The organism is Actinoplanes sp. NPDC051537, assembly GCF_055586105.1.
Window position 1 is genome coordinate 1 of the sequence record NZ_JBVJIU010000033.1, and the last position, 55332, is coordinate 55332.

At 71.0% G+C, this 55332-nt stretch carries 57 protein-coding genes, 2 tRNA genes and 1 pseudogene (1 of these 60 only partly in view); 26 read left to right on the forward strand and 34 right to left on the reverse strand.

All coding sequences use genetic code 11. From position 1 onward, the window contains the following. Positions 1–542 precede the first annotated feature (542 nt). Positions 543–758, forward strand: coding sequence for a hypothetical protein (locus tag ACZ6TB_RS46770; protein WP_465567685.1), 216 nt, complete (start codon positions 543–545; stop codon positions 756–758). Positions 759–1217: 459 nt separating this feature from the next. Here ACZ6TB_RS46770 and ACZ6TB_RS46775 read toward each other — a convergent pair whose 3' ends face one another. From ACZ6TB_RS46775 to ACZ6TB_RS46800, 6 genes are all read right to left on the reverse strand, one after another. Beyond that, the gene (locus ACZ6TB_RS46775) at positions 1218–2021 is read right to left on the reverse strand and encodes a carbon-nitrogen hydrolase family protein (RefSeq protein WP_465567688.1); all 804 of its coding nucleotides are present in this window, start codon (positions 2019–2021) and stop codon (positions 1218–1220) included. A 70-nt stretch (positions 2022–2091) separates the two neighbouring features. Beyond that, entirely contained in the window at positions 2092–3384 is a 1293-nt protein-coding gene (gene clpX / locus ACZ6TB_RS46780; protein ID WP_465567691.1) for an ATP-dependent Clp protease ATP-binding subunit ClpX, read from the reverse strand. A gap of 212 nt (positions 3385–3596) precedes the next feature. Beyond that, positions 3597–4262: an ATP-dependent Clp protease proteolytic subunit gene (locus ACZ6TB_RS46785; protein ID WP_465567694.1), complete on the reverse strand. Its 666-nt coding sequence runs from the start codon at positions 4260–4262 to the stop codon at positions 3597–3599. Positions 4263–4273: 11 nt separating this feature from the next. Next, positions 4274–4906, reverse strand: coding sequence for an ATP-dependent Clp protease proteolytic subunit (locus tag ACZ6TB_RS46790; RefSeq protein ID WP_465567697.1), 633 nt, complete (start codon positions 4904–4906; stop codon positions 4274–4276). A 171-nt stretch (positions 4907–5077) separates the two neighbouring features. Continuing rightward, positions 5078–6427 (reverse strand): trigger factor, encoded by a 1350-nt coding sequence (gene tig / locus ACZ6TB_RS46795; RefSeq protein ID WP_465567700.1) that lies wholly within the window; start codon positions 6425–6427, stop codon positions 5078–5080. A 37-nt stretch (positions 6428–6464) separates the two neighbouring features. Next, positions 6465–6538, reverse strand: a tRNA-Pro gene (locus ACZ6TB_RS46800). A 143-nt stretch (positions 6539–6681) separates the two neighbouring features. On the opposite strand from ACZ6TB_RS46800, the gene ACZ6TB_RS46805 reads away from it, so the two are divergent. Next, positions 6682–6755: transfer RNA gene (locus ACZ6TB_RS46805), tRNA-Gly, on the forward strand. 4 nt (positions 6756–6759) lie between these two features. Here ACZ6TB_RS46805 and ACZ6TB_RS46810 read toward each other — a convergent pair. Continuing rightward, on the reverse strand, positions 6760–7503 hold the full coding sequence (locus tag ACZ6TB_RS46810; RefSeq protein WP_465567703.1) for a helix-turn-helix domain-containing protein: 744 nt from the start codon (positions 7501–7503) through the stop codon (positions 6760–6762). A gap of 63 nt (positions 7504–7566) precedes the next feature. Between ACZ6TB_RS46810 and ACZ6TB_RS46815 the strand changes: the two genes are divergently transcribed. The 11 genes from ACZ6TB_RS46815 (at position 7567) to ACZ6TB_RS46865 (ending at position 15433) form a co-directional block, all read left to right on the forward strand. Next, positions 7567–8073, forward strand: coding sequence for a hypothetical protein (locus ACZ6TB_RS46815; protein WP_465567706.1), 507 nt, complete (start codon positions 7567–7569; stop codon positions 8071–8073). A gap of 265 nt (positions 8074–8338) precedes the next feature. Beyond that, positions 8339–8695, forward strand: coding sequence for a lipopolysaccharide assembly protein LapA domain-containing protein (locus ACZ6TB_RS46820; protein WP_465567709.1), 357 nt, complete (start codon positions 8339–8341; stop codon positions 8693–8695). Positions 8696–8768: 73 nt separating this feature from the next. Continuing rightward, entirely contained in the window at positions 8769–9089 is a 321-nt protein-coding gene (locus tag ACZ6TB_RS46825) for an ArsR/SmtB family transcription factor (RefSeq protein ID WP_465567712.1), read from the forward strand. Continuing rightward, positions 9086–9607, forward strand: coding sequence for an SRPBCC domain-containing protein (locus tag ACZ6TB_RS46830; protein WP_465567715.1), 522 nt, complete (start codon positions 9086–9088; stop codon positions 9605–9607). Before ACZ6TB_RS46825 ends, ACZ6TB_RS46830 begins: the two co-directional genes overlap by 4 nt. Before the next feature lie 57 nt (positions 9608–9664). Then, positions 9665–9808: a hypothetical protein gene (locus ACZ6TB_RS46835; protein ID WP_465567718.1), complete on the forward strand. Its 144-nt coding sequence runs from the start codon at positions 9665–9667 to the stop codon at positions 9806–9808. Positions 9809–9828: 20 nt separating this feature from the next. Further along, positions 9829–10464, forward strand: coding sequence for a GntR family transcriptional regulator (locus ACZ6TB_RS46840; protein ID WP_465567721.1), 636 nt, complete (start codon positions 9829–9831; stop codon positions 10462–10464). Between the two features lie 61 nt (positions 10465–10525). Beyond that, entirely contained in the window at positions 10526–12124 is a 1599-nt protein-coding gene (gene atzF, locus ACZ6TB_RS46845) for an allophanate hydrolase (RefSeq protein ID WP_465567723.1), read from the forward strand. Beyond that, positions 12121–12813 (forward strand): biuret amidohydrolase, encoded by a 693-nt coding sequence (gene biuH, locus ACZ6TB_RS46850; RefSeq protein ID WP_465567726.1) that lies wholly within the window; start codon positions 12121–12123, stop codon positions 12811–12813. The genes atzF and biuH overlap by 4 nt, the downstream gene beginning before the upstream one ends. A gap of 1 nt (position 12814) precedes the next feature. Next, complete coding sequence (locus ACZ6TB_RS46855) at positions 12815–13480, forward strand: cysteine hydrolase family protein (protein ID WP_465567729.1); 666 nt, start codon at positions 12815–12817, stop codon at positions 13478–13480. Between the two features lie 2 nt (positions 13481–13482). Continuing rightward, a complete protein-coding gene (locus ACZ6TB_RS46860) occupies positions 13483–15072 on the forward strand; it encodes a regulator (RefSeq protein ID WP_465567732.1) in 1590 nt (529 codons plus the stop codon). Then, entirely contained in the window at positions 15044–15433 is a 390-nt protein-coding gene (locus ACZ6TB_RS46865) for an AtzH-like domain-containing protein (RefSeq protein ID WP_465567735.1), read from the forward strand. Before ACZ6TB_RS46860 ends, ACZ6TB_RS46865 begins: the two co-directional genes overlap by 29 nt. Here ACZ6TB_RS46865 and ACZ6TB_RS46870 read toward each other — a convergent pair. After that, positions 15423–16010, reverse strand: coding sequence for a DNA-directed RNA polymerase II (locus ACZ6TB_RS46870; RefSeq protein ID WP_465567738.1), 588 nt, complete (start codon positions 16008–16010; stop codon positions 15423–15425). The genes ACZ6TB_RS46865 and ACZ6TB_RS46870 overlap by 11 nt on opposite strands. Before the next feature lie 96 nt (positions 16011–16106). On the opposite strand from ACZ6TB_RS46870, the gene ACZ6TB_RS46875 reads away from it, so the two are divergent. Together ACZ6TB_RS46875 and ACZ6TB_RS46880 are read left to right on the forward strand one after the other, a co-directional pair. Further along, positions 16107–17339: a GNAT family N-acetyltransferase gene (locus ACZ6TB_RS46875; protein WP_465567741.1), complete on the forward strand. Its 1233-nt coding sequence runs from the start codon at positions 16107–16109 to the stop codon at positions 17337–17339. A gap of 446 nt (positions 17340–17785) precedes the next feature. Continuing rightward, entirely contained in the window at positions 17786–18157 is a 372-nt protein-coding gene (locus tag ACZ6TB_RS46880; RefSeq protein WP_465567853.1) for a hypothetical protein, read from the forward strand. A gap of 196 nt (positions 18158–18353) precedes the next feature. On the opposite strand, the gene ACZ6TB_RS46885 is transcribed toward ACZ6TB_RS46880, so the two are convergent. The 4 genes from ACZ6TB_RS46885 to ACZ6TB_RS46900 are packed head-to-tail and all read right to left on the reverse strand — an operon-like array spanning position 18354 to position 21164. Next, positions 18354–18827, reverse strand: coding sequence for a ribose-5-phosphate isomerase (locus ACZ6TB_RS46885; RefSeq protein WP_465567744.1), 474 nt, complete (start codon positions 18825–18827; stop codon positions 18354–18356). A 12-nt stretch (positions 18828–18839) separates the two neighbouring features. Then, positions 18840–19745: an alpha/beta hydrolase gene (locus ACZ6TB_RS46890; protein WP_465567747.1), complete on the reverse strand. Its 906-nt coding sequence runs from the start codon at positions 19743–19745 to the stop codon at positions 18840–18842. Further along, positions 19745–20941 (reverse strand): DUF1015 family protein, encoded by a 1197-nt coding sequence (locus tag ACZ6TB_RS46895; RefSeq protein ID WP_465567750.1) that lies wholly within the window; start codon positions 20939–20941, stop codon positions 19745–19747. Before ACZ6TB_RS46895 ends, ACZ6TB_RS46890 begins: the two co-directional genes overlap by 1 nt. Positions 20942–20951: 10 nt before the next feature. After that, a complete protein-coding gene (locus tag ACZ6TB_RS46900; RefSeq protein ID WP_465567753.1) occupies positions 20952–21164 on the reverse strand; it encodes a hypothetical protein in 213 nt (70 codons plus the stop codon). A gap of 183 nt (positions 21165–21347) precedes the next feature. Between ACZ6TB_RS46900 and pepN the strand changes: the two genes are divergently transcribed. Continuing rightward, positions 21348–23906: an aminopeptidase N gene (gene pepN, locus ACZ6TB_RS46905; protein WP_465567756.1), complete on the forward strand. Its 2559-nt coding sequence runs from the start codon at positions 21348–21350 to the stop codon at positions 23904–23906. Here the strand turns inward: pepN and ACZ6TB_RS46910 are convergent. From ACZ6TB_RS46910 to ctaJ, 3 genes are all read right to left on the reverse strand, one after another. After that, entirely contained in the window at positions 23903–24490 is a 588-nt protein-coding gene (locus ACZ6TB_RS46910) for a Uma2 family endonuclease (RefSeq protein WP_465567759.1), read from the reverse strand. The genes pepN and ACZ6TB_RS46910 overlap by 4 nt on opposite strands. 162 nt (positions 24491–24652) lie before the next feature. Then, the gene (locus ACZ6TB_RS46915) at positions 24653–25066 is read right to left on the reverse strand and encodes a DUF5130 family protein (protein WP_465567856.1); all 414 of its coding nucleotides are present in this window, start codon (positions 25064–25066) and stop codon (positions 24653–24655) included. A 19-nt stretch (positions 25067–25085) separates the two neighbouring features. Beyond that, a complete protein-coding gene (gene ctaJ, locus ACZ6TB_RS46920; RefSeq protein ID WP_465567762.1) occupies positions 25086–25373 on the reverse strand; it encodes an aa3-type cytochrome oxidase subunit CtaJ in 288 nt (95 codons plus the stop codon). 203 nt (positions 25374–25576) lie between these two features. On the opposite strand from ctaJ, the gene ACZ6TB_RS46925 reads away from it, so the two are divergent. Both ACZ6TB_RS46925 and ACZ6TB_RS46930 read left to right on the forward strand, forming a co-directional pair. Beyond that, entirely contained in the window at positions 25577–26065 is a 489-nt protein-coding gene (locus ACZ6TB_RS46925) for a hypothetical protein (RefSeq protein WP_465567765.1), read from the forward strand. A gap of 8 nt (positions 26066–26073) precedes the next feature. Continuing rightward, positions 26074–26901, forward strand: a complete 828-nt coding sequence (locus ACZ6TB_RS46930; protein WP_465567767.1) for a class F sortase — start codon at positions 26074–26076, stop codon at positions 26899–26901. 16 nt (positions 26902–26917) lie between these two features. On the opposite strand, the gene ACZ6TB_RS46935 is transcribed toward ACZ6TB_RS46930, so the two are convergent. Then, on the reverse strand, positions 26918–27466 hold the full coding sequence (locus tag ACZ6TB_RS46935) for an HNH endonuclease (RefSeq protein WP_465567770.1): 549 nt from the start codon (positions 27464–27466) through the stop codon (positions 26918–26920). Positions 27467–27655: 189 nt separating this feature from the next. Between ACZ6TB_RS46935 and ACZ6TB_RS46940 the strand changes: the two genes are divergently transcribed. The 4 genes from ACZ6TB_RS46940 (at position 27656) to ACZ6TB_RS46955 (ending at position 32107) form a co-directional block, all read left to right on the forward strand. Beyond that, complete coding sequence (locus ACZ6TB_RS46940; protein WP_465567773.1) at positions 27656–28732, forward strand: mechanosensitive ion channel family protein; 1077 nt, start codon at positions 27656–27658, stop codon at positions 28730–28732. Positions 28733–28935: 203 nt separating this feature from the next. After that, entirely contained in the window at positions 28936–30369 is a 1434-nt protein-coding gene (locus ACZ6TB_RS46945) for an MFS transporter (RefSeq protein ID WP_465567775.1), read from the forward strand. Between the two features lie 20 nt (positions 30370–30389). Further along, positions 30390–30785 (forward strand): globin, encoded by a 396-nt coding sequence (locus ACZ6TB_RS46950; protein ID WP_465567777.1) that lies wholly within the window; start codon positions 30390–30392, stop codon positions 30783–30785. Positions 30786–30856: 71 nt separating this feature from the next. After that, entirely contained in the window at positions 30857–32107 is a 1251-nt protein-coding gene (locus tag ACZ6TB_RS46955; protein WP_465567780.1) for a delta-60 repeat domain-containing protein, read from the forward strand. A gap of 213 nt (positions 32108–32320) precedes the next feature. On the opposite strand, the gene ACZ6TB_RS46960 is transcribed toward ACZ6TB_RS46955, so the two are convergent. From ACZ6TB_RS46960 to ACZ6TB_RS46985, 6 genes are all read right to left on the reverse strand, one after another. Then, positions 32321–32509, reverse strand: a complete 189-nt coding sequence (locus tag ACZ6TB_RS46960) for a hypothetical protein (RefSeq protein WP_465567782.1) — start codon at positions 32507–32509, stop codon at positions 32321–32323. A 161-nt stretch (positions 32510–32670) separates the two neighbouring features. Then, positions 32671–33252, reverse strand: a complete 582-nt coding sequence (locus ACZ6TB_RS46965; protein ID WP_465567785.1) for a type III secretion system chaperone family protein — start codon at positions 33250–33252, stop codon at positions 32671–32673. A gap of 131 nt (positions 33253–33383) precedes the next feature. Continuing rightward, positions 33384–34043, reverse strand: a complete 660-nt coding sequence (locus ACZ6TB_RS46970) for a DUF8185 domain-containing protein (RefSeq protein ID WP_465567787.1) — start codon at positions 34041–34043, stop codon at positions 33384–33386. Continuing rightward, complete coding sequence (locus tag ACZ6TB_RS46975; protein WP_465567790.1) at positions 34040–34447, reverse strand: acyl-CoA thioesterase; 408 nt, start codon at positions 34445–34447, stop codon at positions 34040–34042. The genes ACZ6TB_RS46970 and ACZ6TB_RS46975 overlap by 4 nt, the downstream gene beginning before the upstream one ends. Beyond that, positions 34440–36116 carry an energy-dependent translational throttle protein EttA gene (ettA, locus tag ACZ6TB_RS46980; protein WP_465567793.1) on the reverse strand — a complete coding sequence of 559 codons (1677 nt, stop codon included), beginning with the start codon at positions 36114–36116 and terminating at the stop codon, positions 34440–34442. Before ettA ends, ACZ6TB_RS46975 begins: the two co-directional genes overlap by 8 nt. A gap of 165 nt (positions 36117–36281) precedes the next feature. After that, complete coding sequence (locus tag ACZ6TB_RS46985; protein WP_465567796.1) at positions 36282–36752, reverse strand: hypothetical protein; 471 nt, start codon at positions 36750–36752, stop codon at positions 36282–36284. Between the two features lie 176 nt (positions 36753–36928). On the opposite strand from ACZ6TB_RS46985, the gene ACZ6TB_RS46990 reads away from it, so the two are divergent. Further along, a complete protein-coding gene (locus tag ACZ6TB_RS46990; RefSeq protein ID WP_465567799.1) occupies positions 36929–38404 on the forward strand; it encodes an alpha,alpha-trehalose-phosphate synthase (UDP-forming) in 1476 nt (491 codons plus the stop codon). On the opposite strand, the gene ACZ6TB_RS46995 is transcribed toward ACZ6TB_RS46990, so the two are convergent. The 4 genes from ACZ6TB_RS46995 to cobC are packed head-to-tail and all read right to left on the reverse strand — an operon-like array spanning position 38390 to position 42134. After that, positions 38390–38767, reverse strand: coding sequence for a VOC family protein (locus tag ACZ6TB_RS46995; protein ID WP_465567802.1), 378 nt, complete (start codon positions 38765–38767; stop codon positions 38390–38392). The two genes, ACZ6TB_RS46990 and ACZ6TB_RS46995, sit on opposite strands and share 15 nt — an antisense overlap. 9 nt (positions 38768–38776) lie before the next feature. After that, positions 38777–39982, reverse strand: coding sequence for a uroporphyrinogen-III C-methyltransferase (gene cobA, locus ACZ6TB_RS47000; RefSeq protein WP_465567804.1), 1206 nt, complete (start codon positions 39980–39982; stop codon positions 38777–38779). Beyond that, on the reverse strand, positions 39979–41031 hold the full coding sequence (gene cobT, locus ACZ6TB_RS47005; RefSeq protein WP_465567807.1) for a nicotinate-nucleotide--dimethylbenzimidazole phosphoribosyltransferase: 1053 nt from the start codon (positions 41029–41031) through the stop codon (positions 39979–39981). The genes cobA and cobT overlap by 4 nt, the downstream gene beginning before the upstream one ends. Continuing rightward, positions 41028–42134: an Rv2231c family pyridoxal phosphate-dependent protein CobC gene (cobC, locus tag ACZ6TB_RS47010; RefSeq protein WP_465567810.1), complete on the reverse strand. Its 1107-nt coding sequence runs from the start codon at positions 42132–42134 to the stop codon at positions 41028–41030. The genes cobT and cobC overlap by 4 nt, the downstream gene beginning before the upstream one ends. A gap of 8 nt (positions 42135–42142) precedes the next feature. Between cobC and ACZ6TB_RS47015 the strand changes: the two are divergent. Continuing rightward, positions 42143–44242, forward strand: a pseudogene (locus tag ACZ6TB_RS47015) (transglycosylase domain-containing protein); the annotation flags it as partial. A gap of 483 nt (positions 44243–44725) precedes the next feature. On the opposite strand, the gene ACZ6TB_RS47020 reads toward ACZ6TB_RS47015, so the two are convergent. Together ACZ6TB_RS47020 and ACZ6TB_RS47025 are read right to left on the reverse strand one after the other, a co-directional pair. Then, positions 44726–45352 carry a TIGR03086 family metal-binding protein gene (locus ACZ6TB_RS47020; protein ID WP_465567813.1) on the reverse strand — a complete coding sequence of 209 codons (627 nt, stop codon included), beginning with the start codon at positions 45350–45352 and terminating at the stop codon, positions 44726–44728. Between the two features lie 149 nt (positions 45353–45501). Continuing rightward, positions 45502–47655, reverse strand: coding sequence for a cobyrinate a,c-diamide synthase (locus ACZ6TB_RS47025; protein ID WP_465567816.1), 2154 nt, complete (start codon positions 47653–47655; stop codon positions 45502–45504). A gap of 124 nt (positions 47656–47779) precedes the next feature. On the opposite strand from ACZ6TB_RS47025, the gene ACZ6TB_RS47030 reads away from it, so the two are divergent. Next, entirely contained in the window at positions 47780–48826 is a 1047-nt protein-coding gene (locus tag ACZ6TB_RS47030) for an SURF1 family cytochrome oxidase biogenesis protein (protein WP_465567818.1), read from the forward strand. A 10-nt stretch (positions 48827–48836) separates the two neighbouring features. Further along, positions 48837–49343, forward strand: a complete 507-nt coding sequence (locus tag ACZ6TB_RS47035) for a hypothetical protein (RefSeq protein ID WP_465567821.1) — start codon at positions 48837–48839, stop codon at positions 49341–49343. Positions 49344–49399: 56 nt separating this feature from the next. Here ACZ6TB_RS47035 and ACZ6TB_RS47040 read toward each other — a convergent pair whose 3' ends face one another. The 6 genes in view from ACZ6TB_RS47040 to ACZ6TB_RS47065 are tightly spaced (at most 60 nt apart) and all read right to left on the reverse strand, a layout consistent with a single transcriptional unit that may run on beyond the window. Then, on the reverse strand, positions 49400–50929 hold the full coding sequence (locus ACZ6TB_RS47040) for an ATP-dependent DNA ligase (protein ID WP_465567824.1): 1530 nt from the start codon (positions 50927–50929) through the stop codon (positions 49400–49402). Positions 50930–50989: 60 nt separating this feature from the next. Continuing rightward, a complete protein-coding gene (locus ACZ6TB_RS47045) occupies positions 50990–51319 on the reverse strand; it encodes a hypothetical protein (protein WP_465567827.1) in 330 nt (109 codons plus the stop codon). Positions 51320–51337: 18 nt separating this feature from the next. Further along, positions 51338–52816, reverse strand: a complete 1479-nt coding sequence (locus tag ACZ6TB_RS47050; RefSeq protein ID WP_465567830.1) for an FAD-dependent monooxygenase — start codon at positions 52814–52816, stop codon at positions 51338–51340. Between the two features lie 16 nt (positions 52817–52832). Beyond that, the gene (locus ACZ6TB_RS47055) at positions 52833–54179 is read right to left on the reverse strand and encodes a M20/M25/M40 family metallo-hydrolase (protein WP_465567859.1); all 1347 of its coding nucleotides are present in this window, start codon (positions 54177–54179) and stop codon (positions 52833–52835) included. Between the two features lie 25 nt (positions 54180–54204). Next, on the reverse strand, positions 54205–55260 hold the full coding sequence (locus ACZ6TB_RS47060) for a M48 family metallopeptidase (protein WP_465567832.1): 1056 nt from the start codon (positions 55258–55260) through the stop codon (positions 54205–54207). Then, positions 55257–55332, reverse strand: partial view of a uridine kinase family protein gene (locus ACZ6TB_RS47065; RefSeq protein WP_465567835.1) — the end only. The gene runs 512 nt beyond the window's last position; only the last 76 of its 588 coding nucleotides appear in the window; its start codon lies off the right edge, out of view — the gene reads right to left on this strand; it ends in the stop codon at positions 55257–55259. The genes ACZ6TB_RS47060 and ACZ6TB_RS47065 overlap by 4 nt, the downstream gene beginning before the upstream one ends.

Sequence of the window (55332 nt, forward strand, 5' to 3'; positions counted from 1 at the left end):
GGCCAGGGAAAAAACATAATTGGCACTGGCTTTACAAGCACCCTGTTGAGTTCTCAAAGAACAACCACACCCGAAGCAAACCCGCCCTCGGGGCAACCGCTCAAACTTACCCGGTCGGCCTCGCCTGCACAAGATCCAAGATCTTGCCGGCACCGCCCAAATGTTTTCCCCACAAAACGCGCCCGCTCGAAAGCGGGTGAGTCGTAGAGGTGGCCTCGCAAGACCGGCCGACGATCGCTGAACGATCAGTCCGCCCGGTTCCCTGCGGGCTTTGTAACTCTACCCGGTCGACCTCGTTGGCGCAAATCCCCGGTCACCCGGATCTCCGTGCCACCATCGCCCGGCGCTTCGGCAAGCTTAACGCGTACCTCCGCTGCCTGCCTTAGACCTGGTGGTTCGTCACCTTCGTGGCGTTCCGTCCGGGTTTCCCGCGGGCAGAGAGAAAGTTACGTGATCACCCGCGCCCGATGCAAATCGACCCCCGTGTGTATCGCTCCGGCGAGGCCCCCCGCCCACCGCGCCGGCCGTGACAGAGTGGGCGCATGGGTTCCTCCCCGACGCTGGCCGCCGACGCGCTCCTCGACCTTCTGGTCCCCCTGTGGCAGCTGGTCATCGGGGCGCTCGTGCTGGTCACGATCGTCGTGTCGGTATCGAGGATCATTCGCCGCGGCCCCACTCGCATGGGCGGCGCTCTATTGCTCACCGGGTCCGCCGTGATCGGCCTGGCCGTGGTCAGCTACTTGATCCAGCTTTTGTGACCCCGGACACCCACCCCGCGACTGTGGACAACGGCCGGAAATTGTCGGTCCTACCCGCTTAACTCATGCCCACCCAGAACAGGGGTGGGGGAGGTGGCGGCCACGGCGAAACAAAACTGCGGGACGAACGAGGCGCCACCCCGGGCGAGAGGCGCGAAGCGGGACTCCAACCGAGACAGAGCGACGCTGGGGACGCGGGGCAAGACGAGAGCGACGCGAGACGCAGGCGAACGACGCAAGGTCCCGGGGGCGAGACAAGCGACCCCGGACGAGACCCAGCGGTGCGCGACCACGAGGCGAGACCCAACGGCGCGCAACCGCGAGGCGAGACCCAACAGCGCGCGGCCAAGCGACGTCGGCCCGGCCCGGCCCGACAATGCAAGACCAGCGGGAAGGAACCCCAGGCGAAACCCGCGAGGCCGCACACCGCAACGGCCCCGCAGAGAAAAGAACCAGCGCTCAGTCGAGCAACCGGCGATTCGCGAGGCTCGGCAGCTCGGTCCTGATCTGCTCCAACCGCGCGAGGTCCAAATCGGCCGTAACCACGCCCACCGTGTCGGGGGCCTGGGCCAGCACCGTCCCCCAGGGGTCGACGATCATGCTGCGGCCGAAACAGGTGCGACTGGGCTCGTGGTCGCCGATCTGGGCGGCCGCGACCACGTAGCACTGGTTCTCGATCGCGCGGGCTCGGAGCAGGACCTCCCAGTGGTCTCGGCCCGTGTGCATCATGAAGGCGGCCGGCACCACGAGGATGCGCGCCTGGCCCTGGACGGCCAGGCGGCGGTACAGCTCCGGGAAGCGCAGGTCGTAGCAGATCGACAAGCCGGTGCGGACGCCGGCCACGTCGGCCACCACGGTCTCGGCGCCGGGGGCTACGCCGCGGGATTCCTGATAGGAGACGCGGCCGGCTATCTCCACGTCGTACAGGTGGATCTTGCGGTAGAGGGTGACCAGCTCGCCGTGCGGGTTGAAGACCAGCGACGTGTTGTACGTGCGGCGGTCGTCGGGGCCGATCTCGTGGAAGGAGCCGGCGTGCACCCAGATGCCGAGCTCGCGCGCGGCGGTCGCGAAGAACGTCGCGTACTCGCCGTCGGGGCCCTCGGGCTTGGGCGCGCCGTCGCCGGGGCCCAGGTAGTCCGTGTACTCGGGGAGGACGGCGAGCTGCGCGCCGGCGGTGGCCGCCCGCTCGAGCAGCCCACGGGCGGCGGCGAGGTTCTGGTCGCGCTGGTCACGGGAGTTGAGCTGGCACACGGCTACGCGCATGACGCCAGACTAGCCGCGCGGGATAGACGAACGCCGCCGAGCGAAGGCTCGGCGGCGCACGTAGAGAGAATCAGGCGGACTTTTCCTCGCGGTCGGGGCGACGCCGGCGACCCACGAACTCCCGGGGAACGATCGTCGGGTTGACGTTCTCCAGGACTACCTCGCCGGTGATGACCACGCGTGCGGCGTCGGGGTTGCTCGGCACCTCGTACATCACGGAGAGGAGGACCTCTTCCATGATCGCGCGGAGGCCGCGGGCGCCCGTGCCGCGAAGCATGGCCTGGTCGGCGATGGCCTCGAGGGCGTCGTAGTCGAACTCCAGCTCCACACCGTCGAGCTCGAAAAGACGCTGATATTGCTTCACGTACGCGTTCCGCGGCTCCGTGAGGATCTTGATGAGCGCCTCGCGGTCGAGGTTGCGGACCGTCGTGATGACGGGAAGGCGGCCGATGAACTCGGGGATCAGGCCGAACTTCAGCATGTCCTCCGGCATCACCTTGCTGAAGATGTCGTCGGTGTTGCGCTCCGAGATCGAGCGGAGGTGGGCGCCGAAGCCGACCCCGCCGTGACCGACCCGCGACTCGATGATGCGGTCGAGGCCGGCGAACGCGCCGCCCACGATGAACAGCACGTTCGTCGTGTCGATCTGGATGAACTCCTGGTGGGGGTGCTTACGGCCGCCCTGGGGCGGAACGTTCGCCACCGTGCCCTCGAGGATCTTCAGCAGGGCCTGCTGGACGCCCTCACCGGAGACGTCGCGGGTGATCGACGGGTTCTCGCTCTTGCGAGCGATCTTGTCGACCTCGTCGATGTAGATGATGCCCTGCTCGGCCCGCTTGACGTCGTAGTCGGCGGCCTGGATGAGCTTGAGCAGGATGTTTTCGACGTCCTCGCCGACGTAGCCGGCCTCGGTCAGCGCCGTGGCGTCCGCGATCGCGAACGGGACGTTGAGCATGCGGGCCAGCGTCTGCGCCAGGTGCGTCTTACCGCAGCCGGTGGGGCCGATGAGCATGATGTTGGACTTGGCCACCTCGACGTCGCTACCGCTGCCCGGCGCGCCGCTCGATTCGGCCTGGATCCGCTTGTAGTGGTTGTAGACCGCTACCGAGAGTGCCTTCTTGGCCTGTTCCTGCCCCACCACGTAGTTATCGAGGAAGGCGCAGATCTCCATCGGCTTGGGAAGTTCTTCCCACTTGACTTCGCCGGTTTCGGCCAACTCTTCTTCGATGATCTCGTTGCAGAGGTCAATGCACTCGTCGCAGATATAAACGCCAGGGCCCGCGATGAGCTTCTTGACCTGCTTCTGGGACTTCCCACAGAAGGAGCACTTCAGTAGGTCGCCGCCGTCGCCGATCCGTGCCACCTACGTTCTCCTTGGGCTCATCGGCCGGCTGATGCCGACCCCTGACGCGAGGACCTAATTGCCTCGTTGCCATCTCATCGTCTGCCGAACCGCGTAACTGAGGCTGCTGCCTCGACGTTACCCGCAAAGGGGCAGTTCTCCGACCCCCCAAAACGGGCGTGTCAGGGGTCGGCCAGTCTAACTCGCACCGGCCGGCCCCCGACAACGCGGCGTCAGCTGCCGGAGCCGACCGACTGCAGGCTCTTCTTACGAGTCGCCAGGACCACGTCGACCAGGCCGTACTCCTTGGCCTCGTCGGCGGTCATGATCTTGTCGCGGTCGATGTCCTTGCGGACCTTGTCGACCGGCTGGCCGGAGTGGCGAGCGATCATCTCCTCCAGCTGCGTGCGCATGCGGAGAATCTCGCGAGCCTGGATCTCGATGTCCGAGCCCTGGCCGTACCCGCCCTCGGTGGCCGGCTGGTGGATGAGCACCCGGGAGTGCGGCAGCGCCATGCGCTTGCCGGCCGAGCCGCCGGCCAGCAGGACCGCGGCGGCCGAGGCCGCCTGGCCGAGGCAGACCGTGGAGATGTCGGGCCGCACGTACTGCATGGTGTCGTAGATCGCCGTCATGGCGGTGAACGAGCCACCGGGCGAGTTGATGTACATCAGGATGTCGCGGTCCGGGTCGGAGCTCTCCAGCGTCAGCAGCTGGGCCATCACGTCGTTGGCCGACGCGTCGTCCACCTGGACGCCGAGGAAGATGATCCGGTCCTCGAACATCTTGTTGTACGGGTTTGTCTCCTTCATCATTCCGTTCGAGGAGCGCTCGACGAACGACGGGAGAACGTAGCGGTTGTGCACCGGAGCGAACCCGGGAGGCATGGTCAGGTCGGTCATAGTTCTGCTCCTCAGTTCAGCGTTCCGGCGCCCTCGGAGACCTCAGTGGCCCCGGTGATCACCTTGTCGATGAAGCCGTACTCCTTCGCCTCCTGCGCCGTGAACCAGCGGTCCCGGTCGAAGTCGGCCTCGATCTGCTCCTGAGTCTGACCGGTGTGAAACGAGATCCGCTCCTGGAACATGCGCTTGGTGTAGAGCATCTGCTCGGCCTGGATGGCGATGTCGGCGGCGGTGCCGCCCATGCCGCCCGACGGCTGATGCATCATGATGCGCGCGTGCGGCAGGGCGAAGCGCTTGCCGGCGGCGCCGGAGCACAGCAGGAACTGCCCCATCGAGGCGGCCATGCCCATCGCGACGGTCTGAACGTCGTTGTCGATGAACTGCATGGTGTCGTAGATCGCCATGCCCGAGTAGACCGAACCACCGGGAGAGTTGATCCACAGGTGGATGTCGCGCTCGGGGTCCTCGGCGGAAAGCAGCAGCAGCTGCGCGCAGATGCGGTTGGCAACCGAGTCGGTCACCTCGCTGCCGAGGAAGATGATGCGCTCGCGCAGCAGGCGGTTGAAGACCGAGTCGTCGAGGTTGCCACTGAGGGTGTCGCCCCCGCGCAGCACAGGGCTCGCGGGGATGTGGAGATCGGTCATGGCAGCCCTTCACAGCTGACTGTGTCGGCCGAGCTTCCGGCCGGCAGGTTGTCCGTCGTACGACCAACCTAACCGGTCGAATGAGCATCAGCTTCCCGCTCGGGCAGGTGTTCGCTGACAGCGCACGGGCCCGGCCGGAATGCCGGCCGGGCCCGTGGCTGCAGCGTCATTTCAGTGGTTGTGACCCTCGTGCTCGGCCTCGGAGGCCTCGCGCAGGTCGTCGAGCGTGAGCACGGTGCCCTCGGAGTCCTTCATCTCGACCTGCTCCATCACCGAGGCGAGCGCCTTGCCCCGGCGCACGTCGCCGAAGACCGCGGCCGCCGCGCCCGACTGGACGAGCTGGTCGTAGTACTGCTGGGGCTGCATCTGGGCGCGCTGGGCCCGGTGCACGATCTCGTGGCCGAACTCGTCGTCGGAGACCTGGACGTCCTCGGCGTCGGCGACCGTGTCGAGCAGCAGCTGGATCCGGACGCCCTCCTCGGCCGCCTCGGTCAGCTCCTGGTCGATCTGCTCCTCGGTCTTGTCCTCGGAGGTGAGGTAGTCCTGGAGGGTGGCGCCGATCCGCTCGAGCTGGTCGGTCATGGCCTGCTTGCGGCCCTCGACCTCGTCCTTGACGACGCCCTCGGGCGCCGGGATGTCGGCGGCCTGGACGAGCTGCTTGAGGGCCTCGTCGCGGGCGGCGTAGATCTGCTCGACCTTCTTCACCCGGCTCAGCCGCTCGCGCAGATCGCCGCGCAGCTCCTCGAGCGTGTCGAACTCGCTCGCCAGCTGGGCGAACTCGTCGTCGATCTCGGGCAGCTGCTTGTCCTTGACACTGCGGACGGTCACCTTCACCTCGGCGTCGCGGCCGGCGAAGTCGCCGCCCACGAGCTGGGTGGTGAACTCGGCGTCGGCGCCGGCCACCAGGCCGACGAGGACCTCGTCGAGACCCGGGAGCAGCTGCTTGCTGCCGACCTCGTGGGAGATGTTGGTGGCCGAGCCGCCCGGCACCTCTTCCCCGTCGACGGTCGCGTTGAGGTCGAGCTGCACGTAGTCGCCCTCGGCCGCGGGCCGGTCGACGGTCTTCAGCGTGGCGAAGCGCTCGCGCAGGCCGTTGATCTGCTCGTCGATCTCGTTGTCGCCGATCTCGACGGCCGGGACCGTGACCGAGATGGTCTTGAGGTCCGGCACGGTGATCTCGGGACGGACGTCGACCTCGGCGGTGAACTTGAGCGGCGCGTTGTCGGCGAACTCGGTGATCTCCACCTCGGGGCGGCCGAGGGTCTTCACGTCGTGCTCACGGACCGCGGCGAGGATCTGCTGCGGGATCGCCTCCTGCACGGCCTCGTTGAGGACCGCGCCACGGCCGACCCGCTGGTCGATCACGGCGGCCGGGATCTTGCCACGACGGAAGCCCGGCACCTGCACCTGCGCGCCGATCTCCCGGTACGCCTTCTGCAGGCTCGGCTTGAGCTCGTCGAACGGCACCTCGATGGCGAGCTTCACCCTGGTCGGGCTCAGAGTCTCGACGGTGCTCTTCACAGGCGTACTCCTTGTTGCTGCGGGTAGTTGTCGTCAGTCGGGGTGGCGGGATTTGAACCCACGGCCCCTCGCTCCCAAAGCGAGTGCGCTACCAAGCTGCGCCACACCCCGTGGCGCTGGCCAGTGTATGCGGTCCGCTTTCGCCGACGTGCGCTGGAGTCACCTAGTGGGCCAGTGCTATTCGGGCGGCCCGTTCGCAGAGGCGTAGAGCGATTCAGTAAGCTGACGGGCGTGCTCCGGGCAACCGGGGCCACGCGGGCGTAGCTCAATGGTAGAGCCTCAGTCTTCCAAACTGATTACGCGAGTTCGATTCTCGTCGCCCGCTCCACGCATCACCCCTGGTCACGACCCATCTCGAGAGCGCGGCGCAGAGCCGCCGGGGTGTGGCCGGTCTCCGCCCGGACGGCCCGCGTCATATGCGCCTGGTCGGCGAAACCCATCCGGACCGCCAAGGTCGCGAGGTCGGGCGAGGCCGGGAGCTCATCGAGCGCCGCGCGGACACGCAGGCGGCGGCGGTACGCGTGGAGCGTGCACCCGACGACACGGTGGAACACGCGGGACAGATACCAGGGTGACCAGCCGACGGCACGGCCGAGTTCGGTGAGGCCGAGATCCGGGTCGGTATGCAGGAGCACGCGTACGTCGTCGACCGCGCCGTGCGATGCGGGCGCCGCCGGCTCGGGCAGCAGGGCCGCGATCAGGTCGGCCACCAGGTCGGCCCGGTCGTCGGGGGCGGCGGCGAGCAGGCGGCGATGGGCGAGGTCGGCGGCGGGGGACACCGGCACGCGGCTCTCGAAGCGGTCGGCCAGCTCGTCCGGGACGGCTATCGACGTACAGACATCTCCGCCCGCCGGATGAGCGATCTGCTGGGCCTCACCGCGGCGTTGCCGGTAGCCGGCGGTGACGTCGGCGAGTGCCGCGCGCCCGTCGGCGCGCCGGAGGAAGACGCCGCGCCGGATCAGCACGATCCCGTCCCCCGACACCGGCTCCTCGGGACTCCACGCGTGGCCACCGGGACAGCGCACCGCCGCCACCCGCGCGACGGGCGACTCCAGCAGGACCCGGTGCTCCAGCACACCTCCAACCTAACGACAAATTCGTTCAAGACGCGTACGCGGTGAGCACCGCACCCTGGCGGCATGGGCATGACTGAAGAGCTCGCCGCGGCCGGGCCGTGGCCGGGGCACGAGCAGGAGATGGACCTCTACGGCCGGCTGGTCGGCGCCTGGGACGTGACCAACCGCTACTACCTCGAGGACCGCGACGAGTGGGTCCGCGGCACCGTCGTGTGGACGTTCGGGTGGGCCCTGGCCGGCCACACCGTGCAGGACGTCATGTGGTTCACGGCGCCGGGGCCGGACGGCTACCCGGTGCGGGTCACCGGCAGCACCGTCCGCCACTACGACGCGGCGAGCAAGACCTGGGCGATCGTCTGGTTCTCCCCCACCGGCTCGACCACCGCGCTCACCGGGCGGGCCGGCGACGACGGCGGCATCGCGCAGGAGGGCGCGGGCCCGGACGGGCGGCCGATCCGATGGCTGTTCACCGACGTCACCGGCGAGAGCTTCCGCTGGCTGGGCTACATCTCCGACGACGGCGGCGAGAGCTGGCGGCTCGAGCAGGAGATGCTGGCGCGCCGACGATGAAGGAAGCCTTAAGGGGGCACAGCGCCGGGCCGCCACCCGGCGCTGTGCCGTCTCAACTCCGACGGAGAGGAAGAACTCCGCCGCCGGGGCGAGGTGATGCACCCCCTGACGGGAGCGTGCCGGCGGAACTGGGAGCACTTCCAAACTTGAAGGTTTCCAGTGATTCCGGCCGTCAACGTAACGCCCACCTTCGATGCGGGTCTATTAGGAGGTCCTTAAATCTGACCGGGGATTAGCAAGTTGTCACACAGGGCAATCTCCGCCCATGACGCTGCCGCCCGAACCGCCGGCGCTGCCGGAGCCCGAAACGGGACGTGAGCCGGGACCCGGCACCGGACCCGAGCCGACGCCGGGCCGGCACGTGGGGGCGCCCGCGCCCTTCACCCGCATCCGGGCCGCCTGGGTCGGCGTCTGGGCCGGCATCGTGGTGGTCATCCTGCTGATCGTCTTCATCGGTCAGAACACGGCGCCGATCGACGTCCATTTCCTGTGGATGGACGGCCGCATCCCGACCGCCCTGGCCCTGCTCATCGCGGGTGTCGCCGGCGCGGTCGTGGCGCTGGCCGCGGGCGCGGCCCGGATCCTCCAGCTGCGACGGACGATGCGCCGCACCACCCGATAACCGGGCCCGGATCCCGGCGGCGGGAGCAGTCTCGGTGTTGACAGGTGACCAAAAGGTCACATAACTTAGCGTCATGGAAGACGACGACCGGGTGTTCAAGGCGCTCGCCGATCCGAGCCGTCGTTTCCTGCTCGATCTGCTCTTCGAGAGGGACGGCCGCTCGCTGGGAGAGCTCGAGTCGGAGCTGGAGATGACGCGTTTCGGTGTGGCCAAGCACCTCAAGGTTCTCGAGGAGGCGGGTCTCGTCGTCACGCGCCGGTCCGGGCGGGAGAAGCTGCACTTTCTCAACCCCGTGCCGATCCGGCTGATCCATGACCGGTGGATCGACAAGTACACCGAGCACCACGTCACGTCCCTCGTCGATCTCAAGAACGCATTGGAGCAAGAGCCATGACCGACACGACCACCGCCCTGACGACCCAGGTGTACCGGGTCTGGATCAAGGCGTCGCCGGAGCGGATCTGGGCCGCGATCACCGATCCGGAGTGGAACTCCCGGTACGCGTACCAGGCGCCCAGTTACTACGAGTTGTCGAAGGGCGGCTCGTTCCACGCGAACGCCTCGCCGGAGATGAAGGACTTCGGGGCCGCCAACGGCTTCCCGGTCCCGGACACGATCATCGACGGCGAGGTGCTCGAGGCCGACCCGCCGCGGCGGCTGGTGCAGACCTGGCGGATGCTGATGGACCCGACCACGGCGGCCGAGCCGTTCACGACGCTGACCTACGAGATCGAGGACGCCAAGACCCAGCCCGGCGTCTGCAAGCTGACCGTCACCCACGAGCTGGTCGGCGCGCCGGCCACGGCCGCGATGGTGGCCGGCACCGACGACGGCGGGGCCGGCGGCGGCTGGGCCTGGATCCTCAGCGATCTCAAGACGCTGGTGGAGACCGGCAAGAACTTCACGAGCTGACGGATTCCACCGTTCCGGCCCTGGGGTGACCGGGGCCGGAACGGTAGTGTCCGCCGGGTGACGTGGGTCTGGGCATTACTCATCGTGATCGGCATCGCCATGATCGTGGTGGCCGTGTGGCCGAGCGCCCGCAAGTCGGAGAGCAAGTCCGACAGCAACGCGGAGAGCCGGTCCGACGACCCCGATCGGGACGGCCGATAGGGGCTGGCACACTACCAAGGGTGAGCGACGGAGAGCTGGAGACGTACAGTCTCGTCGAGCTCGCCGTCGATCGTCTGCGGCGGGACATCCTGAGCGGACGGACCGACCCGGGCGAGCGCCTGGTCGAGGAGCAGCTGACCCGCCGGCTGGGCATCAGCCGGGCGCCGCTGCGCGAGGCCATGCGGCTTCTCGCCCAGCAGGGGCTGGTCGAGCACATCCCCCGGCGCGGCGTGCGGGTGGCCACCCTTTCCGACGACGACGTGCGCGAGCTGTACGAGGTGCGCGACGTCCTCGAGCGGCACGCGGTGGCGGCGATGCCGGAGAGCCCCGACCTGACCGGCCTGCGGGCGGCGCTCGACGTCATGCGCCGCGCGACCGGGACCGGCGACCGGCTCGAGCTCGCGAACGCGCACCGGCAGTTCCACGTCGAGGTGGTACGCCTCGGCGGCAACCGGCAGCTGGCCGGCCTCTACGAGTCGGTCCTGGTGCGCATCCAGCTCTACATGGCGGTCAACATGCGGCGCGAGGCCGAGGCCGCCCGGGCCGAGGACGGGGTGCACCGCCACGAGCGCCTGTTCGCCGCCGTCGAGACCGGCGATGCCGCGGCCGTGGCGCGAGCCCTGGGCGAGCACGGCGCCCGCGCCTATCTGACGTAGCGAAACGACCGCGTTACACAACGAGGCTTGTTCCGAAACAGGATTGTCGACAATCGACGGTGTGGAGATTGATGAGGTCGTCGCCCGGCTGACCGGCGCCGAGGGTGTCTGGATCAGCACCTTCACGGCCGCTCAGCTGCGCGAACGTGCCGGCGAGATCGACCCGTCGCTCCCCCTGGCCGGGATCCCGTTCGCGGTCAAGGACAACATCGACGTCGCCGGCCTGCCCACCACGGCCGGCTGCCCGGACTTCGCCTACCGGCCGGCCCGGAACGCGGCCGTCGTCCAGCGCCTGGTCGACGCCGGCGCGATCGTCATCGGCAAGACCAACCTCGACCAGTTCGCCACCGGCCTCACCGGGACGCGCTCGCCGTACGGGATCCCGGAAAGCGTCTTCGGCGGTGGGCTGATCTCCGGCGGCTCCAGCTCGGGATCGGCCGTCGCCGTCGCGGACGGCACGGTCGCCTTCGCGCTCGGCACCGACACCGCCGGGTCGGGCCGCGTTCCGGCCGCGCTCAACGGCATCGTCGGGATCAAGCCCACCCGCGGCCTGCTCAGCACGCGCGGCGTCGTGCCGGCCTGCCGATCGCTGGACTGCGTCTCGGTCTTCGCCCCCGACGTCGCGCTGGCCGACCGGGTCACGCGGGTGGCGAGCGGCTTCGAGCGGGACGACCCCTGGTCCCGGCGCGGCGAGCGCCCGCTGAGAACGGCGCCGCGGGTCGGCGTACCGGAAAAGCTGGATTTCTTCGGTGACGCCGGGCAGGAGAAGGCGTTCGCCCGGTTCACCGGCGACGAGACCGTCGACGTCGGGCCGCTGCTGGAGGCCGGTGACCTGCTGTATCGCGGTCCGTGGGTGGCCGAGCGCCTGGCCGATCTCGGCGACTTCCTGACCGCGAACCCCGGGTCGGTGCTGCCGGTGACGCGGCGGGTCCTCGAGGGCGGGTACGCGTTCACCGCCGCCGACGCCTTCCGGGCCCAGCACCGCCTCCGGGAGCTCAAGCGCGCGACCGACCGCCTGTGGGAGCGAATCGACGTGCTCGCGCTGCCCACGATCGGCACCACCTTCACGCGGGCCGAGATCGCCGAGGACCCGATCGGCCGCAACCTCGTGCTGGGCCGCTACACGCAGTTCGCGAACCTGCTCGACCTGGCCGCGGTGACGGTCCCGAACGGGTTCACCGCCGACGGCCGGCCCGCCTCGATCACGCTGTTCGGCCCGGCCTTCAGCGACGAGACGCTGACGTTGCTCGCCCGCTCGCTACCGCCGGCCGACGACCGCATGACGATCGCCGTGGCCGGGCTCCACCTCTCGGGCGAGCCCCGCAACGGCGAGTTGCTCGAGCGGGGCGCGACGCTGCTCGGCGCCGCCCGTACCGCGCCCTGTTATCGCCTCTACCGCCTGCCCTCGGGCGTGCCCGGGCTGGTCCGGGCGGACGAGGGCGGCGCCGCCATCGAGGTCGAGCTCTGGCGGTTGCCGGCCGCGAAGGTGGGCGGGTTCCTGGCCGGGATCCGGGCGCCGCTCGGCCTCGGCCGGGTCGCGCTCGAAGACGGCGCCGAGGTCACCGGCTTCCTCTGCGAGGGATACGCGACGGCCGGCGCCCTGGACATCACCGCCGGCGGCGGCTGGCGGAACTACCGGATGAGAGGAGCGAACCGATGACCGCGACGATCGGGCCGGTCAAGGCCGACCCGTACCTGTGGCCGTACGACGGGTCGGTGCCCGTCGGCAGGACGGCGCTGATCTGCATCGACTGGCAGACCGACTTCTGCGGCAAGGGCGGCTACGTCGACTCGATGGGGTACGACATCGAGCTGACCCGGGCCGGGTTGCCGGCCACCGCCCGGCTGCTGGCGCACGCGCGCGAGCTCGGCATGCTGGTCGTCCACACCCGGGAGGGCCACGACCCGGACCTGTCCGACCTGCCGGCCAACAAGCGGTGGCGGTCGGCGCGGATCGGCGCCGAGATCGGCGGCGCCGGACCGTGCGGCCGGATCCTGGTCCGGGGCGAGCCGGGCTGGGAGATCGTCCCCGAGGTGGCGCCGATCGCCGGCGAGGTCGTCATCGACAAGCCCGGCAAGGGCGCCTTCTATGCCACGAATCTCGACCTGGTACTCCGTACGCGCGGCATCTCGCATTTGATCCTGACCGGCATCACGACCGACGTCTGCGTCCACACGACCATGCGCGAGGCCAACGACCGCGGATTCGAGTGCCTGATCCTCAGCGACTGCACGGGCGCGACCGATCCGGCCAACCACGAGGCCGCCCTGCACATGGTCACCATGCAGGGCGGGGTCTTCGGCTGCGTCGCCACCGCGGACGACGTCATCGCCGGGACGGAGGCCTGAGATGCCGGTCGTCGACGCCGAGCCCGGGCCGTTCACCTTCGACCCGGACAGCACCGCGCTGATCGTGATCGACATGCAGCGCGACTTCCTCATGCCGGGCGGGTTCGGGGAGTCGCTCGGCAACGACGTCTCCCGGCTGCGGCGGACGATCGCACCGCTCGCGGCATTGCTCGAAACCTGGCGCGCCGCCGGCCTGCCGGTCATCCACACGCGGGAGGGCCACCTGCCCGATCTGTCGGATTGCCCGCCGGCCAAACTCTCGCGCGGCGCACCCAGCATGCGCATCGGCGATCCGGGCGCGTTCGGCCGCATCCTGATCCGCGGCGAGTACGGCCACGACATCATCGACGAGCTCGCGCCGCGCGAGGGCGAGCCCGTGATCGACAAGCCCGGCAAGGGCGCCTTCTTCGCGACGGATCTGGCCGAAGTCCTCGACAAGTTCGGCGTCAAGACCCTCGTCGTCACGGGCGTGACGACCGAGGTCTGCGTCCACACGACCGTCCGGGAAGCGAACGACCGCGGCTACGAGTGCCTGGTCCTGGCCGATTGCGTCGGCTCCTACTTCCCCGAGTTCCACGAGACCGGCCTCCAGATGATCGCCGCGCAGGGCGGCATCTTCGGCTGGGTCGCCTCCTCCCCCGCGCTCATCTCCGCCATCCAGGAGTAGACATGTCGGTAGAAACCGCCAAACTTCCGTATTGGGTCCGCGGCGACACGAACGCCTTCTTCGGCTTCGGCGTCAACGTGCTGGTCAACGTGCTCACCCTCACCGGCCTCTGCATCGGCGTGATCAAGATGCCGGCCGGCGACGTCTTCGGCGTGATCCTGCCGGCGCTGGGCATCGCGCTGGTCGCCGGCAACATCTACTACACGTACCTGGCCCGGCGGCTCGCGGCGCGGGAGAACCGCGCCGACGTCACCGCGATGCCGTACGGCCCGAGCGTCCCGCACATGTTCATCGTGATCTTCGTGATCATGCTGCCGATCTACCTGAACACGAAGAATCCGGTGGCCGCCTGGACCGCGGGCATCGCGTGGGCCTTCATCATCGGCGTCATCGTCCTGATCGGGGCGTTCGTAGGCCCCTACATCCGGAAATATGCCCCGCGGGCCGCGCTCCTCGGCACCCTGGCCGGCATCTCGATCACGTTCATCTCGATGAACCCGGCCGGCAACATGTGGCGGGCCGCGTGGATCGCCCTGCCGGTCTTCGGCCTGCTGCTGATCGGCCTGCTCACCGACATCCGGCTGCCCTACAACATCCCGATCGGCCTGGCCGCGCTGCTGGTCGGCACCGCGATCGGCTGGATCGGCGGCTACATGAGCGCGCCCGACGTCACCGCCGCGGCCAAGGACATCGCGTTCGCGTTCCCGCACCTCAAGATCGGCCTGCTGATCGACGGGCTCAAGGACATGGCGCCGCTGCTCGCCACGGCGATCCCGCTCGGCGTCTACAACTTCACCGAGGCGATGACCAACGTGGAGAGCGCGGCGACCGCCGGCGACCGGTACAACCTGCGCAGCGTGCTGCTGGCCGACGGCGCCGGCGCGGTGATCGGCTCCTGCCTCGGCTCGCCGTTCCCGCCCGCCGTCTACGTCGGCCACCCCGGCTGGAAGGCGGCCGGCGGCCGTACCGGCTACTCGATGGCGACCGGCGTGGTCATCGCGCTGCTCTGCTTCTTCGGGCTGTTCGGCCTGCTCGGTGCGATCTTCCCGACGCCGGCGATCGTGCCGATCCTGCTCTACATCGGCCTGCTGATCGGCGCGCAGGCGTTCCAGGCCTCGCCGCGGGCCCACGCCGCCGCCGTGGTCGCCGCGCTCATCCCGAACATCGCGCAGTGGGCCACCGGGATGATGGACAACGCGCTGGCGGCGGCGGGCACGTCGGCGGCGCAGGTCGGCACGGAGGCGCTGGCCGGGGCGGGCGTCGTCTACGACGGGCTGAAGACGCTCGGCGAGGGCGCGATCCTGGCCGGCCTGGTGCTCGGCGCGATCGTCGCGTTCATCATCGACAAACGGTTCTGGCACGCCGCGATCTTCTCCGGGGCGGGCGCGGTGCTCACCTTCGTCGGCCTGATCCACGCCGAGAAGGTGCGGTGGAACGCCGACGGGCAGGTCACGCTCGGCTATCTGTTCCTGGCGGCGGTGTGCGTGCTGTTCGCGCTGACCCGGCCGGCGCCGCGGGTGCCCGACGCCGACGAGAAACCGCTCGACGAGGAGGCACCGGCCGATGGCGTACCCGCGCTCGCTTCCTCCTGATCCGATCGCCGAGGTCACCGCGGCGTTCGAGGCCTACGAGAGCGCCCTGGTGGCGAACGATGTCGAGGCGATCCTGAGCTTCTTCGCCGGGTACGCGATCCGGTTCGGCATCGCCGACCAGCAGGACGGGATCGAGGAACAGGCTCGGTGGCGACTCGCTCAGGGACCCCTGCCGCCGGGCCGTCGTCTCAAGGACACGACCATTCGCGCGTACGGGATGAGCACCGTCGTCGTGACGACGTTGTTCTCCTATCCGGGCAGCGACGTGCTCGGCCGCCAGTCGCAGAGCTGGGTCCTGTTCCCGGAAGGGTGGCGGATCGTCCACGCGCACGTCTCGGAGCCGCGCACGGTCAGCTGTTGAGGTGGTTCATCACCCAGTGATAGGCGGTCATGACCCACTCGGTCTGCTGGAGGTCGGCGATCGCGACGCCGGCCAGGAACAGGGCGGTCACCAGGTGCGAGCCGCGGGCGCTGCGGCGCCGGCGGCCGAGCTGGCGCTCGATCACCAGGTAGCCCACGACGCGGGCCAGGCAGAAGACGCCGACGGCGACGATCAGCGTGACCAGGAAAACGATCACGGGGGTGAGCAGCGGTCCGCCGCCGGAGAGCGCCCAGATGCCCCAGCAGACGAACGCGAACAGCACCGCCGCCGTGGTCCACTCGCTGCCACCGCGCAGGTCGCTCCAGCGCCAGCTCATGCCCTGCGGCGTCGCGGGCGCCCCGGCGCCGGGCCAGCCCACCCCGGTCGGCTCGTGCTCGGCGTACCGCTGCGGCTTGTGCGCTTGCGGGTCGACCCGGGCACGGCCCTGCGTGAACGGGTTGTATGTCGGCGGCGTCTCCCCCGCCACCGCAGTCTTCTCCTCCGCGGCCTGCTCGGCCCACGGGTCCTGCGGCGGCATGTCGAGCGTCCGCTCATGCCACTGCGGTTGCTCCGGCATTGCTCCCCCTCGGTTGATGACTCGCGCCCCCGCATCGAGAGTAGCGAGCCCGCAAATCGTTCGCTCTTACGCGACGAGTCCGTTACACAGAAGGCCATGGACGAGTCCGTACGTCTGCGACAGGCCACCGGTGAGGACCACGACGCGATCGTGGACCTGCTGAACTACGTGTTCCATCACGATTTCGACGACGAAGACCGGGCCCGCGAGCTGCTGACCTTCGAGCCCGAGCGGTCGCTCGTGGCCGATGACGCCGGCACGGTCGTCGGCCATACCACCGCGCTCACCCGCGACCTCAGCGTGCCCGGTGGGACCGTGCCGGCCGCGCATGTCACGGGCGTCGGCGTGGCGCCCACCCACCGCCGGCGCGGCCTGCTCACCGCGCTGATGCACCGCCAGCTGGCCGAGCTCGCCGAGGCCGGGCGCGAGCCGATCGCGGTGCTCTGGGCCAGCGAGACCACGATCTATCCGCGCTTCGGCTACGGTGCGGCCTGCGCCGTCCTGTCGTTCCAGGCGATGACCCGCGAGCTGCGGGTCCGCCCCGAGGCGCCGGGCGCCGGCCGGCGGCTGCGACTGGTCGACCCCAAGAGGGCGAGCGCCGAGATCGCCGAGGTGTTCGACCGGGTCCGCGCCACCCGGGTCGGCTGGTCGAGCCGCCCCGGCAAGTGGTGGGAGTACCGCCTGGCCGACCCGAAGGACCACCGCGGCGGCGGGACGGCCCTGCGCGCCGTGCTCTGCGACGACGCGTCGGGCAGGCCCGCCGGCTACGCCCTGTGGCGCACGAAGGGCCGCTGGGACGAGTTCGGCCCCGACGCCGAGGTGCGGGTCAGCGAGGTGGCGGCCGACGACCCCGAGGTCTACGCGGCCCTCTGGCGGTTCCTGCTGGGCATCGACCTGGCGCGCACCCTGACGTATGACTTCGGCGCGCTCGACGAGCCGTTGCAGTACCTGCTCGACGAGCCGCGGCGGCTGGGCCGGAAGTACGAGGAGGCCCTCTGGGTGCGCATCCTCGACCTGCCGGCCGCCCTCGAGGCCCGCCGCTACCTGACGCCGGTCGACGCCGTCCTCGAGGTGACCGACCCGCTGCTCGCCTCGAACACGGGCCGCTGGCGCCTGACCGCGCCGGCCACCGCCGACAAGGCCCGTTGCGTGCGCACCGAGGAGCCGGCCGACGTGGCCCTCTCGGTGACCGACCTGGGCGCCCTCTACCTGGGCGGCACGTCCCTGGGCGCGCTGATCGCGGCGGGCCGTGCCCGCGCGCTGACCGCCAACGTGCCCGACGCCGCCTTCGGCTGGCACCGCCAGCCAAATCCCATCGAGGTGTTCTGAGTGACCCCCGCGGCGGTACCGTCGGCGACATGGCCGAGCCCGAACGCCGACGCCGCCGCGTGCGTCCCTCCTCCTCGTCCGCCGCGGCGGCCCCGCCCCCGGACGACCCGGCCACCAACACGCCCACCGCACTGACCGGCGAGATCGCCGACCCAGCCGCTACAGACGCGGCCGATACCGCTGCCCCGGCGGCCGGCAGCTCGGGCACCGCCGGCTCGGCTTCGGGCGGCTCGGATGCCGCCGGCTCGGTTCCGGGCGGCTCGGATGCCGCCGGCTCGGGTGTGGGCGGGTCGGGCGTGGGCTGGTCCGGTGCCGCCGGCTCGAGCGCAGGCGGCTCGGGTGTCGGCGCGGCCGCGGACAACTCCGGCGCCGGTAACTCGGCCATGGGCACCCCTGGCGCTGATGGCCCGACCGCGAGTTCCCCTGGCTCGGACGCCGGCAGCTCTATCGCGAGCCCTTCGGATCCCGGAAGCCGCAGCACCACCGAGCCGGCCACCCCAGCCGCTCGACCGGCCCCGGCGAGCGGTTTCCCGGGCGACCGGAGTCCGCGCCCGGCCCAGGGCCGCCGGCCCTACCCCGGAGCGGGTGCTCCCACCGGGAACGGCAACGGTGGAGGCCCACCCGGCGACGACCGCGAGGCCGAGCGAGGTTTGCGAGGTTTGGTGGGTTCCGGTTCATCGCAGGTCAGCGTCGGCGCGGCCATGCGAGCCCGCGACGCGGCGCGCCCGAGCGAGGAACAGCTGGCCGACGCCGACCGCAACCTGACGATCGTCCGCCGGAACTGGGTCCCCCGCGAGGATCTCCCCCGCAACCGCTGACCCACCGCCCGCGAAATCGACCTGTGGATGACCGCAGAAAAATGTCGTAGCCAGGCCGTACGGTAAGCCCCACCCAGTTAGGGGTGGGGTGGAAGCACGGCCCAGCGGCCCAGCGACGCCGGAACAGGAACACAATCCCCGACCCACTCCAGCGGGCGATGGCGCACCACCACCCGCCCGGAGGACCACACCAACCTCAGGAGGCCGGCAACTCCGGCAGCTTGCGCGTCTGCTCGTACTCGCTCAGCTGGTCGATCCGCCGGGCGTGACGCGGGTTCCCGGAGAACGGCGTCGCCAGGAAGGCCTCCACGAACGCCGTCGCCTCGTCGAGGGTGTGCTCTCGGGCGCCAATGCTGATGATGTTGGCGTCGTTGTGCTGGCGGGCCAGCTGGGCGATCTCCGTGCGCCAGACGAGGGCTGCGCGTACGCCGTCGATTTTGTTGGCTGCTATCTGCTCGCCGTTGCCGGAGCCGCCGATCACGATGCCGAGCGAACCCTCGTCGGCGACCACCTTGGCCCCCGTGTGCAGGCAGAAGGCCGGGTAGTCGTCCTCGGGGTCGTAGACGTGCGGTCCCACGTCGACGACGTCGTGGCCCTGCTTGGTCAGGTGGTTGACGAGGTGCATCTTCAGTTCGTAACCGGCGTGGTCCGAACCCAGGTAGACACGCATATCGGAAGTCTCTCAGAAGGTCAGCGCACCGCGCAGCGAGGACGCGACTTGGTCGGTCGCGGCGCGCGCGGCGTCGATCACGGCGAGCCGGCGGGCGAAGCCGTGGTTCATCCCCATGTAGCGGGTGTGCACCACCGGCACCCCGGCCGTGAGCAGCGCCTCGGCGTAGTCGGCGCCCTCGTCGCGGAGCGCGTCGTACTCGGCGGTGATGATCAGCGTGGGCGGCATGCCGGACAGATCCGGCGTGGCGAAGATGGCCACGTCGGGGGTGAGCCGCTGCATGGGGTCGGGGACGTAGGTCTCCCACGCCAGCTTCATCGAGGCCCGGTCCAGGCCGTACGACCCGAGCTCATCGAACGACGGCGACGCCATCATCGGATCAAGCGCCGGATAAATCAGTACTTGGTGGTCCAAAGGGGTACCAAAGTCCCGCTGACGACGAGCGGCAATGGTCGCCAACTGGCCCCCGGCACTGTCCCCGCCGATGGCCAGCCGCGACGGGTCCACGCCGATGTCGGACTTCCGGACGAAGGACAGGACGGTCTCGACATCGGTGAGCGCGGCGGGAAAGACGTGCTCGGGAGCGAGCCGATAGTCCACGGAGAGGACCGCGCAGCCCGAGCGAGCCGCGATCCGCCGGCAGACCCGGTCGACGGTCTCGACGCTGCCGTAGCACCACCCGCCGCCGTGCAGGTAGACGAACAGCGGCGCGTCCACCTTCGTGGCGTAGAGGCGGCACGGCACGCCGTGAGCGTCCACGTCCGCCACCACGGCCAGCGGCACGGCCGGGCCGCACTCCTCGTCGACCGCCTCCTCCATCGCCCGGCGGGTGAAGAGCAGCTTCTCGTACGGGTCGGTGAGCGAAGCCGGCGGACGGCGGCGGATCGAGGCCGCCGCCGTCACCTGGGGGTCGAGCATCAGTCGAGCTGGGCCAGCACGAGGCCGCCCCGCGCCTTCGGGGTGAACCAGGTGCTCTTGCGAGGCAGCTTCTGCCGCTCGAGGTTGACCGTCACGAAGTCGCCGACCGTCACCGGGGCGATCAGCACGGCCAGCTCGGCGCGGCCGCCGTCGACCTCGCCGCGCAGCCACTCGGCCGGGTAGTCGCCGCCGATGTAGGAGATCCGCTTGTCGCCCGGGTCGAGACCGAGGACGTCGCCGAGCAGGACCCGCTCGACGAGCGCGTGGTCGAGGTTCTCGACGGCCGGCAACTGCGGATCGGCGGGCAGCGTCACGACGATGGTGTGGCCCGCCGCGTACAACTCGATCGTGCCCTTGCCCGGAATCGCCGCCGGCCGGGGCAGCTCCTCGACCGACGCCCCCGCCGCCCGCAGCCGGGTCAGCATCTCGCCGAGCGGAAGCGAAAGCTCGCTGATCAGCCGGTTGTAGGGCTGGATCGCGACCGACGCGGGCGTGGTGACCACCGCCAGGAAGCGCGGCAGCCGCCCGGTCTGCGCGGCCAGGCTGCGGTGGTTGCCGTCGGCGACCACCAGCTCCCCGCCGCCGGCCAGCGCGGTCAGCTCGTCCTGCAGCGCCCCGGGCCCGACCGCCCAGATCGCGTGCGTGCGACCGGTCTGGTCGACGTCGGTGGCGACGGGCTCCCCCGCCGCGTCGGTGGCGGCCGCGAGCGCGGCGTGCAGCTCGTCGCCCTTGGCCGTCTGGAGCAGCAGCACCGGCGACAACAGCGTCCCCAGCGCGCTCGCGAGCGCGACCCGCTCGCGGACCTTCTCGATGAAGACTTCCTCGTTGCGGATGACCAGCCCGGCCTCGTCGGCGGTGGCGGAGATCTGGTCGGTGTCGACCATGCTCCACAAGCCGTACGCGGCGGGCTCGCCCGGCGCGGTGATCCGATAGAGCACGACGACGTGCTCGGCCGGCTCGTAGCCGCCCTCGGCGCGCTCCAGCGCGAGCCGGGCCACCGCGTCGGGAAGAGAATCGCTGAACGACTTGCCGACGGACTCGGGCGCCAGGTGCGGCATCTCGATGGCAAGCGCGCTGTGCGGGTTGGCGGAGATGATGGCGGTGATTTCGGCGTCGTCGGCGAACTCGTCGTAGTTCTGCGCGCCGGTGCTCCCCGTGGTGAGCCAGGCGCGGCGGATCGAATGCACGACCGTCATGGCGCGCAACCTACCTGGTCGGCCGACGGTGCCGGGTCACCGGCATGTTCCCGCGTGACCTGGCTAACTGTGCTTTTCGCCACGGCCCGACCGGACGGCCGACGGGGGTGGCCGAAACCGTGACCGGCGGGGCCACCATGGCGGCGATCTCCGGCGGGAAGCCGCTCCAATCGCCGCGCTGCACGGCGATCGTCGACGTCGCGACCGTCTCCGTATCGGCCATCTCTGATCCTCCGGTCGTTCATGTTTCTGCTCGTTACCCCATCCAACGACCGGTAGTCCGAAGGGGTGGTGCGTTTACCACTTCTCCCGTCAAATCACGTCCGGGTACTCCGGGTGAGGTACGCCACGCACCGGACGCATAGTCTGACGAGGAAAAGCTCGTGCGCTCTGAAGGAGAGTGGCTGTGGCCGGAGTTCGAAACTTGACACAGGTGGAGGCCGCCGATCGCGCCCGCCTGCTCGAGGTGACCGGATACGACATCGCGTTGGACCTGACCGACGGGTATGGCAATCCGGGCGACGGCACCTTCCGCTCCACGACGGTCGTCACGTTCCGGTGCGCCGAACCGGGCGCCGTGACGTTCATCGAGACCGCCGCGGCCTCGGTGCGGTCGGCCACGCTCAACGGCGCGCCGCTCGACCTGGCCGGGTTCAGCGCCGAGCGGGGCCTCACGCTCACCGGGCTCGCCGCCGTGAACGAGCTGGTGGTCGACGCCGACTTCGCCTACTCGGCGAGCGGTCAGGGCCTGCAGCGCAGCCTCGACCCGGTCGACAAGGAGATCTACCTATACAGCCAGTTCGAGACGGCCGACGCCCAGCGCGTGTTCGCCTGCTTCGACCAGCCCGACCTCAAGAGCGTGTTCACCTGGCGGGCCACGGTGCCGAAGCACTGGAAGGTCGTCTCGAACATGCCGGTCGACCGCGAGGAGCAGGCCGGCCCGGGCGCCAAGACGGTGCGCTTCGAGACGTCGCCGCGGATGAGCACCTACATCACGGCGATCTGCGCCGGGCCGTACACCGAGGTCCGCGACGAGCACGACGGCATCTCGCTCGGCGCCTACTGCCGGGCCTCGATGGCGCAGTACCTCGACCCGGAAGACCTGTTCCTGATCACCAAGCAGGGCTTCGACTTCTTCCACGAGCAATTCGGGGTGCGCTACCCGCTGGCGAAGTACGACCAGCTGTGGGTGCCCGACTTCAACGCCGGCGCGATGGAGAACTTCGGCTGCGTCACGCACGCCGAGGCGCACTACATCTTCCGGTCGCAGGTCACCGACTTCGAATACGAGCAGCGGGCGAACACGATCCTGCACGAGCTCGCCCACATGTGGTTCGGCGACCTCGTCACCATGCGCTGGTGGAACGACCTGTGGCTGAACGAGTCGTTCGCCGAGTGGGCCAGCCACTGGTGCAACTCCAAGGCCACCCGCTTCACCGACGCCTGGACGACGTTCCTCTCGGTGCGCAAGAGCTGGGGCTACCGGCAGGACCAGCTCTCCTCGACCCACCCGGTCTACTGCGAGATGCCGGACCTCGAGGCGGTAGAGGTCAACTTCGACGGCATCACGTACGCCAAGGGCGCCGGCGTGATCAAGCAGCTGGTCGCCTACGTCGGTCTCGACTCGTTCCTCACCGGCTTGCGGGCCTACTTCGCCAAGCACGCGTGGGGCAACGCGACGTTCGACGACCTGCTGGTCGAGCTGGAGGCCGCGTCCGGCCGCGAGCTGCGCAAGTTCGCCGCCCAGTGGCTCGAGACCGCCCAGGTCAACACCCTGCGCCCGCTGGTCGAGATCGGCGCCGACGGCACGTACGCGAGCGTGGTCGTCCGGCAGGAGGCCCCGGCCGACTACCCGACGCTGCGCACCCACCGCATCGGGGTCGGCCTCTACGACCTCCAGGGCGACCGGCTCGTGCGCCGCGACCTGCTGGAGCTGGACGTGACCGGCGAGAGCACCGAGATCCGGGCGCTGGCCGGCGTCCCGGCCGCGGATGTCCTGCTGCTCAATGACGACGACCTCTCGTACACGAAACTCCGCCTCGATGAGCGCTCGATGGCGACCGTGGTCAACCACATCGCCGGCATCGACTCCTCGCTGGCCCGGGCCCTGGTCTGGAACGCGGCGTGGGACATGCTGCGCGACGCCGAGCTGGCCGCCCGCGACTACGTCACGCTGGTCTGCTCGGGCCTGCCCCGGGAGACCGACATCAACCTCACCACCTGGACGGTCCGGCAGGCGTCGAGCGCGATCGCGCAGTACGCCGACCCGGCCTGGCAGCCGACCGGCTGGGCCAAGCTCGCCCAGCTGTCCCGCGACTCGCTGGCCACCGCCGAGCCGGGCAGCGGCTGGCAGCTGAGCTGGGCGCGGTCGTTCATCAGCTCGGCCCGTACCCCCGACGAGCAGGCCGTGCTGCGCGGCTGGCTCTCCGGTTCCGAGGTGCCCGAGGGCCTGGTCGTCGACACCGAGCTGCGGTGGAACCTGCTGCAGGCGCTGGCCTCGCTGGGCGCCGCCACGCTCGACGAGATCGAGGACGAGCTGGCCACCGACCGCACCGCGAGCGGCGAGCGGGAGGCGGCGGTCGCCCGGTCGCTGATCCCGACGGCGGACAACAAGGCGGCCGTCTGGGCGGAGCTGACCAGCGAGGCCGGCGTGCCGAACTGGCTCAACCGCTCGCTGCTGACCGGCTTCCAGAGCGTCAAGCAGGTGGAGCTGACCGCGCCGTACGCGGAGAAGTTCTTCGACGTGGTGGCCGACGTGTGGGCGCGCTCGGACAGCGAGCCGGCGCAGGAGTTCGTGATGCTCGGCTACCCCGTCTACCAGATCAGCGAGCAGACGATCGCGCTCACCGACGCGTGGCTGGCGCGGGACGGGCAGCCGGCGTCGCTGCGGCGGCTCGTGGCCGAGGGCCGCGACGGCGTGGTGCGGGCCCTCAAGGCGCGCGCCCGCGACTCAGCAGCGGCCTAGATCCACGCGGCCGGGGCGATCCGGACCGGGAAGGGGGCGTCGAGCTTGATCGGCTCGGCGCCCTCGACGCTTTGATCGGGGCGGTACCGCTCGCCGCTCAGGATGTACGTGCGCAGGAACGGCGTGACCCGCCCCGGCTCGACCCGCCAGAACGCGTGGATGCCCGCCTCGGCGTACAACGTCGGCTTGAGAATGCGGTCGTAGCGGCGGGTGGCCGGCGTCTCCACCTCGACCACCAGCGCCACGTCGGCCGGGTCGCTCCAGATGGCGCCGGACGAGCGCGGGCGCAGCACGACGACGTCGGGCACCAGGTTGCTCTCACCGATCTCGATCCCCAGCCGGTCGCACACCCACCAGCCGGGCGGCGCGGCCGAGCGCAACGTCGTCACGATGCCGCGGACGACCGCTTCGTGCGACTCGGGCGGCGGGGGCGCCGCGTGCAGGCAGCCGTCGACGATCTCGTACCGATGCCCGTCCTGCGGGAAGAGATGCAGGTCGGGTTCGGTCCACTCGGCCTCCGGCGCGCTCCACCGGGGCGGAGTGCCAGCCACCTGACTGGTCGCCACCAAACGGACCACCTCCATCACCGCGGAGTGCCAGCCTACTCACCGAGCGTTGCCGCTGCCGGGATTCGGTCCGTTCTTGCACATGACAAAAGGCCCTCATCCCGTACGGGCGAGAGCCTTTTGCGTGGTTCTGCTCGGTGGCGGCCGGCGTGTTTGCTCAGTGCCGGCCGGCGGGTTTGCTCAGTGGCGGCCGGCGTGCGAGGCGAGCTGGTCGATGCCGGACAGGACACCGCCCGCCAGGTCGCCGCCCGCGAAGGCCGCGGCCATCGACAGTCCGGCCAGCTTCGCGTCCCGGTCGGAGATGCGCTTGCGGGCCTCGTTGCCGGTCACGATCTCGAGCCGGCGCTGGTTCGGCGACACCGCGATGAGCACGGCGTGCGCCGAGTTCTCGATCTGCTTGTGCAGCTTCTCCGCCGACTCGCGGGTCGGGATCTCGATCTCGCCGATGTAGACGCTGAACGTCAGCCCGGTCTGCGAGTCGGCCATCCGCAGCGCCTCGTCGAGACGCAGCAGCTGGCGGATCGTGAACGGGCCGTCGGTCACCGCGTCGTGCGGCGCCGGGGTGTCGCCGCCGGGGTGGTCGAGCGCGGTCAGCGGCTGTTCGTGCCCCACGTCACCAACTGTCACTTGCGCCTCCTACAGGACCGGGGAGAACCCGCTTGCCGGCGCTGTCCTCGAGGATCGGCCCCTCGAGAGCCCGGCGCGCGGAGGTGTCGGCCGCGATGCTGACCTGCTCCGGCGACGCCAGGAACCAGATCGGCTGGAAGTCGTACGGCCGGCCCGGGCGATACCGGCGGGTCTTACGCCCGCGGTCGCTGCCCGCGAAGACGAGCGCCGCCACCACAAGGATGACACCCGCCGGGATGATCACGTAGATCAGGACGGTTTCTGATATCGACAACAACCTCAACGCCCCCAGGCGCCTGAATTCCCGTTGATCCGAACAACGTCACGGTAGCGGAGAGCAGGTCGTGCCGGGTCGTCGGGTCTCGAACCCGGGGTCTCACGCCGTAGGGATCTACGCGGAAATGGCTTGGAGGTGCGAAAATCACCCACACGCGCCGTTCGTAGCTTCGTGCCCGCGAACGGCAGGGAGGGGATTCCATGCGCCTGTCCGTCCCCGCCGCCCTGGCGGCGCTCCTCGTGGGCCTGTTCGTCCTGTTCCTCGACGCTCCGGCGGCGCGGGCCGCGTCGATCTACCTCGAGGTCAACCCGAGCACCGTGCCGGTCGGCGACGAGTTCGGCCTGCGCGCCTCCTGCGACGACAACCTCAAGGCGGCCTCGGTCACCTCGTCGCTGTTCGGCACGGTGACGGTCAACCCGCAGTACGGGCTGCTGACCGCGACCGTGCGGGTGCCGGCGGGCACGAAGCCCGGCGACTACCGCATCGACCTGCACTGCCCCGACAAGAAGACGGCCTCGGCCACGCTGCACGTGGTGGCGAAGGTGGAACCGGCCAAGGGACCGGCCACCGGCGGGGGCGGCACCGCGCCCGAGCGGTACGCGCCCATGCTCATCGGCAGCGGCCTGCTCGTCTTCGGGGCCGGCTTAGCACTCGGACTGGTGACCCTGCGACGTCGCCGCCTCGGCTGAGGCCGCCCGTGGCTCCCCAGCAGTCGCCGGCGACCGGCTCGCGAGTGCCCGACGCCGTGCGCCGCAAGCAGCCCGCCGAGATCGTCGCGCCGCCGCCCGGCACCATCACCGGCCCGCTGCCGCCGACCCCGGCCGCGCCCGGACGACCGCACTTCCGGCTGCCGCACCCGCGGTCCAAGCCCAAGTACCCGCCCCGGCCGGTCCGCGGCAAGCGACCGCGGCCGATCGGGCTGATCGTGCTGGTGCTGATCTTCCTCGGCCTGTTCCTGGTGGCCATGGGCATCGGCGCCGCGACCAGCATCGACCTGCCCGCGATGTTCGAGCGCAAGGCGGCCGACGAGCCGCCGCCGCGCTCGTTCCCGGTGCTCGACCCGAGCCGCCCCGAGCGGCTGACGATTCCGTCGATCAAGGTGGAGGCGCCGATCCTCGACGTGGGGCTGGCCACCGACGGCTCGGTCGACGTGCCGCCGCTGAAACGGCACAACGAGGCCGGCTGGTTCGACGGCGGGCCTACGCCCGGGCAGTTCGGCCCGGCGCTGATCGTCGGGCACGCCGACACCCGCACCGGCCCGTCGGTCTTCTACAACCTGCCCAAGCTCAAGCCGGGCCAGAAGATCGAGGTGCTGCGGGCCGACAACTCCGTGGCGGTCTTCGAGGTGAACTCGGTCGAGCACTTCAACAAGGGCAAACTGCCGGTCCAGCGCGTGTACGGGGATTTCAGCCGTCCCTCGCTGCGCCTGATGACCTGCGGCGGCAGTTGGGTCGGCGGCGGCACCGGCTACGCCGACAACATCGTCGTCTTCGCCTCGCTGGTCAGCACGCGCAAGACCGCCTGACCGGCTCCAGAAACAGTTAGGCCGCCTCGGCAGTCTCTGCCGGGGCGGCCGGTAGGTCGAGCCAGTCGGCCCAACGGGGGTCGGGCGTGCGGTGTCCGAGGACCCGCCAGGCCACCCCACGTGGCGCCGCTGGTATCTGGTGCAACCGCCATCCGAGCTCGGCCGGGGTCTTGTCGCCCTTGCTGTGGTTGCACTTGGCGCAGGCCGCCACCACGTTCTCCCAGGCGTGCAGCCCGCCGCGGCTGCGCGGGAACACGTGGTCGATCGTCTCGGCCGACCCGCGGCAGTAGGCGCACCGGCCGCCGTCCCGGGCGAAGATCGCGCGGCGGGAGAGGCCGACATGCGTGCGGTACGGCACCTTCACGTACCGGGTGAGGCGAACCACCGACGGAACCGGGAGGTTTTGGTGGACGCTGTGGAGAATGCCATCGCCGTCGGAGACGCACTCCGCCTTGGCGGTCAGGACGAGGATGGTCGCTCGACGCACTGATACGACGCACAGCGGCTCGTACGTGGCGTTTAGAACTAACGCGGATGAGCCCACTGTCGGTCGTATGTCAGGCATCGTGATCACCCTCCGGTAGGTGCTACCAACCGCTCCCGGTCTGTCGGTGTCCGTGGTCCGTGCGCCAATAGTCCCTGATGGATGAGCAAATTGCGAGCGCAATCCGTAGCGGGACGGTAAACGTCTGAGGTCTGTGCGCTGTGTGACACCTGAAAGGCGCCCCAGGTTCGCCCGGTACGGTGGCTCTCCGTGTTACTTCTCGACCCATCCCCCGGCCCCTCGACGTCGCCGAGCCCGAGCGTCTTCGCCTCGATCGACGTAACGAAGATCTGCGACACCGACGTGGTGTGCAGTCGCGTCTTCGAGTGGACGGGCAACCAGTGGCTGGCCAACTCGAGCTACTGGGTCATCGTCAAGCCGCTGCGGATCCTCGGGATCGTCCTGGCCGCGCTGCTGATCCGCTGGCTGCTGCACCGGGCGATCAAGCGGCTCACCAACAGCACCACCCGGGCGTCGATGCCGGCCCTGCTCAAGCCGCTCAAGGAGCGCACCGCGCAGACCGCCGAGGAGGGGCAGTTCATCCCCGAACGGCGACGGCAGCGGGCCGAGGCGATCGGCTCGGTGCTGCGCAGCTTCGTCACCGCGGTGGTCTTCACGATGGCCGCGCTGCTGGTCTTCGGTGAGCTCGGCTTCAACCTCGGCCCGCTGCTGGCCAGCGCCGGCATCGTCGGCGTGGCCCTCGGCTTCGGCGCGCAGAGCCTGGTCAAGGACCTGATAGCGGGCCTGTTCATGCTGCTGGAGGACCAGTACGGCGTCGGCGACACGGTCGACCTGGGCGAGGCCGTCGGCGTCGTCGACACGGTCGGCCTGCGGATCACCACCGTTCGCGACATGCGCGGCGTGCTCTGGTACATCCGCAACGGCGAGATCGTGCGGGTCGGCAACAAGAGCCAGGGCTGGTCGCTCGTGGTGATCGACATCCCGATCGGCTTCATCAACTCGGAGGAGGCGATCGGCGTGCTCCGCCGGGCGGCCTCCGCCGTCGCCGAGTCGCCCGAGCATCAGACCGAGTTCCTCGAGCCGCCGGACGTGATCGGCGTCGAGCAGCTCACCGTGGACGGCGCGGTGATCCGGACGATCGCGAAGACCACCGCGGACGGTCAGGTGGTGGTCCAGCGGGAGCTGCGCCGCGCGCTGACCGAGGCCATGGACCTGGCCGGACTCTCCGAACGCATCGCCGCTTCTCGATTGATTCCGCGCTCCGCGGTGCCCCCGATCGCGCCCCAGCGGTACGAACCGCAGGACGAGCCCGGCGGCGCCACCTGAGCTGGGATTAGTTCGTCCGGGGGATGGCGGCACTCATCCGAACGGCCGACAATCCGCCCGTACGCCCTAGCATCGACTCGGACGATCGGGCAGAATCCGCTTGAGCATCTGCACATGCGGCATCACGTTCCCGTCGGGTTCGCCCCCGCGGGCGTGTCCGGCGGTCGCCGCGATCCGGCGACCGACCGATCGATGGAGGACTGGTGTCCGAGGACCCCGCCCGCAAGGCCGAACCGGCCAAAACGGTGACGGAAAGCGACCGAACGGTCACATTCCGGGATGTCTTCGCCGTCGGCGAGTATCGAGCGATCTATTCGTCGCTGCTCGTCAACTGGGTCGGCGATTACCTCTCCAAGGCGGCCGTGACCCTGCTGGTCTATCAGCAGAGCCAATCGGTGCTGCTCTCGGCGGCCGCCTTCGCCGCCAGCTTCCTCCCGTGGATCCTGGGCGGAACCGTTCTTTCCGCGCTGGCCGAGCGGTACCCGTACCGTCGCGTGCTGATCTCCGCCGATCTCTTCCGGCTCGTACCCACCGCGCTGTTGATCGTGCCGCACATGCCCATCTGGGCGATGGTCCTGCTGATCTTCATCGCCAGCCTCGGCATGCCGCCCACCCAGTCGGCCCGCTCGGCCCTGCTGCCGCACCTGGTCGGCCGGGAGAAGCTGCCCACGGCGATCGCGATCAACCAGACCACCTCCCAGGCCGCCCAGGTCTTCGGCTACCTGGTCGGCGCCACGATCGCCACCGTGATCAGCCCGCGGCTCGCGCTCGGCGTCGACGTGCTGACCTTCGCCCTCTCGGCGGCGTTCATCGCGACCGGCGTACGCCCACGGCCCGCGGCCCGCAGCCGGGCCCAGCGCACCCATCTGCTCCGTGAGTCGGCAGAGGGCTTCAAGCTGGTCCTCGGCCGGCGGGTGCTGCGCTCGATCGCCGTCCTGGTCTGTCTCATGAGCCTGTTCGCGGTCGCCCCCGAGGCGCTGGCGGCGGCGTGGGCGGCCCAGGGCAGCACCGACCCGACCACCCGCGGTCTCGACCAGGGCCTGATCATGGCGGCCGGGCCGATCGGCTTCGTGATCGGCGGCCTGCTCACCACCCGCCTCGCCGCGCCGGCCACCCGCAACAAACTCATTCGGCCGTACGCGGTGCTGAGCACGCTCGTGCTGGTGCCGGTGATCGCCGGGCCACCGCCGGTCTGGGCCGCCGTCCTGGTGGCGCTCTCCGGCATCGCGCAGGGCGGCCTGTCGCCGACGCTCAACGGCAAGTTCGTGCTGATGATCCCGCACGGCTACCGGGCCCGGGCGTACGGCGTGGTCCAGATGGGCATGCAGCTCAGCCAGTTCGCCGGCGTGATCGTCAGCGGCGTGCTGGCCGACTTCTTCTGGCTGCCGCTGGTGGTGGGCGCGATCAGCATCGCCGGCACCGCCGTGATGGGCGGCCTGGTCGCGCGCTGGCCGAGCGACGGGGAGTTCGAGACCGCCATCGAGGCGGCGGCGGCCACCATGCCACCCTCTGGCACCGCGGCCGTCTCTTATAAACCGCATCACGCTGCGACGGCGCCGGGCGAGACCACGGCCGCGTCCAAGTCGTACAAGCCGCACCACGCCGCCACGACGAGCGTCACATCCGAGAGCTCCTGAGCGCCTGGCAGGATGGACCGGTGACCGCACCCGCACCGGACGAGACCACCCTCTACGACGCGATCGGCGGCGAGCCCACCTTCCGCCGGCTCGTCGACCGGTTCTACGAGGGCGTGGCGGCCGACCCGCTGCTGCGGCCGATGTATCCCGAGGCGGATCTCGGTCCGGCGGCCGACCGGCTCACGCTTTTCCTGATCCAGTACTGGGGCGGCCCGAACACGTACTCGGCGACCCGCGGCCACCCGCGCCTGCGCATGCGGCACGCCCCGTTCAAGGTCGATCCGGCCGCCCGCGACGCCTGGCTGACGCACATGCGCGACGCCGTCGACTCGCTGGAACTGCCGGAGCCGTACCGGACCGCGCTCTGGGATTACCTGGAGCGTGCGGCCTACTTCATGGTCAACCACATGGAGTGAGCGTTTCTCCGGCGCTCGATGACTCGTTGTGAGGGAAGCAACTCGCCGATCATCGACTTGGAGCCGCCCGCATGCGTCGCCTGCTCGCCGCCGCCGTACTCGTCGCAGCCGCCGTCGCCTGCGCCCATCCCGCCGAGGCCGATCCGGCCCAGGCCTCGATCGTGTCGGCCAACCCGGTCGACTGGACCCCGCACGTGCTCGACGGCACCGTCTGGAGCATGGCGGTGGTCGGCGACACCGTGGTGGTGGGCGGGGCGTTCACCAAGGTCGCCGACAGCAGCCGCAAGAACACGTACGCCCGGAAGAACATCTTTGCCTTCGGGCTCTCCGACGGCGAGATCCGCCCGTTCGCCCCCTCCCTGGACGGCGCCGTCTACTCGCTGGCGCCCGGCGCCGACGACACGGTCTACGCCGGCGGCGCGTTCAAGTCGGTGAACGGCGCCGAGCAGCGCGGCCTGGCCCGGATCACCCTCTCCGGCCAGCGAGTCTCCTCCTTCGGCGCAAAGATCAACTGGGGCGACGTACGCGCGCTCTCCACCCGCGGCAGCTTCCTCTACGCGGGCGGCACGTTCTCGGCGATCAACGGGGTGAACCGCGCCGCGCTGGCCCGGATGAACGCCGTCACCGGCGCCGTGGACACCGGCTTCGACGCCCGCCTGACCGCGCCCGGCCTGAGCCGGACCCGGGTCGAGCACTTCGACATCTCCCCCGACGGCCGGCGGCTGGTCGCGGTCGGCGCCCTGCTCAAGTCCGGCAGCTACGACCGCACGCAGATCGCGATGTTCGACGTCTCCGGCTCCACCGCGGCGCTGACCAGCTGGTACACCGACGCCTACAAGCCGGCGTGCATGAAGGGCTTCGACACGTACCTGCGTCAGGTGAAGTTCTCCCCCGACGGCGCCTACTTCGTGGTGGCCGCGACCGGCCGCGCCTCGTCGCCCGACCGCCTCTGCGACTCGGCGGCGCGCTTCGAGACGGGCGGCACCGGCCGGCACAACCCGACGTGGGTGCAGCGCACCGGCGGCGACTCGCTCTACGCGGTTGCGGTCACCGGCACCGCCGTCTACCTGGGCGGCCACCAGCGCTACTTCGACAACCCGTACGGCACCGACGCGAAGGGCCCCGGCCCCGGCGCGGTCGCCCGCCCCGGCATCGGCGCCGTCAGCCCGACGACGGGCCGCGCCCTGGCCTGGAACCCGACCCGCGCGCGCGGCGTGGGCGTGCGCGTCTTCCAGGTCGTGCCGCACGGCCTGCTGGTCGGCTCGGACACGGACCAGCTCGGCCGCGAGTACCACGGGCGTGTGGGCATGTTTCCGCTCTGAGGGTGCTTCGCTCTGAGGTTGCTTCGCTTCGCTCTGCTTACGCGGACGCGCCGCCTGGGGACAGTCCGGGAAATGTGTCGTAGCCGGGCCCTAATCTCTGCCCCACCCAGTGACGTGGGTGGGGACCGTGACGAGGGCGGGGATCGCGGGGAGGGCCCGGACCGGCGCGGCGTCGGCTTGGGGACAGCGCGGGAAAAGTGTCATACCCGGGCCCTAACCTCCGCCCCACCCAGTGACGAGGGTGGGGACCGTGACGAGGGCCGGGACCGCGACGAGAGCCGGGACCGCGACGAGAGCCGGGACCGCGACGAGAGCCGGGACCGCGACGAGAGCCGGGACCGCGACGAGAGCCGGGACCGCGACGAACGCGAAGACCGTCGCGGCGTCGGCTTGGGGGGACAACCGGGGAAAAGTGTCACACCCGGGCCCTAACCTCCGCCCCACCCAGTGACGAGGGTGGGGACCCGTGACGAGGGCGGGGGTCGATGCGCCCACCCGACCGAATGAGCACAGCAAAGAGCGCCGTCGCCCATCCGACCTGGTGGGCGGCGGCGCCGTCGTTCTCAGAGCAGGGCGCCCTCGTCGTGCAACCAGTCGACGAACGATGTCGCCACCGCTGCGCCGCAGTCGAGCATCTCCACGAGCAAGGCGTCGTGGCAGCCGGCGGCCAGCGGGACCTGGAGCTCGGCGTAGATGGGGAGCTGGCCTCGCTCGGTCGGGTCGCCCACATAAGCCTTGCAGAAGCGGCGGGTGTGGTTCCACTCGTTGACCACGCGGTAGGCCCGGTCGGCCCAGTCCGGCGGCACCGTCGAGTGCGGCCGGGCGCGCATCACCAGGATCTCGTCGTCGGGGCCCTCGAGGGTGAACAGCACCGCGTGCCGCTCCCACATCGCCAGCAGGCTGCCGCCGCCGTCGGCCAGGAACCGGATGTCGAGCATGTCGAGCGCCTTGCCGATGCGCGCCAGCGTCACCGCCGCGATCTGCTGCTCGGTCTCCTCCGGCTTCACCTCGGAGGGAACCACCATCCGGCTCGGCTCGCGCTGCGCCGGAACCCCTACCCGAACGGTGCTGCGCACCGCTGAATCCCCGTCGGTGTCCGGCGGGTTACCCGCGGCCGAACCCGGACGCCATGACCACCACGGCATCGTTGCGCACCTCACTCCCCAGCAGACCCACCGCCGGACGTAGCGAGTGGATCCGAGGGCCGACGGTACCCGTACAGGTCGCGGAGGTCATCCCCCCAACGGGAGGGCGCAACCGGTTGTCCGATGCGGCATCACCCGTTCGGGTGACTACCTATAGGCATAACGGTCAATTTTGTGACTGCCTGTAGCCAGGCGACTCCATATGGTGCCGAAAGACCCACCCAGCGCCCGGCTACTCGCACCCTAGTGTCCGGCACATCGGCGCCTTCGGGACCCAGGAAACCCATTCGGGAGATCGCCTGAACGAGTCGCTGCGAGACCTCCACGGGCTCGCCGCCGGTCGGCGTGACGACCAGCGCGACATGGTCGAGCAGCGCGTCGCGCACCGCCCGCTGCCCGACCGACCGGCCCGAGAGCCCACCGGCGGAAACCTCGCGCAACGTTCCGGCCGCCGCGGCGGCGAGGCGAGCGAGCTCGGCCGCCGACACGGTCTCGACAGTCTCCCCCGCGGCCGGCGGCAGCGGCCAGCGCCACGCCGCATCGCGCCGGGTGGGCAGCCGATCACCGCCCTCGGCCAGCACCCCCAGCAGCTCGGCGGCCGAGACCGTGGCGTCGTCCGGCCCGCGCCCGGCGACCTCGCGGGTGACCAGCACGTCCCACGGCAGGCGTGCCCACAACGCCGTACGCCCGCCCGATGCCCGAAGCCGCACCGGAGCGGAAGGATCGAGGCGGGTCAGCCGGGCGAGGAAGGCGCCGGCGTCGGGCACACCGGTGAGGCCGTGGGAGGTCATGCGGCCAGGTAGGGACGCAGGAACTCGCGCTCCTCCGGGCTGAGCCGGCGCGGGTGCCCGTTCGACAGGTTGTACGGCACGCAGACCGACCGGGCCCGGCTGGCCAGCACCCCGTCGTCGAACAGCTCGTAGGCGACGGTGAACGACGCCGCCCGCTGCTCGGAGATCCACATCTCGATGCGCACCGGCTCGCCGTAGTCGACGGGACGCAGGTAGTCGATCTCGTGGCGGGCGATCACGATGCCCTCCTCGAACGACCCGAGGCCGTGCTCGCGAGCGCCCACGAAGAACATGGCAACGCGCGCCTCCTCGTACAGCGTGAGGAAGCGCGCGTTGTTGACGTGCCCGTACGCGTCCATGTCGGACCAGCGCACGGACGCGTCGTAGAGGAACTTCTCAGTCACGGGTGAGCTTGCGGTAGGTGACCCGGTGCGGCCGGGCGGCATCCGCGCCGAGGCGGTCGATCTTGTTCTTCTCGTACGCCTCGAAGTTGCCCTCGAACCAGAACCACTTGTCGGGCTCCTCGTCCGTCCCCTCCCACGCGAGCATGTGGGTGGCGACCCGGTCGAGGAACATCCGGTCGTGGGAGATGACCACGGCGCAGCCCGGGAACTCGAGCAGCGCGTTCTCCAGGCTCGACAGCGTATCGACGTCGAGGTCGTTGGTCGGCTCGTCGAGCAGGATCACGTTGCCGCCGATCTTCAGCGTCATCGCGAGGTTGAGCCGGTTGCGCTCGCCGCCGGAGAGGACCTTGACCGGCTTCTGCTGGTCGGGGCCCTTGAAACCGAACGCCGCCACGTAGGCCCGGGACGGCATCTCGACCTTGCCGACCATGAGGTGGTCGAGGCCGTCCGAGACGACCTCCCACACGGTCTTGCTGCCGTCGAGGCCGGAACGGTTCTGATCGACGTACGACAACTGCACCGTCTCGCCGATCCGGACCGATCCCGCGTCGGGCTTCTCGAGCCCGACGATGGTCTTGAACAGCGTGGTCTTGCCGACGCCGTTCGGGCCGATGATGCCGACGATGCCGTTGCGCGGCAGCGAGAACGACAGGTGGCCGATCAGCGTCTGCCCGTCGAAGCCCTTGCTCAGGTCGTTGGTCTCGATCACCGTGTTGCCCAGGCGCGGGCCCGGCGGGATCTGGATCTCCTCGAAGTCCAGCTTGCGGGTCTTCTCGGCCTCGGTCGCCATCTCCTCGTACCGGTCGAGACGCGCCTTGCTCTTGGTCTGCCGGGCCTTGGCGTTGGACCGCACCCACTCGAGCTCCTCGGTGAGGCGCCGCTTGAGCTTGGCGTCCTTGCGACCCTCGACGGCCAGACGCTGGGCCTTCTTGTCCAGGTACGTCGAGTAGTTGCCCTCGTACGGGTAAGCCCGGCCACGGTCGAGCTCGAGAATCCAGTTCGCCACGTTGTCCAGGAAGTACCGGTCGTGGGTGATGGCGATGACCGTGCCCGCGTACTTCGCCAGGTGCTGCTCCAGCCAGCTCACGCTCTCGGCGTCGAGGTGGTTGGTGGGCTCGTCGAGCAGCAGCAGATCGGGCGCCTGCAGCAGCAGCTTGCACAGCGCGACCCGGCGGCGCTCACCACCGGAGAGCAGGGTGACGTCCGCGTCCGGCGGCGGGCAGCGCAGCGCGTCCATGGCCAGCTCGAGCTGCGAGTCGACGTCCCACGCGTCGGCGTGGTCGAGCTGCTCCTGGAGCTTGCCCATCTCCTCCATCAGCTCGTCGGAGTAGTCGGTCGCCATCTGCTCGGCGATCTTGTTGAATCGCTCGAGCTTCGCCTTCGTCTCGGCGACCGCCTCCTCGATGTTGCCGAGGACGGTCTTCGCGTCGTTGAGCGGCGGCTCCTGCGCCAGCATGCCGACGGTGTAGCCGGGCATGAGCCGGGCCTCGCCGTTGCTGGGCATGTCGAGCCCCGCCATGATCTTGAGAAGGCTGGACTTACCGGCGCCGTTCGGACCCACCACGCCGATCTTGGCGCCCGGCAGGAAGTTCAGCGTCACGTTGTCGAGCACGACCTTGTCGCCGTGCGCTTTGCGCGCCTTCTCCAGGACGTAAATGAACTGGGCCACGGTGCGCCCTACCTCCGCGATCGTTGATGTCAGCCTTCAGCCCGCCTATGGGTGGCGGGCGGGGCGGTTGGATGGGTGCCGGACAGGTTGCCGAATGCAACGGCTTATCTTTCCAGGTCCTCTTCCGGCCTCTGACGTCAACCCCGCGAGGGCGCTCCGGATTCCCTACTCGGACTCCACCACGGGGCTCGACTGATCGCGCTTGCCGTCCGCGCGATACAGCGCGAACTGCTTGCGGCTGATCTCGAAGCGGTTGCCCTTCTGGTCGTACACCTCGTATTCGCCGTCGCCGACGTTGCGCACGCCGGAGAGGAAGAGGCCGTTGTCGTGCTGCTTGAGCGGCTTGTCGCCGGTCTTGCCCTGGTAGTAGAGGGCGCGCGCGGCGTCCTGGCAGATCCAGACCGTGGTGTCGTCCTGCGTGACGATCTTGAGGACCTGGTACAGGGTCTGCCCCGCCGTCTCCAGCGTCGCGTCCGGGCAGAGCGGCCCGGTGACCGTCGGCGAGGCCTCGACCGGCGTGCTGTCCGACGTTTCGGCGCCGCCCTGCTGGGAACCGTTACGACCCCGGTCCCGCTCGCCGAGCACGAACCCCGCCGTGATGCCGATGATCGTCAGGAAAACCGTGGCAATGACCACAGGGAAGAAGATCGGACGCCGTGGCGGGGAAAGATCGTCGGACGGTGTCACCGGCCCAGGATGGCACCCGGCAGCCACCCCGGTCCAACGAGGCTGCACAAGAGTGGGCACGCCCGGAGTCCTTACACAACGTAGGCTCGGGGTGGGAACAGAAACGACCCGGAGGTGCACTCAGCGTGGCCGAACGAAGTTCCTTCGTCGTTGTCGCCAACCGTCTTCCCGTCGATGAGATCACCACTCCGGACGGGGAGCGTCAATGGCGCACCAGTCCGGGCGGCCTGGTCACCGCCCTGCATCCGGTCCTGACCGAGCACGGCGGCACCTGGATCGGCTGGGCCGGCGGCACCGGTGAGGCGCCGGAGCCGTTCGACCTCGAAGGCATCCACATCCACCCGGTGGCTCTGAGCGCCGAGGAGCTGGAGCGGTACTACGAGGGCCAGTCCAACGCGACTATCTGGCCGCTCTATCACGACGCCGTCGAGACGCCGGTCTACAAGCGGCGCTGGCGCGAGGCGTACCGCGTGGTGAACCAGCGTTTCGCCGAGGCCGCGGCCGAGGTGGCCGACGACGGCGCCACCGTCTGGGTGCAGGACTACCAGCTGCAACTCGTGCCGGCCCTGCTGCGCGACCTGCGCCCCGACCTGAAGATCGGGTTCTTCCTGCACATCCCGTTCCCGCCGATCGAGCTGTTCATGCAGATGCCTTTCCGCGCCGAGGTGCTGCGCGGGCTGCTCGGCGCCGACCTGGTCGGCTTCCAGCAGCGGCTCGCGGCGCAGAACTTCGTACGGCTGGCCCGGCACTTGCTCGGTTTGCGCTATGAGGGCCAGTCGATCCAGGTGGACGGCCGCAAGGTCAAGGCGGGCGCGTTCCCGATCAGCATCGACACCCGTGAGATGGAGCGGATGGCGGCCGACCCGCAGGTGCAGGCGCGGGCCAAGCAGATCCGGGCCGAGCTCGGCGACCCCGAGACCGTGATCCTGGGCGTCGACCGGCTCGACTACACCAAGGGCATCGAGCTGCGGCTCAAGGCGTTCCGCGAGCTGCTGGCCGACGGCAAGCTCAAGGTCGGCGACGCCGTGATGGTGCAGGTGGCGACCCCGAGCCGGGAGCGCGTCGAGCACTACCAGACGCTGCGGGTCAAGGTGGAGCGCGAGGTCGGCCGGATCAACGGCGAGTTCGCCCGGGTCGGCGTGCCGGCCGTGCACTACCTGCACCAGTCCTACAGCCGGCAGGAGCTCGCGGCGATGTACGTCGCGGCCGACGTCATGATGGTGACCCCGCTGCGCGACGGCATGAACCTGGTCGCGAAGGAGTACGTGGCCTGTCGCGGCGACTCGGGCGGGGCGCTGGTGCTCAGCGAGTTCGCCGGGGCGGCCACCGAGCTGCGTCAGTCGTTCCTGTGCAACCCGCACGACCCCGACGGGGTCAAGGACGCGATGCTGCGGGCGGTCGGCGCCGAGCCGGCCGAGCTCAAGCGGCGGATGCGGGTCATGCAGCGCCACCTGCGCACGCACGATGTCGCCGAGTGGGCCCGCACGTTCCTCGACGAGCTGGCCTCCGCGTCGAAGACAGAGGACGAATCGAAGGCCGAGGACGAATCGAAGGCCGAGGACGAGCCGAAGGCCGAAGAGCGCGACTCAGTCGAGGTATAGGCAGAACGGGTGCCCGTCCGGGTCGAGGTAGACCCGGACGTCCTCCTGCGGCTGGAACGAGGCGAGCGTGGCGCCGGCCTTCTCGGCGTGCGCGCCCGCCTCGTCCAGGTCCTCGACCAGGATGTCGAGATGGATGCTCATCTGCTGGTCGCCCGGTCCGGCCGGCCAGACCGGGCGCACGTAGTTCTTCTCGGTCTGGAAGGAGAGCCCCGATCCGCCGCCCGGGGCGCCGAGCATGACCCAGTCGGGCTCGTCCTTCGTCGCCGTCCAGCCCAGCAACCGGTGGTAGAACGCCGCCAGCTCCCGGGCGTCCGGGGAGTCGAGGACGATCCCCGTCAGCATCATTTGCGGCCGTGAATCCATGAATCGTTCCTACCCGCCGTGATCGGACTGTAACCCGACGTCGACGACGTCTCCGATCACGACCGTCGCCGGCGGGCGCAGGCCGGCCGCGGCCGCGTCCTCGGCGACCGCGCCGAGCGTGCTGCGCAGCGACCGCTGGTGGGCGGTCGAGCCCTCCTGCACGACGGCGACCGGGGTGGTCGCGGGGCGGCCCTCGGCGATCAGGCGGGCGGCGATGGCGGCCAGGTTCTTGAGGCCCATCATCACCACCACCGTGCCGCTCAGCCGGCCCAGCGCCGGCCAGTCGACCAGCGACTGCTCGCTGTCCGGCGCGACGTGACCGGACACCACGGTGAACTCGTGGGCGACGCCGCGGTGGGTGACCGGGATGCCGGCCAGCGCGGGCGCCGCGATCGAGCTGGTCACGCCGGGCACGACCAGCACCGGGACGCCGGCGGCGGCGCAGGCCAGGGCCTCCTCGCCGCCGCGGCCGAAGACGTACGGGTCGCCGCCCTTGAGCCGGACGACGAACTTCCCCTCGAGGGCCCGCTCGACCAGGATGCGGTTGATCTCCTCCTGCGCCTTCGAGGGCCCGTACGGGATCTTGGCCGCGTCCACGAACTCGACCTCCGGCCGCAGATCGCCGAGGAGCAGGCCGGGCACGAGCCGGTCGGCCACCACGACGTCGGCCGCGGCGAGCAGCCGCCGCCCCTTCACGGTGATCAGCTCGGGGTCGCCGGGGCCGGCGCCGACCAGGGCCACGCCCTTGTGCTCGGGGGTGGCCGGCGGCTCGGTCTCCAGGGCCTGGGCGACCAGATCGCGTACGGCCATCGCCCGCCGCCGGTCGCCCCCGTCGGTGACCGCCACCGTGACCGGCCCGTGCCGGGTCACCGCCGGGGTCCACGCGGTCGCCGCCTCCCGGTCGTCGGCCCGGACACAGAAGACGTGATGCTCCTCCGCCGCCGCGCTGACGAGAGCCGCCGCGGACCGGTCGTCGATCGCGACGTGCACCAGCCACGCGCCCTCGACGTCGGCGGGCTCGAACTTCCGCCGCTGCCAGGTGGCCCGCCCGGCGTCGACGTGACCCTGCAGCGCCGGGGTCAGCTCGGGCGCCACGATGTCGATGACCGCGCCGGCCGCGATCAGGGCCGGCACCCGCCGGGTCGCCACCGCGCCACCGCCGACGACCAGCACCCGCCGCCCGGTCAGCCGCAGCGCCAACGGATAGAGGCTCATTTCTCCGACACTCCCGCCGAGTCGAACGTCGCGACCTCGTGCAGCACCCGCACCGCGGACGCCACCACCGGCAGCGCGAGCACCGCGCCGCTGCCCTCGCCGAGCCGCATGCCCAGGTCGAGGAGCGGGGTGAGGGCGAGGTGGGCGAGCGCGACGGTGGCGCCGGGCTCGGCCGACCGGTGCCCGGCGACCATGGCGGCGACGGCGTCCGGAGCGAACGCGGCGGCGGCGAGCGCGCCGGACGCGGCGATGACGCCGTCGACGATCACCGGGATCCGGTGGGCGGCGGCGGCCAGGATGAAGCCGGCGATCGCCGCGTGCTCGAGACCGCCGACGGCGGCCAGCACGCCGAGCGGGTCGGTGGCGTCGGGGTCGTGCCTGGCCAGCGCCGACGCGACGATCTCGACCTTGTGCGCGTGGGTGGCGTCGTCGATGCCGGTGCCGCGGCCCGTGACCTCGGCGGCGGGCGCACCGGTGAAGGCGGCGATCAGGGTCGCGGCCGGGGTCGTGTTGGCGATGCCCATGTCGCCGGTGAGCAGGCACATCGCGCCCTCGGCGATCAGCCGCTCGGCGACCCGGATGCCGGTCTCGACGGCGGCGCGGGCCTCGTCGCGGGTCAGCGCCGGCTCGACGGTCATGTCCCGGGTGCCGCGCCGCACGTTGGCCGCGACCAGCCCGGCCGCGTCGGGGAGGGGGGTGGCGACGCCGACGTCGACCACGGTCACCCGGGCGCCGGCCTGGCGGGCGAACGCGTTCACGACCGCGCCGCCGGCCAGGAAGTTGGCCACCATCTGCGCGGTGACCTCCTGCGGCCAGGGACTGACGCCCTGGGCGTGCACGCCGTGGTCGCCCGCGAAGACGGCGACCGCGGCCGGCTCGGGCAGCGGCGGCGGGCAGGCGCCGAACAGGCCGGCCAGACGCACCGACAGCTCCTCGAGGTCGCCGAGCGAGCCGGCCGGCTTGGTGAGCCGGGCCTGCAGCTCGCGGGCGGCGGCCATGGCCGGCTGGTCGGCGGGCCGGATGGCCGCCACGGTCGTCTCCAGGGTCACTGTCGCTCCTCGATCACGTCGGTGAGGGCCGCCACGAATGCGTCGGTGATCGCAGTGTCGCGCACGGCGATCCGCAGCCAATCGGGGCCCAGCCCCGGAAACGTGTCGCCACGGCGCACGGCCCAGCCGCGTTCCCGCAGCTCCAGCCTAATTTTGTCGGCCGACGGCAGGCGTACGGTCACGAACGCCCCCGCCGGGGAACCGGCGACCGTGAGGTTCGGCACTCCCGCGAGCCGCCGCAGCAGGTGTTCCCGCTCGGCCGCGACGCGCGCCGCCATCTCGCGCTCGGCGGCGATCGCGGTCGGTGACGCACACGCGATCGCGGCCGCCAGAGCCGGCGTCGAGACGGCCCACAACGGCTGGCAGGCGGCCAGCCGCGGGAGCAGCTCGGCCGGGCCCAGCAGATAGCCGATGCGCAGGCCAGCCAGCCCCCAGGTCTTGGTGAGGCTGCGCAGCACGACCAGTCCCGGAAGATCGCCCCGCTCGGCCAGCGACTCGGGCTCGCCGTCGACGCCGTCACGGAACGTGGTGTCCGCGAAGGCCTCGTCGACCACCAGCACCCGCCCCGGACGGGCCAGCTTGGCGATCTCCTCGGCCGGGTGCAGCACCGAGGTCGGGTTGGTCGGATTTCCCACGAAGACCAGGTCGGCGTCGTCCGGGACCAGCCGCGCGTCGAGCCGGAAGCCGTCCTCCGCGCGCAGCAGCACCCGGTCGACCTCGTGGCCGGCGTTACGGAGGGCCGCCTCGGGCTCGGTGAACTGCGGATGCACGACGACGGCGTGTTCGGGCCGGTTGAAGCGCGCGAGAAGCACGAAAGCCTGCGCCGCGCCCGCCGTGAGCAGCACCTCGTTCTCGCCCCGGCGGTGCCGGCGGGCCACGGCGGCGACCGCCTCGCGATCGTCGGGATAGGCCCTGAGCTGGGACAACGACTCCTGGATCGGGGTCGAGAGCCACCGCGGCATCGGCTCGTGCCGCACGTTGACGGCCAGGTCGACCAGCCCGGCGCCGACCTCCGTGTCGCCGTGATGCCCCAGGTCGATCGTCATGCCATCAGCATGCCGGACGGTTTTCCCCGTCTCACTTCGGCCGTTTCGTCGGGACATGAACGGTTTTGTCATACCTTCGGAGGGTGGCAGCCGGAAAGATCGCTCCCCTCGTCCGCGCCGGCCTGATCGCGGGTCTCGTGATCGCCGGACTCGCCTACCCACTGGCGGCCCTCGCCGGCATCGGCGTCAGGGCCGGCACCGACGCCCTGGCCCGCATGCCGGAGGAGCTCACGGAGGTGCCGAGCGCCCAGACGACGTACGTGTACGCGAACGACGGCAAGACGCTGCTCACCATGTTCTACGAGGAGCATCGCAAGCCCACCAAGATCGCGGACATGTCGCCGTACATCACCGAGGCGATCGTGGCCTCCGAGGACTCGCGCTTCTACGAGCACCACGGGGTCGACGCCAAGGGCGTGGCGCGGGCCTTCGTCGCGAACCGGCAGGCGGGCGGCGTCTCCCAGGGCGCGTCGACGCTGACCATGCAGTACGTGCGGATGGCGCTGCGGGACAGCGCGAAGACGCCGAAGGACGCGCTCGAGGCCACCGAGCAGACCACGCAGCGGAAACTGCGGGAGATGCGGCTCGCGATCGAGCTCGAGAAGCGGCTGTCGAAGCAGGAGATCCTGGAGCGCTACCTCAACTCCGCCTACTTCGGGCATCGGGCGTACGGGATCTTCGCCGCGTCCCAGGTGTTCTTCTCGAAGACGCCGAAGCAGCTCGACCTGAACGAGGCGGCGCTGCTCGCGGGCCTGGTGAAGGCGCCCTCGGCCTATGACCCGGCGGCGGGCGACCAGCGCGCGGCCACGAATCGCCGCAACTACGTGATCGACCAGATGCTGAAGATGGCCGTGATCACGCCGTCCCAGGCGACGGACGCGAAGCAGGCCAAGATCGAGCTGCACCTGACCACGCCGCCCAACGACTGCGTGTCGATCGCCGAGAAGCACAACGACTGGGGCTTCTTCTGCGACTACCTCAAGTCCTGGTGGCGGGAGCAGCCGGCGTTCGGCGACAACCCCGAGGACCGCGAGGAGAACCTGCGGCGCGGCGGCTACAAGGTGATCACCTCGATCGACCCGGCGATCCAGGCATCGGCCATGAAGCACGTTCTCAACAAGGAGAAGATGCGGAGCCGGTACGCCCACGGGCAGGTGATCGTCGAGCCCGGCACCGGGCGGATCCTCTCGATGGCCGTCAACCGGCACTACTCGCTGCAGCCGAACCCGAAGAAGGGCAACTACCCGAACACGGTCAACCCACTGCTCGGCGGCGGCAGCATGGCCGGCTACCAGGCGGGGTCGACGTTCAAGATCTTCACCATGCTGGCGGCGCTGGACGACGGCATGCCGCTGGACACGTCGATCTACGCCCCCGAGCAGTACGTGTCGAAGTACATCACCGCGCCCGGGCCCGCGACCTGCGGGAAGCGCTGGTGCCCGAAGAACTCCAGCAAGGCGATGACCGGCAACCAGACCATGTGGAGCGGGTTCGGCAAGTCGGTGAACACGTACTTCGTGCAGCTCGAGCAGAAGGTGGGCGCGGACAAGGCGGTCGAGATGGCCGCTCGGCTGGGCCTGAAATGGCGCACCGACGTCGACCGGACGCTGGCCACGCCGGAGCACGCCTCCGGTTGGGGTGCGTTCACGCTCGGGGTGAGCGACGCGACGCCGATCGAGATGGCGAACGTGTTCGCGACGCTGGCGGCCGAGGGCAACTACTGCGAGCCGCTTCCGGTCCGGGTGATCCAGAACCGGGACGGGTCGAACCTGAAGTACCACGGCAAGCTGGTCGCGGGGCCGCGCTGCCACCGGGTGGTCTCGGCCGACGTGGCCCGCGCGGCGACCGATGCCGCGCGCTGCGTGACCGGTTACGGTTCGGACCGCGGCGGCTGCGGCGGGTGGTCGACTTCCCCGATGGTGTACGCGACACTGCACCGTCCCGTGGCCGGCAAGAGCGGCACGACGGACAGCAACAAGACGGCGTGGTTCTGCGGCTTCACGCCCCAGCTCGCCGGCGCGGCGTTCGTGGCCGATCCCGACGATCCGAACGACTACGTGGGCTCGGGCCGGTCGACGATCTCGAAGTACACGCTGGCCGAGACCTTGCGGGACGCGCTGAAGGGGCAGCCCAAGCTGAAGTTCACCCCGCCGTCCAAGCAGATCGCGTGGCACGGCGTCGACAAGAACGACCCGTCCACCGACGACGCGACGAGCGACGACAACGCCAGCTCGGACGAGGCCACCGGCGACTCCGGCAGTGACTTCAGCAAGACCGACACGAGTGGCGGCCAGAAGCATCGCAAGCACCACCGCAAGCACAAGAACGCCGACGACACCCGCAAGACCGGCGACGGCACCGGCAAGCCCAGCAACGACACCGGCAAGCCCAGCAAGACCGACAACGGCGGCCACAAGCCCGCGACCGGCGGTGGCAATGGCCGCGGCAACGCCGGCCAGACCAACAGCACCGGCTCGAACGGCGACTGACCCGCGACCGCGGCGGCCGGTTCAGGCGGCCCGAGTCAGGCGGCCGGTTCAGGCGGCCCGGGTTCAGGCGGCCCGGGTTCAGGCCGGCGGTTCAGGCGGCCCGGATTCAGGCCGGCGGTCAGGCCGGCGGTTCGGGCGGCCCGGGTTCAGGCCGGCGGTTCAGGCGGCCGGGGCCTCCGGGAGGCGCCGGCGGCGGGGCCGGCGCCAGGCCGGGTCGCGGCCGGCGAGGGCCAGCGCCTGGTCGAGCAGGGTGGCCTCGTCGTCGGCGGTGACGCGCGGGCAGAACATGCCGGGGGTGCCCTCGGGCGGGCCCTGCTCGAGGAAGTCGATCAGCACCTCGAGGGTGCGCGGGTCGGCGAAGTATTCCTGGCCGGTGGCGCTCGCCAGGTCCCAGCTGTGCACGATCAGCTCGTTCATCGCGGTGATGCCCAGCGCCGTCGCGGGCATCTCGAGGCCGCCCACCGTGGACGTGCCGGTCCAGGCGGCGGGGTCTTTCCAGGCCGTGGCCAGGTCTTCGAGGAGGACGGGCAGCCGGCTGCGCCAATGCCGGGAGAGGTGCTGCACGGTCGGCCGGGGCGGCGCGCTGTCGATGCCGGGGGCGTCGGTGCGTTTGCGAGCCGCCTGGGTGAAGGCGAGGGACAGCGCCATCAAATGATCGAGCAGTGCGGCGACGGTCCAGTCGGGACAAGGGGTGGGGCCCCTCAGCTCGTCGTCGTCGATCCCCAGGAGGAGCGCTCGCAGTCTATGAACCGGCGGGTCGAAATCCAGCGGCACACGATCGGCCACGGTCGTCCTCCTTCGAGTCGTCGGTGTTAAACCCACGTTACGGGTGAGGTACGACACTTTCGCGTTCAACGAAGGGCGTTTTCGCGACAAGGCTGTTTTCCGCTCCGAACGTCCTCCCGAGATCGGGCCGGACGGTGGATTGGCCCTGTTCAGGACGCGGTGATGTCCGCCGTGTCGGCGAGATCGGGCACGCTGGCGACACCCGACGCGGGGATCGGCCCGGACGCCGGCACCGGTCCGCCCGCCATCGGCCCGGAGCCGGGCGCCGGCGGAAGTCCACCCACGATCGGACCGGAACCGGGCGCCGGCGGAAGGTCACCGGCCATCGGCCCCGAGTCGGTCACGGGCGGGTAGCCACCCATCGGACCCGCGTCGGTCATCGGCGGGTAGCCACCCATCGGGCCCGAATCGGTGGCCGGTGGATAGCCGCTCATCGGTCCCGAGCCGGGCGCCGGCGGATAACCGCCCATCGGACCCGAGCCGGGCGCCGGCGGGTAGCCGCTCATCGGCCCGGAGCCGGGCGCGGGCGGCAGGCCGCCGGGCCGCGGCGGGCGCGGGCGGCGGTGCGGCGCCTGGTCGTGCGGGGGGCCGTAGGGGCGCTGGTCCGCCGGGGAGGCCGGCTGGCCGTGCGGCTCATGCTGCGGCGGCCCATAGGAGTCGTGGCCGAACGCGGGCTGGTCCTGCGGCATCGCGGGCGACGCGGCCAGCGCGGCGGCCGGCATCGACACCGTCGGCGGCTCGGCGTGCGGGTTCGCCACCGGGCTGTGCGGCTGCGGCTGCGGGCTGGGCGGCTGGGACTGCGGCTGCGGGCCGTGCGGCTGCGGCGGGGACTGCGGGCCGTGCGGCTGGGATTGCGGGCCGTGCGGCTGGAGACCGTGCTGCTGTGGACCGTGCTGCGTTGGGCCGTGCGCCTGCGAGTGCGCCATCGGCGACCCCGGACGCTCCCCCGCCGGGCCCGCGATCGCGGCCGCCACCACCCGCTTGGCGATCTCGGGCGCGGCCGCCCAGTGCAGCCCCAGCTGGGAGGCGTGCACCTGGCGCCAGACGAAGCCCTCGGGGTTGCCGCCCGACCACGTCCAGGCCGGCACGTTGCCGGCGCGCGGGGTCAGGATCGCGCGGTGCTGCTTGTAGCCGGTGATCCGGGCGCCGGCCGGGGCCAGCAACGACGTGGTCGGCGCGGTCGCCTCGCGGTAGCCGGCCACGGTCTGCTCGCCGCTGACCGCCGACGTGTCGATCACCGCGCACATCGGCCGGCCGTCGAAGTCGCGTCCGAGCCAGGGCAGCGCCACGCCTTCGGCCACCACCGGCCAGCCGTCGTGGGCGAACTTGGCGACCGCGTTGCAGAGCCGTCGGTTGGCGGAGAGCTCCTCGGCGTACCCCTCCGGCAGTCCCGCCCCGATCACGAGCGCGCGCGTGCCGGCCGGGAGCGCCTCATCACGCAAGGGGTCGACGACGGCGACGTCCGCGCCGGCCGCCGTGAGGAGCTCGGCCGTCTCGACGTACGTGAAAGGCGCACCCGGACCACCCGCAAGCGCGACAATCGGACGCTGGTCGAAATCGCCGCCCACCGCGTCGCCCGGCGACCAGATCGGGCCCGGCAGCGCCGGCGCCGCCCCGGCCAGCGCCATCAGGCGCTCGAGATCGAGCCCGGCGAGAACCGCCTCGCCCAGCCGCCGCACCGCCCGGCTCGCCTCGACCGTCCGATGCGCCACCGGCACCGGCCCGTGCGCGCGGGCCGGCAACACGTTCGGCAGGTCGCCGCGGCGCAGCGCGCCGAGCACCGGCATGCCGATGTCGTCGAGCGCCGTGCGCAGCATCTGCTCGTGCCGGGGCGAGGCGACCCGGTTGAGGATCACGCCGCCCAGGTGGACCATCTCGTCGAACATCCGGAAGCCGTGCACCAGCGCCGCCAGCGAGTGACCCATCGCGGCCACGTCGACCACCAGCACCACCGGCGCGCGCAGGGTGGCGGCGACCGCGGCGGTGCCGTCCACCTCGGGCTGACCGGTGAGCGAGTCGAACAGGCCCATGGCGCCCTCGATCACCGAGAGCTGCGCGCCCGAGGCGCCGTGCGCGAAGAGCGGCGCGATACGCTGCGCGCCCACCAGCCGGGGGTCGAGGTTGCGGCCGGGCCGGCCCGCGGCGAGACCGAGGTACGCCGCGTCGGTGTGATCGGGTCCGACCTTGAAGCCCGCCGCCGGGATGCCCCGAGCCACGCACGCCGCGAGCAGACCCACCGCGACGGCGGTCTTCCCGTGCCCCGAGGAGGGTGCGCTCACGACCAGACGGGGCTGGGCGCTCATCAAAGGTTCTCCCGACTTTCACAGGGCCGGACTTCACTGGGCGGCGCGCGCGTGAACAGGGCCGCCGTCCGGCACAGTACCTGGCTCCGACCGGTCACGCCGGGCCGCCGGGTAGCCTCGGGGGGTGTACCGGTTCCTGCTGACGCCGCGCTGGCTGGGCGCCGCCGCGCTGGCCGTTGTCGCCGCCGTGATCATGGTCATGCTCGGCAACTGGCAGCTCCACCGGTACCAGGAGCGCAGCGCGATCAACGACCGCATCGACGCCGCTGACTCGGTGCAGGCGGTGCCCATGGCTTCGGTCCTCACCGCGCCGACCGCGGCGGGGCACGCCGGCAAGGCGCCCGGCAAACGCTTGGCGTGGACAAAGATCGAGGTCAGCGGCCGGTACGACGTGACGCACGAGATCCAGGCGCGCGGGCGGACCGTGGACGGCGACGTCGGATTCGAGATCGTCACGCCGCTGGTCCTGGCCGACGGGACGGCCGTGCTGGTCGACCGCGGCTGGGTGCCGGCGCCGGCCGGGGGTGCGGTCGCCGCCCCCACGGTGCCCCCCGCGCCCACCGGCGACGTCACCGTGGTCGGCCAGGTCCACCTGTCGGAAAGCCGACCCACCTCGATCGAGCACCGGGACGGCAGGCTGGACACGAGGCGCATCACAGTCTCCCATTTGGCGGGACAGATGCCGTACCCCCTCTATGGCGCCTACGTCCTGCTCACCTCCCAGACCCCGCCGAACGACGCGTCCTTCACCCGGGTGCCGATCGATCACGAGGACGCCTGGCAGAACGCCGGTTACACGGTGCAGTGGTGGCTCTTCGCGGCGATGGCCCTTTTCGTGTACGTCTGGCAGGCCCGCAAGGAGGCGCAAGGCACCACGCCCCGGCCGGCCGCCGCGCCGTCCCCGGCCAAGCCCGGCCTGCGAGACCGGGTCGCCGAGGCCGACCGCAAGCGCGAGGCCGCCCGCCTGGCCGCGCTGAGTGCCCCGATCGACCGCGTGGAGGAGGCCGACCGCAAGCGCGCCGCCGCAGTGAGCGCGCCCGCGGACCGCGTGGAGGAGGCCGACCGCAAGCGCGCCGCCGCACTGAGCGCGCCCGCCGACCGCGTGGCCGAGGCCGACCGGCGGCGGGCGGAGGCGGAAGCGAAGCTCGCGGCCCCGAGCGGTCAAGACTAGGGTCGCGGGCATGACCTCCTCGCCGAGCGACCCGTGGGGAGCGCCGGCCCCTCAGCCGGACGATCCGTGGAGCGTCCCGTCCCCCTATCCCGCGCCGGCCCCCCGGCCCGGGTCGCCGTCCGCGGACGCGCTCGCCCCCACGTCGGTCCCGCCGGACCCGCAGCCCGGCCCGGTGATCATGCAGATCGCCGAGATAGCGGTGACCTCGACGACGGTCCACACGCCGACCGGCGACATCCCGCTGGCGGGCTCGCAGTGGCAGGTCAACGACTACTGGTTCAGCCAGCAGCGCATCCCGAAGTGGGCCGTCATCGCGGCGATCGTCGGCTTCTGCGTGCTGACTGTCTTCAGCCTGCTCTTCCTGCTGGTCAAGGAGAGCGTCATGCAGGGCACGGTGCAGGTGACGGTGACCAACGGCTCCCGGCAGTACGTCGCCCGCATCCCGGTCACCGACCAGAACGCGGTGACCGCCATCAACCAGCAGGTCAACTACGTGCGCACGCTGGCCGCCCTCTAAGGGCCAGCCGCCCACCAAGCGCCAGCCCCGCCCAAGCGCCGGCCGCCGGCCGCGGGTCAGTCGCCGGCGGGAGGCAGGTGGGCGCCCAGCGCCTTGACCGTGTCTATCGTGTCGGCCTCGGCCGCCGGCTTGTCGTCGCGATAGCGCAGCACCCGGGCGAACCGCAACGCCACGCCGCCGGGGTAGCGCGGGGACGTCTGGACGCCGTCGAAGGCGATCTCGACCACCTGCTCGGGGCGGACCGTCACGACCCAGCCGTTGTCGCCCGTGGCCAGCTCCTGGAAGCGGGCCGTCTGCCAGCGCAGCAGCTCGTCGGTCAGGCCCTTGAACGTCTTGCCCAGCATGACGAAACCGCCCGTCGCCGGGTCGAGCGCGCCCAGATGCAGGTTGGACAGCCAGCCCTTGCGGCGGCCGTGTCCCCACTCGACGGCCAGCACCACGAGGTCGAGCGTGTGCCGGGGTTTGACCTTGACCCAGGCCGAGCCGCGGCGGCCCACGTCGTAGGGGGCGTCCAGCGATTTCATGACGACGCCCTCCTGGCCGGCGGCCAGCGCGGCGGCGAAGGCGGCCGCGGCCTCCTCCTCGGTCTCGGCGATCGTGCGGCCGACCAGGAGCTCGGCCGGCAACGCGTCGGCGAGGGCGGCCCAGCGGACGCGGGCGGGCTCGTCGAGCAGGTCGGCGCCGTCCAGGTGCAGCAGGTCGAAGAAGTAGGGCACCAGCGCCGACGTGGCGGCGCCCCGGGTGGCAGCGCGGCTCGACGTCTCCTGGAACGGGCGGGGGCGGCCCGACGCGTCCAGCGTCATCGCCTCGCCGTCGAGGACGGCCTCACGCAGGGGCAGCTTGCGAACCGCCTCGACGACCTCGGGCATGCGGGCGGTGATGTCGTCGAGGCTGCGGGTGAAGACGGCCACCTCGTCGCCCGAGCGGTGCACCTGGATGCGGATGCCGTCGAGCTTCACGTCGACCGCGGCCGGGGAGCCGGTGGCGAGCAGGGCGGCGCCGACGTCGGGAGCGCTCTGCGCGAGCATCGGGGTGAGCGGGGTGCCGACCCGCAGGTGGATCTCGGCGAGGGCCGCGGCGCCGCCGGTGAGCGCGGCGACGGCCACCTGCTTGAGGTCGCCGGAGAGCAGCAGCGCGCGCCGGACCGCGGTCAGCGGCACCTCGGCGGCCTTGGCGATCGCGTCGGCCAGCAGGCCGGCCTGGGCGCCCTGGCGCAGCTCGCCGCCGAACAGGCCGATCAGCAGCCGCTGCTCGTCGGCCGTGGCCGCGCCGAACAGCGCGCCGAGCAGGTCGCGCCGGCGGGCCTGGGAGCCGGCGCCGGCGACCACCGCGATCTCGGCGATCGCGGCGTCGACCTCGCCGACGGTCAGCGTGGGCTCGGCCGCGGGCGCCGGCCGGTCACGCAGGCTCGCATAGCCCACCCCGGTCTGCCGCTGCCGCAGCTCGCCGGCCAGGTAGGCCGAGCCGGCCGCGATCTCGCCGGGGTCGAGGCGGCGCAGCGCGTCGGCCAGGAGCTCGATCTTGGCCTTGCGCCCCGGGATTGCACTCACGGCGGCCGAGGTGGCCGCCAGGTCTGAGAACCGCACGGCCCTATCCTGGCAGCCACCTACGACATTTTTCGCCGAGACGAACCGCCGCCGGCGACATCAGGCGGCGAGCGGCTCGGAAATCCGGAAGCCGCGGGCACGGACCGCGTCGGCGACGCGGCTGACCTGCGCATCGAGCGCGCAGAGCGTGGTGGAGATCTCGTCGAGGTGCTCGGTCAGGGCGGAGTCGTCCCAGCCGGCGACGTCGACGTCGTCGAGGGCGCGCACGGCGGCACGCAGGCGGACGATGGATTCGAGACGGTCGTGGGATCGGAGCCGGTCGATCGCGTCGCGCGGCCCGACGGACTTGGGCCGCACCAGGAGGGTCACTGAGTTGCCCGGCGAGCGGCTGACACCGGCCGGCTCGGCGGACGCATCGTTAGAACGCATGTTCGAATCCTAACAGGATCACCCGGTCATCAGGGGCGGGAAAATCTGGACCGCGTCGGCCGGGGTGCCCACCGCGGCAACAAACCCGTCCGGGCGTACGAGATAGAGGTGTCCCGATTTCAAGGGGGTGCCCGGCGCCTCGGGGAAGATGTGCACCGGCACGCCCAGATCCGGAATGTCGGTGGCGGTGAGGCCGCCGTAGACGTGCACCTGCCACCGCAGCGACCGCAGCGCCGCGAAGTTGTCGCCCGCCCAGGGCAGCCGCCGGCCGACCACCGGGTCCCGGTGACCGCCCGACGCGTGCTCGGACCCGGGCGTCATCCAGTAGTGGATGCGGATCTGCGAGACGTACTGGAAGATCCGCGAACCGCCGCGGGTCATGGGCAGCATGCGGACCGCGACCGGGGCCAGCAGCGGGGCGATGCTCCGGCGCATCGCCCGGGAGACCGGGGTCTGGGAGGTGACCCCGGCGAAGATGCGATCGGTGGTGGCGACCAGGCGCTTGGCCACCGGACGGCGCTCGGCCTCGTACCGGTCGAGCCAGGCGTCCCGGCGCCGCCCCTGGAGCACGTCGGCCAGCTTGAACGCCAGGTTGTGCACGTCCTGGAGCCCGGTGTTCATGCCCTGGCCGCCGACCGGCGAGTGCACGTGTGCGGCGTCGCCGGCCAGGAAGAACGGGCCGTCCCGGAAGCAGGCGGCGATGCGGTGGTGCACGCGGTACGTCGCGAACCAGCGCGCGTGGTCGTAGGTGACCGCGAAGTTCCGCAACCGCGGCCGCACGTCGTCCTCGGTGAGCGTGCCGTCGCCGTCCTCGTCGCGCACCAGGCCGATCAGCCGCCACGCGCCGCGGCCCTTCATCGGGAAGGCGAGCAGGAAGTCGTCGTTGCCGGGCCGCACGTTGATCGCGCCCTCGACCAGCCCGCCGGCCGCCACCGCGTCGAGCACGTAGAAGCGATGCGGGTTGGTCGAGCCCTCGAAGCCGATGCGGCGCTGCTTGCGGATCGCCGAGTTCGCCCCGTCGCAGCCGACGCAGAAGCGGGCCCGCACGGTGTCGTTGCCGACCTTGGCCTCGACGCCGTTCTCGGTCTGGGAGACCGCGGTGACCGCGGTCTCCCAGCGCACCTCGTGGCCGAGCTTCTGGAGATTTTCGTGGAGGATCTCCTCGTTCCGGCTCTGTTCGAGGATTTCCAGGTACGGGTAGGGCGTCACGCCCTCGCCGAGCGGCCCCAGCGGAATCCGGCCGAAGGCGCGGTCGAGGTAGCCGGGCGCCAGCGCGTTCGCCCGCTGGGCCGTCGCCAGGACCAGGTCGCCGACGCCGAGCTGGTCGTAGATCTCGAGGCTGCGGGCCTGCACCACGAGAGCTCGCGACTCCCGGGTCGGCCCGTCCTTGCCGTCCACCACGATCACGTCGACGCCGAGCTTGACCAGCCAGTTGGCCAGCATCAGCCCGGTCGGGCCGGCGCCCACCACCAGCACGTCGCACGTCAGGTCGGCCATCGGCGACCCTCCTCTTTCAGCTCGTCAGCGCCTCCGCGACGTTCTTGAACAGCAGCGCCTCGGCCACGCACACCCGCTCGAACTCACCCAGGTGCAGGCTCTCGTCGGGCCCGTGCGCCCCCGAGTAAGGGTCCTCCACTCCAGTGACCAGAATCGATGCCTGGGGGAACAATTCCTGGAAGGTGGCGATGAACGGGATGGACCCGCCGACGCCCATGTCGACCGGGGCGACGCCGTCCCACGCAGCGCTGAAGGCCGCCCGGGCCGCGTCGAAGGCCGGCCCGGTCGCGTCGATCACGCAGGGCGATCCGTCGCTCTCCAGCGTGACCTCGACCTCGGCACCCCACGGCACGTACTTCTCGAGGTGGGCGCGGACTGCCGCGTACGCCGACTTGGGGTCGTCACCGGGCGCGAGGCGCACGCCGATCTTGGCTTTGGCCCGGGGCTGGAGCGCGTTGGCCGCCTCCAGGGTCCGCGGGGCGTCGATGCCCAGCACCGAGATCGACGGCTTGGTCCAGATGCGGTCGGTGATCGTGCCGTGGCCGATCAGCTTGATCCCGTCGAGCACGCCGCCCTCGTGCCGGAACCGGTCCTCGGGATAGTCGACGCTGGCGCCCTCGCGTCCGATCAGCCCGTCGACGGCGACCTCGCCGTCCTCGTCGTGCAGGGTGGTCAGCAGCCGGGCCAGGGTCATCAGCGCATCGGGCACCGGGCCGCCGAACATGCCGCTGTGCACGGCGTTCTTCAGCACCTTGACCTCGGCGAACAGGTTGACCAGGCCGCGCAGCGAGGTGGTCAGCGCGGGCCGGCCGATGTCCCAGTTGCCGGAGTCGGCGATGACGATCACGTCGGAGCGCAGCTCCTCGAGGTGCGCCTCGATGATCGCGTCGAGCGAGTCGGAGCCGTACTCCTCCTCGCCCTCGACGAAGACGACCACGCCGACCGGGAGCTGGTCGCCCCAGGCGCGCAGCGCGGCGACGTGGGCCATCACCCCCGCCTTGTCGTCGGCGGCGCCGCGGCCGTAGAGCCGGCCGTCGCGCTCGACCGGCTCGAACGGGTCGCCGGTCCAGAGGGCGGGGTCGCCGGCCGGCTGCACGTCGTGGTGGGCGTAGAGCAGCACGGTGGGCGCACCCGCCGGCGCCGCCTTACGGCCGATCACGGCGGGCTGGCCGCCGTGCCGCACGATCTGCACCTCGAGGTCGCAGCCGCGCAGCAGCTCGGCCACGGCCTCGGCCGACCGCTCCACGTGCGAGTGGTCGAATCCCTCGAAGGCGATGCCGGGAATCCGGACCAGCCGCTCGAGGTCGGCACGGACACCGGGCATCTCCCGCGCGATCGCGGCGCGCAGATCGGTTTCGCTCAAGCTCATGAACCCGATCCTAAGGTGTTCAGTTCTCGGATTCGCCGTCCCGGCGGCCACGGCCGGACGCCCAGTCGCGGGCGCCGCGAGCGGCCGAGCCGGCCAGGTCACCGGCGCCGCCGCCGAACTTGCGGAGCAGGCCGACCAGCGGGTCCTGCGAGGTGGTGAAGGTTTCCCGGTACGACGCGGCGGCCGCCTTGACGTCGTCGGCGACCGAGGCGTCGCCGTCCGAGTCGCGGCGCGGGTAGTCGCCGCCGAGAATGCGCGCGTAGTCGCCGGAGTCGATCCATTTGCGCAGGTCGGCGGCGCGGGCCACGGGCACCGGGTGGGTGCTCCAGGCGGTGATGCCGATCTTGTGGAGGCTGTCCCGCAGGTCGCCGCCGCTCTCGTACTCGGCCGCCTGCTCGAGGAACGCGGCCGTGTCGATCTGGGAGAGGTCGCCGCCGCCCGCCAGCTTCATCAGCAGCCGCAGCGAGGCGGCCGGGTCCTGGCCGGCGAGCAGGCCGGCGCGGTCGGCCGAGAGCTCGGCCTTGCGCCACCACTCGAGCATGGCCGCGATGATCGCCCGCAGCGCGATGGCGCCGACCGGCAGCCAGGCGATGCTGGTCGTCCAGCGGGTGAGGATCATCATGATCGTCTTGTAGACGGCGTGGCCGCTGCGCACGTGGCCGATCTCGTGCCCGAGCATCGCCCGCAGCTCGTCGTCGTCGAGCTTTTCCACGGCGCCCGTGGTGACCACGATGAACGGCTTGTCGAGGCCGATGGCCGAGCCGTTGATGATCGGGTCCTGGGTGACGAACAGCTCGGGCAGCTCGGCCACGTCGAGCGTGGCGGCGGCCTCGGTGAAGCGCTGGTAGACCCGCGGGTACTGCCGGTGGTCGACGCGGATGGCGCCGGCCAGGAACTGCAGGCGGAAGCCCCGCTCGTTCCACATGCCGAAGAACGCCTTCACGACGTCGTCGAAGCCGCGCAGCTCGCGCAGCGCGGTCAGGGCGCCACGGTCGGCCGGGTGCTCCCAGGCCCGCGAGCTGATCCCGGTCAGCGTGACCCGCCGGCGTACCGGACGGTTCTCCTCATCGGTCATGTCCCCGCCTTAGTGAAAACGTCGTCGCCGGTCGCCGCGGCGCCGTCGACGATCAGGTCGGCAGCGGCGGCG

Excerpts from the sequence above, each read along its gene's own strand:
- ACZ6TB_RS47060 (WP_465567832.1), bottom strand. The coding sequence starts at position 55,260 with ATGACCGATGAGGAGAACCGTCCGGTACGCCGGCGGGTCACGCTGACC.
- ACZ6TB_RS46935 (WP_465567770.1), bottom strand. The coding sequence starts at position 27,466 with ATGCCTGACATACGACCGACAGTGGGCTCATCCGCGTTAGTTCTAAAC.
- ACZ6TB_RS47045 (WP_465567827.1), bottom strand. The coding sequence starts at position 51,319 with ATGCGTTCTAACGATGCGTCCGCCGAGCCGGCCGGTGTCAGCCGCTCG.
- ACZ6TB_RS46995 (WP_465567802.1), bottom strand. The coding sequence starts at position 38,767 with ATGGATTCACGGCCGCAAATGATGCTGACGGGGATCGTCCTCGACTCC.
- ACZ6TB_RS46865 (WP_465567735.1), top strand. The coding sequence starts at position 15,044 with ATGGCGTACCCGCGCTCGCTTCCTCCTGATCCGATCGCCGAGGTCACC.
- ACZ6TB_RS46910 (WP_465567759.1), bottom strand. The coding sequence starts at position 24,490 with ATGGAGGTGGTCCGTTTGGTGGCGACCAGTCAGGTGGCTGGCACTCCG.
- ACZ6TB_RS46825 (WP_465567712.1), top strand. The coding sequence starts at position 8,769 with ATGGAAGACGACGACCGGGTGTTCAAGGCGCTCGCCGATCCGAGCCGT.
- ACZ6TB_RS46875 (WP_465567741.1), top strand. The coding sequence starts at position 16,107 with ATGGACGAGTCCGTACGTCTGCGACAGGCCACCGGTGAGGACCACGAC.
- ACZ6TB_RS46785 (WP_465567694.1), bottom strand. The coding sequence starts at position 4,262 with ATGACCGACCTGACCATGCCTCCCGGGTTCGCTCCGGTGCACAACCGC.
- biuH (WP_465567726.1), top strand. The coding sequence starts at position 12,121 with ATGACCGCGACGATCGGGCCGGTCAAGGCCGACCCGTACCTGTGGCCG.
- ACZ6TB_RS46965 (WP_465567785.1), bottom strand. The coding sequence starts at position 33,252 with ATGCCGTGGTGGTCATGGCGTCCGGGTTCGGCCGCGGGTAACCCGCCG.
- ACZ6TB_RS46855 (WP_465567729.1), top strand. The coding sequence starts at position 12,815 with ATGCCGGTCGTCGACGCCGAGCCCGGGCCGTTCACCTTCGACCCGGAC.
- ACZ6TB_RS46870 (WP_465567738.1), bottom strand. The coding sequence starts at position 16,010 with ATGCCGGAGCAACCGCAGTGGCATGAGCGGACGCTCGACATGCCGCCG.
- ACZ6TB_RS47025 (WP_465567816.1), bottom strand. The coding sequence starts at position 47,655 with ATGAGCGCCCAGCCCCGTCTGGTCGTGAGCGCACCCTCCTCGGGGCAC.
- ACZ6TB_RS46775 (WP_465567688.1), bottom strand. The coding sequence starts at position 2,021 with ATGCGCGTAGCCGTGTGCCAGCTCAACTCCCGTGACCAGCGCGACCAG.
- ACZ6TB_RS46830 (WP_465567715.1), top strand. The coding sequence starts at position 9,086 with ATGACCGACACGACCACCGCCCTGACGACCCAGGTGTACCGGGTCTGG.
- ACZ6TB_RS46815 (WP_465567706.1), top strand. The coding sequence starts at position 7,567 with ATGGGCATGACTGAAGAGCTCGCCGCGGCCGGGCCGTGGCCGGGGCAC.
- ACZ6TB_RS47050 (WP_465567830.1), bottom strand. The coding sequence starts at position 52,816 with ATGGCCGACCTGACGTGCGACGTGCTGGTGGTGGGCGCCGGCCCGACC.
- ACZ6TB_RS46860 (WP_465567732.1), top strand. The coding sequence starts at position 13,483 with ATGTCGGTAGAAACCGCCAAACTTCCGTATTGGGTCCGCGGCGACACG.
- cobA (WP_465567804.1), bottom strand. The coding sequence starts at position 39,982 with ATGAGCCTCTATCCGTTGGCGCTGCGGCTGACCGGGCGGCGGGTGCTG.
- ACZ6TB_RS46890 (WP_465567747.1), bottom strand. The coding sequence starts at position 19,745 with ATGCTCGACCCCCAGGTGACGGCGGCGGCCTCGATCCGCCGCCGTCCG.
- ACZ6TB_RS46790 (WP_465567697.1), bottom strand. The coding sequence starts at position 4,906 with ATGACCGATCTCCACATCCCCGCGAGCCCTGTGCTGCGCGGGGGCGAC.
- ACZ6TB_RS46900 (WP_465567753.1), bottom strand. The coding sequence starts at position 21,164 with ATGGCCGATACGGAGACGGTCGCGACGTCGACGATCGCCGTGCAGCGC.
- cobC (WP_465567810.1), bottom strand. The coding sequence starts at position 42,134 with ATGTCCCGACGAAACGGCCGAAGTGAGACGGGGAAAACCGTCCGGCAT.
- ACZ6TB_RS46895 (WP_465567750.1), bottom strand. The coding sequence starts at position 20,941 with ATGACGGTCGTGCATTCGATCCGCCGCGCCTGGCTCACCACGGGGAGC.
- ACZ6TB_RS46955 (WP_465567780.1), top strand. The coding sequence starts at position 30,857 with ATGCGTCGCCTGCTCGCCGCCGCCGTACTCGTCGCAGCCGCCGTCGCC.
- ACZ6TB_RS46970 (WP_465567787.1), bottom strand. The coding sequence starts at position 34,043 with ATGACCTCCCACGGCCTCACCGGTGTGCCCGACGCCGGCGCCTTCCTC.
- ACZ6TB_RS46885 (WP_465567744.1), bottom strand. The coding sequence starts at position 18,827 with ATGCGTGTCTACCTGGGTTCGGACCACGCCGGTTACGAACTGAAGATG.
- ACZ6TB_RS46770 (WP_465567685.1), top strand. The coding sequence starts at position 543 with ATGGGTTCCTCCCCGACGCTGGCCGCCGACGCGCTCCTCGACCTTCTG.
- ACZ6TB_RS46820 (WP_465567709.1), top strand. The coding sequence starts at position 8,339 with ATGACGCTGCCGCCCGAACCGCCGGCGCTGCCGGAGCCCGAAACGGGA.
- ACZ6TB_RS46925 (WP_465567765.1), top strand. The coding sequence starts at position 25,577 with ATGCGCCTGTCCGTCCCCGCCGCCCTGGCGGCGCTCCTCGTGGGCCTG.
- ACZ6TB_RS47035 (WP_465567821.1), top strand. The coding sequence starts at position 48,837 with ATGACCTCCTCGCCGAGCGACCCGTGGGGAGCGCCGGCCCCTCAGCCG.